Source organism: Aestuarium sp. (assembly GCF_023253315.1).
In the GTDB taxonomy this organism is placed as follows: Bacteria; Pseudomonadota; Alphaproteobacteria; order Rhodobacterales; family Rhodobacteraceae; genus Marivivens; species Marivivens donghaensis.
Window position 1 is genome coordinate 1 of record NZ_JALRGW010000003.1, and the last position, 56,444, is coordinate 56,444.

52 protein-coding genes and 2 tRNA genes (1 of these 54 running past the window's edge) are annotated in these 56,444 nt (G+C 56.5%); 27 read left to right on the forward strand and 27 right to left on the reverse strand.

What is annotated here, in order from left to right:
- Together AC1QQ2_RS02885 and AC1QQ2_RS02890 are read right to left on the reverse strand one after the other, a co-directional pair.
- Window positions 1-386, reverse strand: a 386-nt coding sequence (locus AC1QQ2_RS02885) for a UbiA family prenyltransferase (protein ID WP_479712008.1), incomplete at its 3' end; no start/stop codon positions are given.
- Window positions 286-570 (reverse strand): hypothetical protein, encoded by a 285-nt coding sequence (locus tag AC1QQ2_RS02890; RefSeq protein WP_479712124.1) that lies wholly within the window; start codon window positions 568-570, stop codon window positions 286-288. The genes AC1QQ2_RS02885 and AC1QQ2_RS02890, both read right to left, overlap by 101 nt.
- A gap of 170 nt (window positions 571-740) precedes the next feature.
- Between AC1QQ2_RS02890 and AC1QQ2_RS02895 the strand changes: the two genes are divergently transcribed.
- Entirely contained in the window at window positions 741-1,196 is a 456-nt protein-coding gene (locus tag AC1QQ2_RS02895; RefSeq protein ID WP_479712009.1) for an Lrp/AsnC family transcriptional regulator, read from the forward strand.
- On the opposite strand, the gene hpbA is transcribed toward AC1QQ2_RS02895, so the two are convergent.
- Window positions 1,193-3,229 carry an N-methyl-L-proline N-demethylase HpbA gene (gene hpbA / locus AC1QQ2_RS02900; protein WP_479712010.1) on the reverse strand — a complete coding sequence of 679 codons (2,037 nt, stop codon included), beginning with the start codon at window positions 3,227-3,229 and terminating at the stop codon, window positions 1,193-1,195. The two genes, AC1QQ2_RS02895 and hpbA, sit on opposite strands and share 4 nt — an antisense overlap.
- A 118-nt stretch (window positions 3,230-3,347) precedes the next feature.
- Between hpbA and AC1QQ2_RS02905 the strand changes: the two genes are divergently transcribed.
- Window positions 3,348-3,977, forward strand: a complete 630-nt coding sequence (locus AC1QQ2_RS02905) for a TetR/AcrR family transcriptional regulator (RefSeq protein ID WP_479712011.1) — start codon at window positions 3,348-3,350, stop codon at window positions 3,975-3,977.
- Window positions 3,974-4,816, forward strand: a complete 843-nt coding sequence (locus tag AC1QQ2_RS02910) for a pyrroline-5-carboxylate reductase family protein (protein WP_479712012.1) — start codon at window positions 3,974-3,976, stop codon at window positions 4,814-4,816. The genes AC1QQ2_RS02905 and AC1QQ2_RS02910 overlap by 4 nt, the downstream gene beginning before the upstream one ends.
- Here the strand turns inward: AC1QQ2_RS02910 and AC1QQ2_RS02915 are convergent.
- Window positions 4,737-5,810, reverse strand: a complete 1,074-nt coding sequence (locus tag AC1QQ2_RS02915; RefSeq protein WP_479712013.1) for an FAD-binding oxidoreductase — start codon at window positions 5,808-5,810, stop codon at window positions 4,737-4,739. The genes AC1QQ2_RS02910 and AC1QQ2_RS02915 overlap by 80 nt on opposite strands.
- Window positions 5,807-7,024: an aromatic ring-hydroxylating oxygenase subunit alpha gene (locus AC1QQ2_RS02920; RefSeq protein WP_249945743.1), complete on the reverse strand. Its 1,218-nt coding sequence runs from the start codon at window positions 7,022-7,024 to the stop codon at window positions 5,807-5,809. Before AC1QQ2_RS02920 ends, AC1QQ2_RS02915 begins: the two co-directional genes overlap by 4 nt.
- Before the next feature lie 129 nt (window positions 7,025-7,153).
- Between AC1QQ2_RS02920 and AC1QQ2_RS02925 the strand changes: the two genes are divergently transcribed.
- Together AC1QQ2_RS02925 and AC1QQ2_RS02930 are read left to right on the forward strand one after the other, a co-directional pair.
- The gene (locus tag AC1QQ2_RS02925; protein ID WP_479712014.1) at window positions 7,154-8,035 is read left to right on the forward strand and encodes a LysR family transcriptional regulator; all 882 of its coding nucleotides are present in this window, start codon (window positions 7,154-7,156) and stop codon (window positions 8,033-8,035) included.
- Window positions 8,036-8,140: 105 nt separating this feature from the next.
- Window positions 8,141-8,974, forward strand: a complete 834-nt coding sequence (locus tag AC1QQ2_RS02930) for a bifunctional allantoicase/(S)-ureidoglycine aminohydrolase (protein ID WP_479712015.1) — start codon at window positions 8,141-8,143, stop codon at window positions 8,972-8,974.
- A gap of 79 nt (window positions 8,975-9,053) precedes the next feature.
- Here AC1QQ2_RS02930 and AC1QQ2_RS02935 read toward each other — a convergent pair whose 3' ends face one another.
- The 3 genes from AC1QQ2_RS02935 to puuE are packed head-to-tail and all read right to left on the reverse strand — an operon-like array spanning window position 9,054 to window position 12,404.
- Window positions 9,054-10,451, reverse strand: coding sequence for a uracil-xanthine permease family protein (locus AC1QQ2_RS02935; protein ID WP_479712016.1), 1,398 nt, complete (start codon window positions 10,449-10,451; stop codon window positions 9,054-9,056).
- Between the two features lie 52 nt (window positions 10,452-10,503).
- Window positions 10,504-10,992: an ureidoglycolate lyase gene (locus AC1QQ2_RS02940; protein WP_479712017.1), complete on the reverse strand. Its 489-nt coding sequence runs from the start codon at window positions 10,990-10,992 to the stop codon at window positions 10,504-10,506.
- Window positions 10,989-12,404, reverse strand: a complete 1,416-nt coding sequence (gene puuE, locus AC1QQ2_RS02945) for an allantoinase PuuE (protein WP_479712018.1) — start codon at window positions 12,402-12,404, stop codon at window positions 10,989-10,991. The genes AC1QQ2_RS02940 and puuE overlap by 4 nt, the downstream gene beginning before the upstream one ends.
- A gap of 138 nt (window positions 12,405-12,542) precedes the next feature.
- Here puuE and uraH point away from each other — a divergent pair, with 138 nt between their 5' ends.
- Entirely contained in the window at window positions 12,543-12,896 is a 354-nt protein-coding gene (gene uraH / locus AC1QQ2_RS02950) for a hydroxyisourate hydrolase (protein ID WP_479712019.1), read from the forward strand.
- Here uraH and AC1QQ2_RS02955 read toward each other — a convergent pair.
- Window positions 12,893-13,798: a LysR family transcriptional regulator gene (locus tag AC1QQ2_RS02955; RefSeq protein ID WP_479712020.1), complete on the reverse strand. Its 906-nt coding sequence runs from the start codon at window positions 13,796-13,798 to the stop codon at window positions 12,893-12,895. The two genes, uraH and AC1QQ2_RS02955, sit on opposite strands and share 4 nt — an antisense overlap.
- A 101-nt stretch (window positions 13,799-13,899) precedes the next feature.
- Here AC1QQ2_RS02955 and AC1QQ2_RS02960 point away from each other — a divergent pair, with 101 nt between their 5' ends.
- A complete protein-coding gene (locus AC1QQ2_RS02960) occupies window positions 13,900-15,135 on the forward strand; it encodes a urate hydroxylase PuuD (protein WP_479712021.1) in 1,236 nt (411 codons plus the stop codon).
- A gap of 153 nt (window positions 15,136-15,288) precedes the next feature.
- The gene (locus AC1QQ2_RS02965) at window positions 15,289-16,605 is read left to right on the forward strand and encodes a cytochrome-c peroxidase (RefSeq protein WP_479712022.1); all 1,317 of its coding nucleotides are present in this window, start codon (window positions 15,289-15,291) and stop codon (window positions 16,603-16,605) included.
- On the opposite strand, the gene AC1QQ2_RS02970 is transcribed toward AC1QQ2_RS02965, so the two are convergent.
- The gene (locus AC1QQ2_RS02970) at window positions 16,602-18,080 is read right to left on the reverse strand and encodes a CRTAC1 family protein (RefSeq protein WP_479712023.1); all 1,479 of its coding nucleotides are present in this window, start codon (window positions 18,078-18,080) and stop codon (window positions 16,602-16,604) included. The genes AC1QQ2_RS02965 and AC1QQ2_RS02970 overlap by 4 nt on opposite strands.
- The gene (locus AC1QQ2_RS02975; protein WP_105234632.1) at window positions 18,077-19,351 is read right to left on the reverse strand and encodes an ROK family transcriptional regulator; all 1,275 of its coding nucleotides are present in this window, start codon (window positions 19,349-19,351) and stop codon (window positions 18,077-18,079) included. Before AC1QQ2_RS02975 ends, AC1QQ2_RS02970 begins: the two co-directional genes overlap by 4 nt.
- A 214-nt stretch (window positions 19,352-19,565) precedes the next feature.
- Here AC1QQ2_RS02975 and AC1QQ2_RS02980 point away from each other — a divergent pair, with 214 nt between their 5' ends.
- The 7 genes from AC1QQ2_RS02980 to AC1QQ2_RS03010 all read left to right on the forward strand — a co-directional run bounded on the left by AC1QQ2_RS02980 (window position 19,566) and on the right by AC1QQ2_RS03010 (window position 27,801).
- On the forward strand, window positions 19,566-20,594 hold the full coding sequence (locus AC1QQ2_RS02980) for a substrate-binding domain-containing protein (protein ID WP_105234631.1): 1,029 nt from the start codon (window positions 19,566-19,568) through the stop codon (window positions 20,592-20,594).
- Between the two features lie 158 nt (window positions 20,595-20,752).
- Window positions 20,753-22,072 (forward strand): sugar ABC transporter permease, encoded by a 1,320-nt coding sequence (locus AC1QQ2_RS02985; protein WP_249945350.1) that lies wholly within the window; start codon window positions 20,753-20,755, stop codon window positions 22,070-22,072.
- A 12-nt stretch (window positions 22,073-22,084) separates the two neighbouring features.
- Window positions 22,085-22,846, forward strand: a complete 762-nt coding sequence (locus tag AC1QQ2_RS02990; RefSeq protein WP_105234629.1) for an ATP-binding cassette domain-containing protein — start codon at window positions 22,085-22,087, stop codon at window positions 22,844-22,846.
- The gene (xylB, locus tag AC1QQ2_RS02995; RefSeq protein WP_479712024.1) at window positions 22,846-24,285 is read left to right on the forward strand and encodes a xylulokinase; all 1,440 of its coding nucleotides are present in this window, start codon (window positions 22,846-22,848) and stop codon (window positions 24,283-24,285) included. Before AC1QQ2_RS02990 ends, xylB begins: the two co-directional genes overlap by 1 nt.
- A gap of 9 nt (window positions 24,286-24,294) precedes the next feature.
- Window positions 24,295-25,596 (forward strand): xylose isomerase, encoded by a 1,302-nt coding sequence (gene xylA / locus AC1QQ2_RS03000; RefSeq protein WP_479712025.1) that lies wholly within the window; start codon window positions 24,295-24,297, stop codon window positions 25,594-25,596.
- 216 nt (window positions 25,597-25,812) lie between these two features.
- Window positions 25,813-26,790 carry a hypothetical protein gene (locus tag AC1QQ2_RS03005; protein WP_479712026.1) on the forward strand — a complete coding sequence of 326 codons (978 nt, stop codon included), beginning with the start codon at window positions 25,813-25,815 and terminating at the stop codon, window positions 26,788-26,790.
- A 3-nt stretch (window positions 26,791-26,793) separates the two neighbouring features.
- Complete coding sequence (locus AC1QQ2_RS03010) at window positions 26,794-27,801, forward strand: carbohydrate kinase family protein (RefSeq protein ID WP_479712027.1); 1,008 nt, start codon at window positions 26,794-26,796, stop codon at window positions 27,799-27,801.
- 4 nt (window positions 27,802-27,805) lie between these two features.
- Here AC1QQ2_RS03010 and AC1QQ2_RS03015 read toward each other — a convergent pair whose 3' ends face one another.
- Window positions 27,806-28,771, reverse strand: a complete 966-nt coding sequence (locus AC1QQ2_RS03015) for a sodium-dependent bicarbonate transport family permease (RefSeq protein ID WP_479712028.1) — start codon at window positions 28,769-28,771, stop codon at window positions 27,806-27,808.
- Between the two features lie 95 nt (window positions 28,772-28,866).
- Here AC1QQ2_RS03015 and AC1QQ2_RS03020 point away from each other — a divergent pair, with 95 nt between their 5' ends.
- Window positions 28,867-29,775, forward strand: coding sequence for a hydrogen peroxide-inducible genes activator (locus tag AC1QQ2_RS03020; RefSeq protein ID WP_105234624.1), 909 nt, complete (start codon window positions 28,867-28,869; stop codon window positions 29,773-29,775).
- A 130-nt stretch (window positions 29,776-29,905) separates the two neighbouring features.
- Here the strand turns inward: AC1QQ2_RS03020 and AC1QQ2_RS03025 are convergent, their stop codons facing one another.
- The 4 genes from AC1QQ2_RS03025 to AC1QQ2_RS03040 all read right to left on the reverse strand — a co-directional run bounded on the left by AC1QQ2_RS03025 (window position 29,906) and on the right by AC1QQ2_RS03040 (window position 35,905).
- Window positions 29,906-32,125 (reverse strand): S8 family peptidase, encoded by a 2,220-nt coding sequence (locus tag AC1QQ2_RS03025; protein ID WP_479712029.1) that lies wholly within the window; start codon window positions 32,123-32,125, stop codon window positions 29,906-29,908.
- 368 nt (window positions 32,126-32,493) lie between these two features.
- The gene (locus AC1QQ2_RS03030) at window positions 32,494-33,225 is read right to left on the reverse strand and encodes an SDR family NAD(P)-dependent oxidoreductase (protein ID WP_479712030.1); all 732 of its coding nucleotides are present in this window, start codon (window positions 33,223-33,225) and stop codon (window positions 32,494-32,496) included.
- Window positions 33,222-34,748, reverse strand: coding sequence for an AMP-binding protein (locus AC1QQ2_RS03035; RefSeq protein ID WP_479712031.1), 1,527 nt, complete (start codon window positions 34,746-34,748; stop codon window positions 33,222-33,224). The genes AC1QQ2_RS03030 and AC1QQ2_RS03035 overlap by 4 nt, the downstream gene beginning before the upstream one ends.
- On the reverse strand, window positions 34,745-35,905 hold the full coding sequence (locus tag AC1QQ2_RS03040) for an acetyl-CoA acetyltransferase (RefSeq protein WP_479712032.1): 1,161 nt from the start codon (window positions 35,903-35,905) through the stop codon (window positions 34,745-34,747). Before AC1QQ2_RS03040 ends, AC1QQ2_RS03035 begins: the two co-directional genes overlap by 4 nt.
- An 83-nt stretch (window positions 35,906-35,988) precedes the next feature.
- Here AC1QQ2_RS03040 and AC1QQ2_RS03045 point away from each other — a divergent pair, with 83 nt between their 5' ends.
- Window positions 35,989-36,537: a LuxR C-terminal-related transcriptional regulator gene (locus tag AC1QQ2_RS03045; RefSeq protein ID WP_479712033.1), complete on the forward strand. Its 549-nt coding sequence runs from the start codon at window positions 35,989-35,991 to the stop codon at window positions 36,535-36,537.
- Between the two features lie 234 nt (window positions 36,538-36,771).
- On the opposite strand, the gene rpsU is transcribed toward AC1QQ2_RS03045, so the two are convergent.
- Window positions 36,772-36,972 (reverse strand): 30S ribosomal protein S21, encoded by a 201-nt coding sequence (rpsU, locus tag AC1QQ2_RS03050; protein WP_067546482.1) that lies wholly within the window; start codon window positions 36,970-36,972, stop codon window positions 36,772-36,774.
- Between the two features lie 215 nt (window positions 36,973-37,187).
- Between rpsU and AC1QQ2_RS03055 the strand changes: the two genes are divergently transcribed.
- The 3 genes from AC1QQ2_RS03055 (at window position 37,188) to AC1QQ2_RS03065 (ending at window position 39,961) form a co-directional block, all read left to right on the forward strand.
- Window positions 37,188-37,628 carry a rhodanese-like domain-containing protein gene (locus AC1QQ2_RS03055; RefSeq protein WP_479712034.1) on the forward strand — a complete coding sequence of 147 codons (441 nt, stop codon included), beginning with the start codon at window positions 37,188-37,190 and terminating at the stop codon, window positions 37,626-37,628.
- Window positions 37,629-37,720: 92 nt separating this feature from the next.
- The gene (locus AC1QQ2_RS03060; protein ID WP_479712035.1) at window positions 37,721-38,938 is read left to right on the forward strand and encodes an NAD(P)/FAD-dependent oxidoreductase; all 1,218 of its coding nucleotides are present in this window, start codon (window positions 37,721-37,723) and stop codon (window positions 38,936-38,938) included.
- 282 nt (window positions 38,939-39,220) lie between these two features.
- Window positions 39,221-39,961: a hypothetical protein gene (locus tag AC1QQ2_RS03065; RefSeq protein WP_479712036.1), complete on the forward strand. Its 741-nt coding sequence runs from the start codon at window positions 39,221-39,223 to the stop codon at window positions 39,959-39,961.
- A 244-nt stretch (window positions 39,962-40,205) separates the two neighbouring features.
- On the opposite strand, the gene AC1QQ2_RS03070 is transcribed toward AC1QQ2_RS03065, so the two are convergent.
- The 3 genes from AC1QQ2_RS03070 to AC1QQ2_RS03080 form a co-directional block, all read right to left on the reverse strand.
- Complete coding sequence (locus AC1QQ2_RS03070; RefSeq protein WP_479712037.1) at window positions 40,206-40,439, reverse strand: hypothetical protein; 234 nt, start codon at window positions 40,437-40,439, stop codon at window positions 40,206-40,208.
- Window positions 40,436-41,653, reverse strand: coding sequence for an FAD-binding domain-containing protein (locus AC1QQ2_RS03075; RefSeq protein WP_479712038.1), 1,218 nt, complete (start codon window positions 41,651-41,653; stop codon window positions 40,436-40,438). The genes AC1QQ2_RS03070 and AC1QQ2_RS03075 overlap by 4 nt, the downstream gene beginning before the upstream one ends.
- A gap of 652 nt (window positions 41,654-42,305) precedes the next feature.
- A tRNA-Ser gene (locus AC1QQ2_RS03080) sits at window positions 42,306-42,395 on the reverse strand.
- A 186-nt stretch (window positions 42,396-42,581) separates the two neighbouring features.
- On the opposite strand from AC1QQ2_RS03080, the gene AC1QQ2_RS03085 reads away from it, so the two are divergent.
- From AC1QQ2_RS03085 to AC1QQ2_RS03115, 7 genes are read left to right on the forward strand one after another with little or no spacing between them, the layout of a single operon-like run.
- Window positions 42,582-43,427, forward strand: a complete 846-nt coding sequence (locus tag AC1QQ2_RS03085) for an SPOR domain-containing protein (protein WP_105234557.1) — start codon at window positions 42,582-42,584, stop codon at window positions 43,425-43,427.
- Window positions 43,428-43,447: 20 nt separating this feature from the next.
- The gene (locus AC1QQ2_RS03090; protein ID WP_479712039.1) at window positions 43,448-44,626 is read left to right on the forward strand and encodes a D-alanyl-D-alanine carboxypeptidase family protein; all 1,179 of its coding nucleotides are present in this window, start codon (window positions 43,448-43,450) and stop codon (window positions 44,624-44,626) included.
- A gap of 7 nt (window positions 44,627-44,633) precedes the next feature.
- Entirely contained in the window at window positions 44,634-45,254 is a 621-nt protein-coding gene (tmk, locus tag AC1QQ2_RS03095; RefSeq protein WP_105236301.1) for a dTMP kinase, read from the forward strand.
- A complete protein-coding gene (locus AC1QQ2_RS03100; RefSeq protein WP_479712040.1) occupies window positions 45,251-46,375 on the forward strand; it encodes a DNA polymerase III subunit delta' in 1,125 nt (374 codons plus the stop codon). The genes tmk and AC1QQ2_RS03100 overlap by 4 nt, the downstream gene beginning before the upstream one ends.
- Window positions 46,376-46,382: 7 nt before the next feature.
- On the forward strand, window positions 46,383-47,174 hold the full coding sequence (locus AC1QQ2_RS03105; RefSeq protein ID WP_479712041.1) for a TatD family hydrolase: 792 nt from the start codon (window positions 46,383-46,385) through the stop codon (window positions 47,172-47,174).
- On the forward strand, window positions 47,174-47,971 hold the full coding sequence (locus AC1QQ2_RS03110; protein WP_479712042.1) for an MBL fold metallo-hydrolase: 798 nt from the start codon (window positions 47,174-47,176) through the stop codon (window positions 47,969-47,971). The genes AC1QQ2_RS03105 and AC1QQ2_RS03110 overlap by 1 nt, the downstream gene beginning before the upstream one ends.
- Window positions 47,972-47,995: 24 nt before the next feature.
- Entirely contained in the window at window positions 47,996-48,925 is a 930-nt protein-coding gene (locus tag AC1QQ2_RS03115; RefSeq protein WP_479712043.1) for an AEC family transporter, read from the forward strand.
- A 49-nt stretch (window positions 48,926-48,974) separates the two neighbouring features.
- On the opposite strand, the gene AC1QQ2_RS03120 is transcribed toward AC1QQ2_RS03115, so the two are convergent.
- The 7 genes from AC1QQ2_RS03120 to AC1QQ2_RS03150 all read right to left on the reverse strand — a co-directional run.
- On the reverse strand, window positions 48,975-49,868 hold the full coding sequence (locus tag AC1QQ2_RS03120) for an ABC transporter permease (protein WP_067550953.1): 894 nt from the start codon (window positions 49,866-49,868) through the stop codon (window positions 48,975-48,977).
- Between the two features lie 5 nt (window positions 49,869-49,873).
- Complete coding sequence (locus AC1QQ2_RS03125; protein ID WP_479712044.1) at window positions 49,874-51,415, reverse strand: ABC transporter permease; 1,542 nt, start codon at window positions 51,413-51,415, stop codon at window positions 49,874-49,876.
- Between the two features lie 91 nt (window positions 51,416-51,506).
- Window positions 51,507-52,616, reverse strand: coding sequence for an extracellular solute-binding protein (locus tag AC1QQ2_RS03130; protein ID WP_479712045.1), 1,110 nt, complete (start codon window positions 52,614-52,616; stop codon window positions 51,507-51,509).
- 82 nt (window positions 52,617-52,698) lie between these two features.
- A complete protein-coding gene (locus AC1QQ2_RS03135; RefSeq protein ID WP_105234549.1) occupies window positions 52,699-53,799 on the reverse strand; it encodes an ABC transporter ATP-binding protein in 1,101 nt (366 codons plus the stop codon).
- Window positions 53,800-54,023: 224 nt separating this feature from the next.
- Window positions 54,024-55,796: a Hint domain-containing protein gene (locus AC1QQ2_RS03140; protein WP_479712046.1), complete on the reverse strand. Its 1,773-nt coding sequence runs from the start codon at window positions 55,794-55,796 to the stop codon at window positions 54,024-54,026.
- Window positions 55,797-55,893: 97 nt separating this feature from the next.
- Window positions 55,894-55,980: transfer RNA gene (locus AC1QQ2_RS03145), tRNA-Leu, on the reverse strand.
- A gap of 68 nt (window positions 55,981-56,048) precedes the next feature.
- Window positions 56,049-56,444 carry the 3' portion of a DUF2306 domain-containing protein gene (locus AC1QQ2_RS03150; RefSeq protein ID WP_105234547.1) on the reverse strand. It continues 96 nt past the right edge of the window, so only the last 396 of its 492 coding nucleotides appear in the window; the start codon falls outside the window, past its right edge — the gene reads right to left on this strand; the stop codon is at window positions 56,049-56,051.

A 56,444-nucleotide genomic window follows, 5' to 3' on the forward strand; every position in this document is an offset into this window, starting at 1 on the left:
ATACTAAGCCCAGAAAAATTATTTATTTTAAAAGCTTTAAAACAAGATTGAGGATTAATTTTATCAAATATTTGTATTTGATAAACTAAACTTAAAATAAAAATTATCATAAAAAATGTTAAAAAGTTAAAACCAAGTTCATTTTTAATTAAGTAAATTATTAATAATGAAGATAAAAGGTAATTTACACTAACGAATTGTCTAATATTTTTTTTAAACTTTATGGAAGTTGATTTTACTCCAATTATCTCATCATCTCTTATATCTTGCGCTCCATAAATAGTGTCATAACCCAGTGTCCAAAATATGGCTGATAAGTAAAAGATTATTATTTCTTGTGAAATATAGTTTGTCGATGCTGCCCAAGCCCATCCGCCCGCGTTCATCCTTGATCGTGATGCGGGCGACACCGACGGCCTTGGCCAGTTCGGGGGCTTCGACCAACGGCGTTTGAGCGTGCGCGGGGCACATCGACAACAGTTTACCCACGGCACTCGCGTCCGCGGTCGGATAAAGAGTCAAGTTCGGCAGGCCAGTACCGCGGAAGGGGTTGGGACGTGTGTTGGGCATGGGGAATCCTTTTACTTTGCAATGAGAGTAGCGCAGGCGGTCAATCCGATCTCGGCAAAGAGGGACATGTTGAGGCCGAAAAACCGCGTCACTCACGTCCAGTTACGGATTTTCGGACCTATTCGATAATTAGCCGTGACATTGAGCGTATATTCCGACCAAATCCCCACATGGACAGCTTTGACACACTCATCCTCGACGCCTTGCAGCACAACAACCGCCTGACCGCCGAAGCGCTATCGGAAAAAGTGGGGCTATCCCCTGACGCTTGCCGCAAACGGCTTGCCAAATTGCGGTCATCGGATGCGATTGAACAAGAGGTCGCGATCCTCAATCCACAAACGATGGGCCGAGGATTGATCATGATTGTGGAGGTGACGCTCCAAAACGAACGGCCTGCGGAATTGGACCGCTTTAAGGACAAGATGAAAGCCGCGCCAGAAGTGATGCAGTGCTACTATGTCACTGGAAACGCGGACTTTATCCTGATCCTCTCAGCCAAAGACATGGCCGATTACGAAGATTTTACGCGACGCCACTTCTTTGCAGAAGAAAACGTCGCGCGATTTAGAACGAGCGCGGTGATGGACCGCGTGAAGGTCGGCTTTACGATGCCAATCGGTTAGAGATCCTTACCGATACGCAGGGCATCGTAGATTGCCGCGTGGGTGTTGCGTGCCGAAACAGCGTCACCGATGCGGAACAGACGGAACGTGCCTTCGGGATTGCGCATCACGGTCTGCGGTGCACCTGTCGACAGCGCGTCGTAATCCACCTCACCGAGGTTCGACGACAGCGGTTTCAGATCGAAATAGATGTCATCGAGCGGGCGCGTGCCATGGTTCACCACAACCTGATCCACGATCCGTTCACGGGTCACCCCGCCGTAATCGCTGCCCAAGGTGGCGCGCAGTTGGTTGCCGTCTTTCGCGACGGCCATCAGACGCCACGTGACCGTAAAGGTCGTGTCGCGTTTTTGCAGGTTACGCATGTAAGGAACAAGGTTCATCGCCATGACTTCAGGCGCGAAACTGCGGTCTGGCGTGACGATTTCGACCTTCGCGCCCGTTTCCGAAATCACATCCGCCGCCTGTAGACCCGCGTGATCGCCCGCGTCGTCAAACACAAGCACGTTTGTGCCCGGCTTCACATCGCCCGACAGAATATCCCACGCGGAACAAACCAGTTCATTGCCAGCTTCCAACACCTCGGTATGGGGCAAGCCCCCTGTCGCGACGATAACCTCGTCTGGGTTGGTTTCCAGAACGGTGTCCATGTCGGCAAATGTGTTGAAATGGAACTGCACGCCGCGCTTGGTGCATTGGTCAAAGCGCCACGCGATGATCGACGCCATCTCACGACGGCGTTCTTGCAGCGCAGTTAGCCGAATTTGCCCACCGGGTTGGTCGGCGGCCTCGAACACGGTGACAGCGTGACCGCGTTCTGCGGCGACGCGAGCGGCCTCCATCCCTGCGGGGCCAGCACCGACGATCGTGACCCGCTTTTTCGTGTCCGCAGGGGTGATCGTCTGCGGCACTTCCAGTTCGCGGCCCGTTGCGGGGTTATGCAAGCAGAGCGCCATGCCGCCTTGATAAATACGGTCGAGGCAGTAGTTCGCGCCGACGCAAGGACGAATGTCATCCTCGCGCCCTTCGATGATTTTGCGCACCAAATGCGGGTCGGCCATGTGGGCGCGGGTCATGCCGACCATATCCAGCTTCCCGCTCGCAATCGCATGACGGGCGGTGGCAACGTCAGGAATTTTGGCAGCGTGGAAGGTCGGGAAATTGGTTGCCGCGCGAATTTCGCCCGCAAAGTCGAGGTGCGGCGCGTTCCGCATCCCTTGGATCGGGATCAGATCAGTCAGACCAGGGTCAGTGTCGATATGGCCCTTCACGATATTGAGGAAATCCACGTGGCCACTGTTTTTGAGCATGTGAGAAACCTGAAGCCCCTCATCCTTGCCCATGCCGCCCGCCATATCCTGATCGCCCGTGTAGCGCACACCGACGATGAACTTCTCGCCACAGCGGGCACGGATGGCTTGCAAAACCTCCATCGTGAACCGCAGACGGTTTTCGAGCGAACCACCATAGGGCGCGTCAAGGTCGTTGGTCAGCGGGGACCAGAATTGTTCAAGGAGGTGGCCGTAAGCTTCGAGCTCGATCCCGTCGACGCCCGCCGCTTGCATACGTTCAGCGGCATCCGCGTAGTCCTCGATGATACGAGTGATGTCCCAGTCTTCTATGCGTTTTGGGAATGCACGGTGCGATGCTTCGCGTTCGTGGCTGGGCGCTACAACGGGCAACCAGTCCGCTTTGTCCCAGCGCGTGCGGCGACCAAGGTGGGTCAATTGGATCATCACAGCGGCGCCATGGTCGTGACATTCATCGACCATCTGCTTCATATAGCCGACGACTTCGTCCCTCCAGGCAAGGATATTGTTGAACACCGGCGGACTGTCGCGCGCGACCGAGGCCGACCCTGCGGTCATCGTCAGCGCCACGCCCGCCTTTGCCCGCTCTACGTGGTAGGCGCGGTAACGATCCTTGGGCATGCCGTCTTCGGGATAGGCAGGTTCATGACTTGTAATCATGATCCGGTTTTTCAAAGTGAGGTGTTTCAGCTGATACGGCTGGAGAAGTGGATCGTTAGACATGGCGCGACTCCGCAATTGGATTTGCCGAAGGATTCCGAAAATGTTCATAACTGTCAAGTTTAGGTTCACCTATGAACATTCACTTGAGCACCCAAAAAAACGAGAGTAGCGTACCCGCATGACTCAGGCTGAAGACATCGACACCGGATGGCGCGGATCGCCAGAATTATGGCTGCAAGCGGCCTATGATGCCCTGATCGAAAACGGCATCGATGCGGTGAAAATCCTACCGCTCGCGGCGCAGCTAAAGCTGTCGCGCACCAGTTTTTATTGGTTCTTTGACAATCGCGGATCGCTACTCCAAGCGCTGAGGGCATTGTGGGAGGACCGCACAACAACCCCCCTGATCGCCGCCACAAAGGAATACGCAGAGACCCGAACTGAGGCGATGTTCAACGTCATCAGTTGCTTCCTACGCGAAGATGCCTTTGACGCGCGGATGGAACACGCGGTGCGCAGCTGGGCGATACAAGACCCCAAAATGCTCACCGAACTGCAGGCGGCAGACAATCGACGGCTCGATGCGCTGCGCGGGATGCTTGAGGGCTGGGGCTATGACGCCCAAGATGCCGATGTGCGGGCGCGGACAATTTACCTCGTTCAGATTGGCTATATCTCAATGCAGACAACGGAACCGCTGACCGAACGACTGGCCCGCGTTGCCAATTATGTTGAGGTCTACACGGGCCAAAAACCCAATGATCGCGAGGTGGCGCGGTTCTATTCGCGGTTCGGAGTAATACTATGAAAATCGGGATTATCGGCGGCACGGGATGGCTTGGCTCTGCTTTGGGTAAGGCGCTGTTAGATCGTGGTCATGCGCCGAGCGATTTGGTGATCCTAAACCGTAGCGATCCGCGTGAGGACTATTTCGGGCGTCAGGTGGTTTGGGCGGCGGATGTGGCCGATCTGGTTGACCGTTCGGACGCGATCATCCTATCTGTGCGGCCACAGGATTGGCCCGCACTGAATTTTGACGCCAAGGGGAAACTGGCGATTTCGTTTATGGCAGGCGTGAACATCGCGACCTTGGGTGATCGTGTGATCCGCGCCATTCCGAACGCAGCAGCAGAGATCGGCACGTCCTATTCGCCGTGGTTCGCTGGATCTGCGGTCACCGCGGATGACAAAGCGACCGCGAATGACATCCTGTCGGCCTTTGGCACCTGTGATGAACTCGCGTCAGAGACGGATATCGATTTGATGACCGCGCTTTCTGGATCAGGTCCCGCCTACCCTGCCCTCATGGCTGCTGCGATGATGAAATTTCTAACGGACAATGGCGTCAGCACAGACATTGCGGCGCGTGCAACCGAGGCGACCATCTGTGATGCGGCGCAATTGTTGCGGGGTGAGACGCAGAACGCGACCGAGTGGGTGAAAGTCTTTGTCGATTATGCAGGCACGACGGCGGCGGGTCTGACCACAGCAGAGGCGGGTGGGTTTTCCACCGCGCTCTACTCTGGTCTTACTGCCGCGACCCAAAAGGCCAAGGATATGGGGCGGATTAAGCCTCCACCTCCACATTGCCCAAGGGGTGCGAACAACAGGCAAGGATATAGCCTGCGTCAACTTCGGCATCGGTGATCCCGCCGTTGTGGACCATATGCACGTCGCCCGAGATTTTCTTGATCTTGCAGGTTCCGCACAGACCGAAGCTACAGCCAGACGGCAGCGGCACACCATTGGCACGCGCCAAGGCGAGAACCGTGTCCGTCTCTTTGCCCAACGCGGTCTTGCCCGATTTCGCAAAAGTAACCTCTGCGGCTGCCGTGGCATCGGCTTCAACATCGTTGAATTCGGGCAGGTCTTCTTCATCCTCAACAGGGGCCGAGAATGCCTCCTGATGATAGCGATCCATATCATAGCCGAGCGAAATCAGGATCTCGCGCACGCTGTCCATAAAGCTCTCTGGACCACAGCAATAGACATCGCGCTCCAGATAGTCCTGACACATCAGGCCCAGCATCAACTGGTTAAATCGACCGCGATAGCCAGTCCAAACCTCGTAGGGATCGTTTTGACCGACGACAAAATGCAGATCGATGCCAGCGGTCCGCGAGGTCATCAGTTCCAGCTTTTGGCGGAAAATCAGGTCACGCGGACGTTTGGCGCATTGGATAAAGCAGATATCGGGATCGTTGCCCAATTCATACAAAGTCGTCGCCATCGACATGAGCGGCGTCACGCCAGAGCCCGCGGAAATATACAGGTATTTGCCATCGGGCTGGTCAGGCAGATGGAAGATACCCGCAGGACCGTAGGCCTTGATCCGCGTGCCAACCGTCAGATGATCATGCATCCAGCGACTTCCGACAGAACCCTCTTGGACCTTGACCGTCACACTTATGTAGCCCGCCGACAGGGGCGAAGAGGACATGGTAAATGTCCGCTGCACATTCCCACCAGGCACGGGCAGATCAAGCGTGATGAATTGCCCCGCCTTGTAGACGAATGTCGCACCAGAGGGCGCGCGGAAGCTGAAGGTTTTGACGTTCGGTGCCTCAGGCAGAACGGCGACACACTCTAGCAATTCCGCATCAGTCCAAACGGGCGAGGCGCGGTTCGGCATCGGGATCATGACGACACCATGTGGTTTTGCAGCGTCTTGCAGTACCAGTCCACGAACTGGTTCACGCCGCCTTCTTGGGCCTTGCTGTAGGGACCGGGTTTATAGCCAGGAGATTGGACGCCACGCTGGTTTTCTTCAACGATTTGGCGGTCCTCATCGTTGGTGTGAATCCAGACCTCAGTCAGCCGGTTCAGATCGTAATCCACGCCTTCGACCGCATCCTTGTGTACAAGCCACGTCGTTGTGACTTCGGTCCGATCTGGGCCGAGCGGCATGACGCGGAAGGTCAGCACTTGATCCGACAGGAAGTGGTTCCACGAGTTTGGATAGTGGAAATAGAGACAGCTGCCTGCATCATCGAAGGGCACAGTGCCAATGCGTTTTGACACCGCAGCCTTACCGTCCATCGTGTAACTTACGGTATCGCGCAGGAACGGAATACGGACAAAACGCCATGTTTCGGTCGGGTCGATCACATAGCGCGCAGGGAAATTCGCGGCCTCACATTTTTCGATATGTTCGCGACCCATATTGCTGGTCGTCGCATCATCCGCACCTACTAGGTTCGGATCATCGGGGAAGGTCACGCAAAGCGAGGGGTGGTTCGAGGCGCAGTGATAGCATTCGCGGTTGTTTTCCATCACCAGCTTCCAGTTCGCCTCTTCGACGATGGTGGACTGGTAGGCGACCTTGAGGTTGGCCACGTCGTGAGGGCCGAGGTAACGGGCAGCTTGATCCGCGAGGTCACCGCTGTCAGGCGCAACGGCAGCTAGGCAGATGTAAATCAGACCCTGCACTTCGCGACAGTGAACGACGCCAAGGCCGTGTTCTTTGGGATTAAAATCATCGCCCATTTCACGCGCCCAGAGAAGCGATCCATCGAGGTCATAGGTCCACTGGTGATAGGGGCAAACGAGTTTAGCAGAGGTGCCTTTGGTCGCCGAACAAATGCGGCTGCCACGGTGACGGCAGGAGTTGTGGAACGCACGCGCGACACCATCAGCACCCCGCACCACGATGATCGACGCATCGCCCAAAGTGACGGTCACATAGTTGCCTGCGGCGGGCAGTTCCGCAGCGCTCGCCGCAAAAATCCATTCACGGTGCCATAGGTCGCGCATGTCGGCGTCATAGGCCGCTTGGGACAAATAAAGCCCCTGCGGCAGCGAATGCCACGGTTTACGGGACAGGAGGAGAGAGAGGACATCACTGTTCGAATGCATCGGTCGGTCTTTCGTTGAATCAGCCATACAGAACCGCAAAACGCAGGTCCCTCGCAATCGCAAAAAACCTATCATTGACTTACTTGAATTAAGCCATAATGGTTTTGGAGTTCACCTCAGGATTACCCCATGCCAGCCCGTTATCGCTCGCTCCCTTCTCTCACCGCGATTGCCAGTTTTGAGGCCGCTGCGCGGTGTGCCAGTTTCAAAAAGGCCGCCGATGATTTGAACGTCACCCCCGCCGCGATCAGCCATCAGGTCAAATCGCTGGAGGCCGAACTGGGGTTTCAGGTTTTCAACCGCTATCACCGTGGCGTCGAATTGAACGAGGCGGGCGCTTTTCTCTATGTCGCAATCCAGCGTGGGTTTGGCGAAATATCCAGTGCAATCGAACAGTTACAGCTTCGCGCGGATGACGACGCGGTGACGATTGAGGCGACGACGGCAGTCTCTGCGTTCTTCCTCACCCCGCGCCTGACGCGGTTCTGGGCGCATCGCGGACACATCCCAGTGTCGCAAAACGTCACCGATTTGCCGGGGACGTCGCCCACCAGTGACCTGTGTATTTTCTACGGTGAGGATGCCCCGAATTCGGGCGATTGCCGCCTCTTGTTCCGTGACCGCATTTCTATTCTTGCCTCACCAGAGTTCGCATCGCGTTTTTCTGCCCAAAATTTGACCGATTTGACTAAGATGCCTTTGATCCACTTAACCGCGTCAGATGCGCGATGGACGGGCTGGCAGAGCTTTCTCGAAATGCTGGGGGTGACGATTGATCTGGGTCCTTCGCACTACGTGAACAACTACGCCATCGCTCTTCAAGCCGCCCAAGACGGTGTGGGTGCGGTGCTGGGGTGGGAAACGCTGACACGCGGGCTGATCTCATCGGGATCGCTGGTCAAACTCTTTCCCGACAGCATTGAGGCGCCGCATGGGTTCTATATCACTGCTCGGAAAAACGCCCCTGCGCGGGCGATTGAGTTGCGAGATTGGCTACTGGCTGCGGCCTGAGATGCGATTATCAAACCCAAGCTACGAAACCTTATCGTCAAATCGCTGTGGTGCGTCGCGCCAAAGTTAGGTTGAGTGGGGTCGATCTATAAGGTTCGGATTATCATGACAAAATCTCGATACTACTCCCCGACGGGCGGGCTACCGCCGCAGACACAGTTGCTCACGGATCGCGCCGTGTTCAAAGACGCCTATGCCGTCATTCCCAAAGGCACGATGAGCGATATCGTGACCAGCTACCTGCCGTTTTGGGACAACGCCCGTTTTTGGGTTCTGGCCCGCCCGCTGTCTGGATTTGCAGAGACGTTTTCGCAATACATCGCTGAGGTTGCTGAGGGCGGCGGTTCGGATCGCCCAGAGACGGAGACGGGCGTTGAGGCTGTTCTCTTTGTCGTGGCGGGCGAAATGACGCTCACGCTGAACAGCGAAACCCATGTGTTGGCTGAGGGCGGATATGCCTTCCTCCCGCCAGACGCGACATGGTCCCTGCGCAATACCAAAGCGGCCCCACTGCGGTTCCATTGGCTGCGCAAACGGTATCAAGCGATTGACGGGCTGGACATGCCGCCCGCCTTTGTCACGAACGAAGCGGACGTGGCCCCGAATGCGATGCCCGACACCGATGGCAAATGGGCGACGACGCGGTTCGTTGATCCGACCGACCTGCGCCACGACATGCATGTGAACATCGTGACCTTCCAACCTGGTGGCGTGATCCCATTTGCGGAAACGCATGTGATGGAACACGGGCTCTATGTGCTTGAAGGCAAAGCCGTCTACCGTCTCAACGATGATTGGGTTGAGGTCGAGGCTGGCGACTTCATGTGGCTTCGGTCGTTCTGCCCGCAAGCCTGTTACGCAGGGGGACCGGGGCCGTTCCGATACCTTCTCTACAAGGACGTGAACCGCCACATGCCCTTCGCACCACTGGCCCGATAAACGAAAAGCCACAGAGTTTCCTCTGGGGCTTTTGCTTTGTCAGATGCCCTGCCCCGCCAATGCGGAGCAGGGTTTTTGATTACTTCTTGGAGCCAGACATGCCGCCCGACACTTCGTCAGTCGCTTCGACCGAGAGGTGTGCAGGCAGGATGAGGTTCAGGACAATCGCGATCAGGGCTGCAGGCAGGATGCCCGAAGTTGCCAAGATCTTGATCGTGCCCGGCAGATACTGCAGCGCATCAGGTTCGAGCTGGAGGCCCAGACCCAGCGACAGAGCGATCGCAAAGATCACCATGTTGCGGGAGTTCCATTCGACGTCCGACAGCATCGAAATGCCCGAAGCCACGACCATGCCGAACATAACGATCACGCCGCCGCCCAGAACTTCGATCGGAACGGTCGAGATGATCGCGCCAACTTTGGGGACCAAACCACAGATGATCAGGAACACAGCGCCAAGGGTCACAACGTGGCGGCTCATGACGCCAGTGATTGCGATCAGGCCAACGTTCTGGCTGAACGAGGTGTTCGGCAGGGCGCCAAAGAGGCCAGACACAGCAGTGCCCAGACCGTCTGCATAGGTCGCACCTGCGATCTCTTTGTCAGTCGCTTCGCGGCCAGCGCCACCTTTGGTGATACCAGACACGTCACCCACGGTTTCAACAGCCGACACGAACGCCATTGCGCAGAAGCCGATGATCGACGCCGCGGTGAATTCCATGCCAAAGTGGAACGGGTTCGGCAGCGAGAAGGCCGCAGCGCGCCCCACGTTGCCAAAGCTCACCATGCCCAGCGCATAAGCGACGACATAGCCTGCGATCAGACCAACAAGAACGGCAGAGATCGACAGCATACCACGGGCAAAGAACTTGAGACCCAATGTGACAACGATAACGGTGCCAGCCACCAGCCAGTTTGCACCAGAGCCATACTCAGGCGTGCCAATCGCAGGAACACCGCCTGCTGCATACTGAATACCGACCTTCACCAGCGCGAGACCGATCATCATTACCACAAGGCCCGTCACCAGCGGCGGCAAGGCAAAGCGGATCTTTCCGATGACCGTGCCGAGGAGTGCGTGGAACAGACCACCCACGAAAATACCGCCCATCAGGACAGCGATAGCATCAACGCCCTTGCCCGCAACGAGCGGGATCATAATCGGAATAAACGCAAAAGATGTGCCCTGAACGATGGGCAAACGTGCGCCGACAGGACCGAAACCAATGGTTTGGAACAATGTCGCAATGCCCGCAAAGAACATCGACATCTGGATCATATAGACCATTTGCGGGAAATCAGGCGAGTTCGATCCAAAGCCGAAACCAGCCGCGCCACAAACGATGATCGCAGGTGTGACGTTCGAGACGAACATCGCCAAAACGTGTTGGATACCGAGCGGGATCGCTTGGCCTAATGGAGGTGTATAATTTGGGTCCTTTAGCTGTGCAGCTGTCCCAAGTGACGTATCAGCCATAGTGTTACTCCCTTTTGACTGTTGTTAGTCGCCCCCATTCTGCGGGGAGCGTTTATTGTGGGACGTCAATAATCACTGGCTCTTTGAACCAGTGTTCCACCAGATTATTGCCGTCCCCAATTCGGTCGATCACGATGTATTGGCCATCGCGATCCAGTGGCGTGAGGACCCCATGCCATGTGTTTCTATGTAGGTTGATCGATTGCCCCGGCTGGCTGATGAACGCCTCGATCGGACCAGGGGTTTCGCCCGCAGCCGCAACCACAACAATCATCGGAACACCCGAGATCGGCACAAATGCCTGACTGCCCAAGGGGTGTCGTTCGACCAAAGCGACCGTCATCGGCAGGCTACGCGCCTTTGCGTCAAAGAGGCTGATGCCCGCGCGACCCTCGCCGAAATCGACGTTTGCGCGGTCGTGGTGGCGCCCGCACATGCCCTGATTGATGATCATGTCAGGGGCGCCCGAAACTTCGATCACATCACCATAAGGCGCAAAGGCTTCGGCGGTGAGGGGTTTGGGCGTCACGTTGACTGTCATGCGAAGAGATCCTGCAAACGGAACTCTGCGATGCGTTCGACCTGTCGGCAGGCCTCAGCAAATTCGGTCGCGCGGTCGTTGTTGATCCGACGTTTGAACGCTGCAAGGATCGACGCCTTATCATGGTCACGCACGGCGATGATAAAAGGGAACCCGTGTTTCGCAACATAGTCCGAGTTTAGCGCGGTAAAGGTTTCGCGCTCCTCATCGGTGAGCATATTCAGACCCGCGCTGGCCTGTTCTGATGTGCTCTCTGCGGTCAGGCGTCCAGCCGCAGCCAGTTTCCCAGCCAGATCAGGGTGCGCCAATAGAACGCCGAGCCGTTCATCCTCGGTCGCGGAACGGAACATGCGGCATAGCGCGTTGTGAACGCCTGCAGCACAGTCGTGCGCGGGGCCCAGTTCCAACTCGAACGCACGTTCGGCAATCCAAGCGGAATGTTCAAAGATGCCACCATAGAGGCTGACAAAACGGTCTTTGGTCATCTGGCTCGGTCGTTCGATCCGTTTGTGCGGATGATGCGTCGCCCAATGCTCTGCCACCTCGATGCGGCGCGGGCACCAGACATCGCTATGTGCCTGAATATGGTCGATGAATTTCTTGAGGCCTGCGATTTTACCGGGACGGCCAACCAGACGGCAATGCAGCCCGACGGACATCATTTTCGGCGCGCCTGCCTCGCCTTCGGCATAAAGCGTATCGAAGGCATCAATCAGATAGTCGCCAAAGTCCTGCCCTGTGACCCACCCAGGTGCACCCGCAAACCGCATGTCGTTTGCCTCGAGCGTATAGGGGATGATCAACTGATCGCGGTCGCCGAATTCCATCCAATGCGGCAGGTCGTCGTCATAGGTATCGCTGATGTAGTCGAACCCACCCTCTTCAGCGACGAGAGCAACAGTGTTCATCGAACAGCGGCCCGTATACCAACCGCGCGGGCGTTCACCGACGACCTCAGTATGAAGACGGACGGCCTCAGCAATCGCTGCGCATTCTTCGTCCTCGGGCATGTCTTTGTGTTCAACCCACTTGAGCCCGTGGCTCGCGATTTCCCAGCCTGCGGACTTCATCGCGGCAACCTGTTCAGGGTTGCGGGCCAAGGCAGAGGCCACGCCATAGATTGTCACGGGAATACCTGCGCCCGTAAACAAACGGTGCAAACGCCAAAACCCAGCGCGGGCGCCGTATTCGTAGATCGACTCCATGTTCCAATGACGCTGACCCGCCCACGGCGCAGCACCCGGAATATCGGACAAGAAGCCCTCAGAGCCCGCATCCCCATGGAGCAAGCAGTTCTCACCGCCTTCTTCGTAGTTCAGAACGAATTGCACAGCCACTTTGGCCCCGTTGGGCCAGTTCGCATTGGGGGCCTGAGGCCCGTATCCGCGCATGTTGCGAGTATATCGACGCAATTGAATTCTCCTGCAGTTCGCAACACTGTATTCTGAGAGCCAGTGAAACGGTTTCAATTTAATCTTGAAAGTCCTTATTGCTGCTCAGGTATCGCTTCATTCTGAAACTGCGGCAAAAAAGGGCAAAAGGAGACTGATATGTCTGGATATTTGACTACTCACGTTTTGGACACGGCGCGTGGCTGCCCTGCGCAGGGTCTAAAGATTGACCTCTATCGGATTGAAAACGAAACCCGCACGCACATCCGTAGCCTCTCTACAAACGCGGATGGCCGCACCGATGAACAGATCCTGCCCGCAGCGGAATTTGCGACGGGTGTTTATGAGCTGGTGTTCCACGCGGGCGACTACATCGATGCTTGCGGAACCCCACCTGAAACTCCACGGTTTCTGGATGTGATCCCGCTGCGGTTTGGCATGTCAGAGGCATCGCACTACCACGTGCCGCTGCTTCTCTCGCCCTTCGGGTATTCGACCTATCGCGGCAGCTAAACCGATAGCTGTTCGTCGATCCGTTTGACCATAAAATCTATAAAAACCCGTGCCTTGGGGTCTTGCCGTCTGCGGTGCATGAACAGGCATCCCATCTGAATGGGCACGGGTGGTTCGTCTGGCAGCACAGGCACCAGACGCCCAGATTCGAGGTGCTCTGAAATCTCGAACACGGATTTCAGAATGATCCCCTGCCCGTCCAAGGCCCAATTGGTCAGCACGTCACCGTGGTCAGTTTCAAACGGCCCTGTCACGGGTACACGACGCACACCCTCTGGTCCTTGCAAAGGCCAGCGAAACTCTGGCGCGCCGGGGTAGCGCAGGTTCAAACAGTCATGGGCATCGGTGCAGAGTTCCGCGCTCGATGTCGGATAGCCCCGCCGCGCGAGGTAATCAGGCGACGCGCAGAGCACCCTTTGGCAGTCGGTGATTTTGCGAATGCGCAAGTTGCTGTCCTCGGGATTGCCAAGGAAAAACAACACATCAAGCCCTTCTTCGGCCATATCCAATTTGCGGTCGGACAGACGCAGGCGAATATCCACAAGCGGGTTCTGCGCCCGAAAAGCAGGCAAAGCAGGCGCGATGACCCGCTGACCCAGCCCGAGCGGTGCCGCGACGTAGAGCGTTCCACGCAAGGTGCTGGTCGCGGTGCTAATGTCGGCTTCGGCCATATCGACGGCCTCAATGATGCGGCAGGCCCCTTCGTAAAACATCCGCCCCTGTTCAGTCGCAGCGAGTTTGCGGGTCGTCCGCTGGAAGAGCCGTGTGTTAAGGTGTTCTTCTAACTGCGAGATTCGAGATGATGCAACCGCAGCAGAAATGCGTAAATCTCGTGCAGCTGCCGACATATTTTCAAGTTCATAGACCCGAATGAAGGTTCTGATATTGTCGAGGTAAGCCACGTGATATTTCCGTATTTCTTGAAGCTGCCTTGGGATTTTCAAGAATACTCGAAAAGCTATCACTGGACTAGACTCTTCGCAAAGACAGGAGATGGGGAAATATGCAGGACCTTGTAGTATTGTGGGATTGGGCCGCCTTTGCAGTGCGCTGGCTTCACGTGATCACCGCGATGGCGTGGATCGGATCATCCTTTTATTTCATCGCGTTGGACCTTGGTCTTCGCAAGGTGCCGAACCTTCCAGTGGGCGCGCACGGCGAAGAATGGCAGGTGCATGGCGGTGGGTTCTACCACATCCAGAAATACCTCGTTGCCCCTGAAAACATGCCCGACCATCTGACGTGGTTCAAATGGGAGAGCTATACGACTTGGCTCTCTGGCGCTGCTCTGTTGATGATCATCTACTGGGTAGGTGGTGAGTTGTACCTCATTGATCCAGCCAAGGCTGACCTCGCCCTGTGGCAAGGTATCCTGATTTCTGCAGCCTCCCTCAGCATCGGCTGGTTGGTCTATGACTTCCTCTGCAAATCACCTCTGGGCGAACGCCCCACCGTCCTGATGGTTCTGCTGTTTGTCCTGCTCGTGGTGATGGGCTGGGCCTATAATCAAGTGTTCACAGGTCGCGCGGTCATGCTGCACCTCGGCGCGTTCACAGCGACGATCATGACGGCGAACGTGTTCCTGATCATCATGCCAAACCAGCGCATCGTGGTAAAAGACCTCCAAGAAGGTCGCACACCTGACGCGAAATACGGGAAAATCGCGAAACTGCGGTCGACGCACAACAACTACCTGACACTTCCGGTCGTGTTCTTGATGTTGTCGAACCACAACCCACTGGCCTTTGGCACCGATTACAACTGGATCATCGCGGCGCTGGTGTTCCTGATGGGCGTAACAATCCGCCATTATTTCAACACCCGCCACGCTCGCAAAGGCAGCCCAAGCTGGACATGGGCCGTGACTGCGATCCTGTTCATCCTGATCGCGTGGCTGTCGACCGCACCGCTGCGCTACGACACATGGGAAGAATCTGACGCGCGTCCGCTGACCCCGACCGAACAGAAGTTCGCAAATGCCCAAGGGTTCGAGGACGTGGCATCTATGATCCCTGGCCGCTGTTCGATGTGCCACGCGCGTGAGCCGTTCTATGACGGTATCCGCAACGCGCCCAAGGGAATGCTGCTCGAAACGGACCACGATATTGCTCGCGCCGCGACCCAGATTTTCCTGCAGGCTGGCGTCACCCACGCCATGCCGCCCGCGAACGTCAGCTACATGGAAGACGACGAACGTCGGATGATAGTGGAGTGGTATCGCAACGCCACAAACAGCTAAACTGCTTCTCCCTCCAAAGAGGCCCTGCCCGAGAGATCAGGTGGGGCCTCTTTCTGTTCAAAACACCGTTTATATACGAAAAATCTATCCTCTTTTCCTTTCCAAACCCAAGGCTTTGCGACACTCTACTGCCAAGGGAAGAGGAGAGATCGAATGCGTTCATTGACCTTAGTTTTGGCTTTGGCAGCCCCAATGGTTCAGGCGGCGGGCATACCAGCACCATTGACGGATGATGACTTCCTGCCGGTGCGCCAAGACGAGGCCGAACTGGGCCAGTTGCTATTCTATGATCCCATCCTATCGGGTAACAAAGAGGTTGCCTGCGCGACCTGTCACCATCCGTCCGAGGGAACAGGCGACGGGCTATCGCTATCCATCGGGGATGGTGGTCGCGGGCTAGGCCCGAACCGCGTTTTGGACATGGCGAACCTGCCTGAACAACGGATTCCACGAAACGCCCAGCCGCTCTTTAACCTCGGCGCAAAAGAGTTCCGAGTATTGTTCCACGATGGCCGTGTTGAAGTAGACCCGAGCCGTCCGAATGGCCTTCGCACCCCTCTTGAGGACGAGATGGTCGCGGGCTTCGCCTCTATCGTTTCCGCGCAGACAATGTTCCCCGTTTTGTCCGCCGATGAAATGGCGGGCCATTATTCCGAGAACGAGATTTCGCAGGCCGTGCGTCTGGGCACGTTGACGGGCGAAGGTGGTGCATGGGATTTGATCGCGCGCCGCGTTGCGGCCATTCCTGAATACGCTGATAAATTCAGCGCGGTGTATGACCACATTTCGTCCCCCGACGACATCGCCTTTACCGATATTTCCAACGCCATTGCCGCGTTTATGGAGTTTGAATGGCGGTCGGATACATCGCCCTTTGATGCGGCCTTGCGCGGGACGACTCCGCTACCAGACACCGCTGCCCTAGGGATGGAGTTGTTTTATGGCGAGGCTGGATGTGCGTCCTGTCACGCAGGAAAATTCCTGACCGATCATAGCTTCCACGCGATGGGGCAGCCTCAGGTCGGACCGGGTAAAGGTGCGCGGTTTGAAACCAATGCCCGCGACGAAGGGCGGTTCCGTGTGACAGGCGATCCTGCGGACCTTTACGCGTTCCGCACGCCGTCATTGCGCAACGTGGCACTCACTGGGCCATGGGGCCACGCGGGGGCCTATTCGGACCTGACGACCTTTGTCAAAGGTCACATTGATCCCGTTGCGGGGCTCGAATCCTACGATCGTTCGCAAGTCGTGCTGCCCGAGGCCGAGTTCGCCGATTGGCGGATCATGGATGATCCCGCAGAGGTGGCAGCTATCGCCGCAGCAGTCAGCATTGAACCCGTTGAACTGTCGGATGACGAGGTTACGGCGATTGTCGCGTTCCTGAACAGCCTGACAGACACCACCGCGCAGACAGGTCGTTTGGGTATTCCCGAAACGGTGCCGAGCGGATTGACGATCCCTAACCCTTAATGGGTTAGGGTCAGCGTTTGGTTCACAGGGGCGGTGGCCGTGGTCACTGTCCCGTTCGGCCATTCCACCGTGATCGTCGCCTCAATCGCGTCGCCAAGACCGAAATGCAACGGCACAGCCTGACCGCCAGCGTGACCGCCGCCGATGGTGACTTGCTGGGTTTCTTTAAACGAACCTGCCTCAACCGTGATCTGCGCTCCGATCGCATTGCGGTTTCCACCGCCCTGCTCCAGCGCAACGTTGAGCCATGCGCCAGTATCTGGCGTCACGTTGCGATAGATTTCCATAGGCGCACGACGGTTCAGCACCAGCACATCAAGCCGTCCGTCATTGTCGAAATCGGCTAGCGCAGCACCACGGGCACGTTCACCACTGGCCAGACCCGCCTCGAGTGCTGCCTCGACAAAATGACCATCGGGCTGCTGCATCAGAAGGTTATTCGGATCATGGATCGCGTTCGACGGCATCTGATCGACATTGCCTTTCGCGATGAACAGATCGGCGCGACCATCGTTGTCCACATCGCCAAACTGCGCGTGCCATCCTGTCGACGGACGACCATCATCGCCTAAATATGGGCGATGCGCCGATGTGCCCATGTTAAACGGCGCAGCGGTATATAGGCCTTCGTCTGTTGCGATCTGCAGAAGCTGGTCGCCCATAGAGGTCAGCATGACCTCATCGCGGCCATCGCCATTGAGGTCGCGGCTGGCGATCCCCATGCCCCAGAGTGAGACTTTCGCCCAGCCGTCCTCTTCGCCTAAAAACCGTGCTTCGGCGATGTCCCACATCTGCTCGTAACCGCCGCGCACGTAATACTGGCGGTCGTTCGAAATGCGGAGCCGCTGGGTGCCCGATGCATCCCGCGCAGCAAGCATCGAGAGCGCACAAAAGCCGGGCTCGAGGTTACTAGCCGTGTATGTGCCGTTCTCAGGCGTCAGTAGCGTATTGCTATCACAGGCGAAAAACGGCCCCTTTGGGTTGCTGCGATCGACGTAGTTGCCGACCGCCATATGCGGCAGACCGTCATCAACCCACCATGCGGTAAACGAGGTGGACCACTGATCTGTCTCTGGCACACCATAATCAGCCGTCACATCAGTAAAGCTGCAATCCGGACCGCCCTTCAGCACTCTATTCGCGCCGATCCGCAGGACGAAAAGGTCCATGTGACCGTCCGCATCAATGTCGATCGGATAGGCACCTGTGGTCTCTGTGATTTCGGGAAAGTCACCTGCGTGGAACTGAAAATCACCATCGTTGATGAACAGCGAGGCAGGCCCCGTTCCGCCTGCAGCGAACACATCAGGGAGTGTATCCCCATTGCAATCCATCACCGCAACGCCGCCGCCGACGAAATGATCCCAGCCACCGCTGTATTCGTGAGGCGGCAAATTCTGGGACATATTTTCGAAAACTGGACCCGCAAAGGCCGGAGCCGCGCCAAAGACCGCGAGGAGCGTTAGGTATTTCATGCTGGTAACTTCGTCTCTCCAAAGACCCGATTGGTCAATTCACTCAGCGCAAGCGCCGCTGCCCCACGGGCCCAGACTAAGTCATCCCACGTCTGGATTTCAATTTTACTTCTTGGTCGCGCCTGATTGAGCGTCAAGGAATGCGTTTCCGCAAGCACTTCGGCGGCATAAAGGTAGTCGAACCGCATCCGTTCGCCCGACAGAATGATCAGCTCGGGATCGAAAAGGTTGATGATATTAGACAGGCCAACCGCCAAATAGCGCCCTGCCCGCTGGAAAATCGTCCGCGCACCACGGTTCCCCGATTTTGCTTTTTCGTAGAGCGTTTCGAGCATGACGGGCAAGCTCTGCGGATTGTTCCGCGAAATACCCAAGGCCGTCGATGCCTCGCGCGCCAAAGCGTAGTCCGCGAGGTAGGCCTCAAGACAACCACGTTGCCCACAGCGGCAGAGCGCACCGTCGAGTTGCACTTTGATATGGCCCAATTCCATGCCCATGCCACGGGTGCCGCGATAGAGCTGGTTGTTAATCACCATGCCCATACCCACGCCATGTTCGACCGTGACAACCGCAAAATCCTTACGGCTACGGCCAGCGCCGAACCACAGTTCAGCCAGCGTCAGCATATTCGCGTCGTTTTCGAGGTGAGCGGGACAGTTGAACCGATCCGCAATGGCTTGCTCCATCGCGACTTCGGTTTCAACAATGAGCGGCGACCATGTGACCACACCACAGGAATGGTCGACAACACCAGAGATTCCGACGCTGATTCCCGAGACCGCCGAGAACGGCAGGCCGGCCGTGGTCATCAAACGATTCACCAGTTCTTCGAGTTCATCAAGGATCGTGGCGACGGGCTTTTTCGTGGTCGGAATGTTTAGCGCGGCAGAGGCAACCACCTGCCCCGCGAAATCGGTCAGCACGGCGGTGTGGCGTTCGTCAGAGATCTTAATCCCGATGACCCGCTTCACCTCTGGCACCACCTGCAATGCGACAGGAGGACGGCCACGCCCCGCTTCGCGGGCAGCACCCTCAACCTCGCGCAGATACCCTTCGGCGATCAATTCGGCCGTAATAGAGGTCACAGACCCCGGCGAAACGTTCAAAGTCCGCGCGATCATCGCCCGCGACACCTGCCCATTTGCCCGCACCTGTTCAAAGACCTGCTGACGGAGAGATTTGGAATCACGCAACCCCACAAGGTTAATCGGCCCGCACCCTTCCTGTGCGTGCTGCGATTCGAGAAGGACCTCCTCCAACCCAGATTCCATAAGTTCACCTCCTGAACTATTTCTGCACCTGCGAGAAGATTTCCTCCGAATTTCCCTCAGGTGAGCGTAATATTCGGGCGAAAATTGTCCGCTGTCCATAAATTTTCCGCAATTTATGATTTTTTTATTTTGACAATTGAATTTAATCAGTCAAGCTAGGGAGGCCTACGAAGAGAACGATCTTCGTTGATAGAATTCTATGGGAGGAAACACTATGCATAAGGCAATTATCGCGGCTGCTGTGGCAGTTGCAGGCTTCAGCGGCTCTGCTGCTCTGGCAGACGGCATGAAAATCGGCGTATCCTGGGCGAGCTTCCAGGAAGAGCGTTGGAAGATCGACGAAGCAGCAATGGTTGCAGCAATCGAAGCTGCTGGCGACACCTATGTGTCCGCAGACGCTCAGTCGTCGTCCACCAAACAGCTTGCTGACATCGAAGCACTGATCGCTCAGGGCGTTAACGCACTGATCATCAACGCATGGGACAAAGACGCAATCGGCCCGGCTATCGAAATGGCAGCGGCTGAGGGCATTCCGGTTGTTGGCTACGACCGTCTGATCGAAGACGACCGCACCTTCTACCTGACCTTTGACAACATCGGCGTTGGTCGCATCATCGCTGAAACCGTTTCGGCTGAAGTTCCAGAAGGCAACTACGCGATCATCAAAGGTGACCCAGGTGACCCGAACGCTGGGTTCCTGCTTCAGGGCATGATGGAAGTGATCGGCGACTCCGTTGCTGCTGGCAAAATCAACATCGTTGGCGAAGCGTTCTCGGACAGCTGGAAGCCTGAAAATGCTCAGAAAAACATGGAGCAGATCCTGACCGCAAACAACAACAACGTTGATGCTGTTCTGTCTCAAAACGACGGTATGGCTGGTGGTGTTGTTGCTGCTCTCTCCGCTCAGGGTCTCGTGATCCCTGTTGGTGGTCAGGACGGCGACTTGGCTGCGATCAACCGCGTTGCACGTGGCACCCAGACCGTTTCGGTTTGGAAAGACTCCCGTCAGCTCGGCACTGCAGCTGGTGAAATCGCATCGGCTCTGGCTTCGGGCACCGCTCTCGACGCAATCGAAGGCGCTGTGAAGTTCTCGGGCGGCGAAAAAGGTATCGAAATGAACGCGATCCTTCTGTCCCCGACCCCGCTGACACGCGCAAACCTCAGCGTTGCAATCGACGCAGGCCACATCTCGAAAGAGCAGGCATGTGAAGGCGCAATCGCAGGCGTTGACGGCTGTAACTAAGCCTAAGACACGGGTGCCAGACCTCGGTTTGGCACCCGACACTCTTTGAATTTTCGACATTCGGACGCTTTGCCGTCCTGAAACGCCGCAGTCGCTTGCCACGAAGACTAGGTTTGAGCACTGCACCCTGCGTACCAAGCAGATATTTGGAAGGTTCCATGACCGACACCACAAACAAACCCACCGGCTCCGCGTCGAAGACTGGGCCGATCACGCGATTCCTGCGTGCAACCGAGATTGATACCCGCCTCCTCGGCATGGTCGGCGCTTTGCTGGCGATCTGGATCGGGTTTCACATGTATGGCGTAATCTTTAACGATTTTGGCGCCTTCCTCACACCACGCAACCTGTGGAACTTGTCCGTTCAGATGTGCTCCATCGGGATCATGGCAACGGGCATGGTTCTGGTCATCATCACGCGTAACATCGACCTGTCGGTGGGCTCTCTTGTTGGTGTGACCGGTATGATCATGGGTATTTTGCAGGTCGAAATCCTGCCGCAATACCTTGGCCTCGGGAACCCGTCGATCTGGATCATCACCGCTGTCGTTGGCATCCTGTGTGGTGCGATCATCGGCGCATTCCACGGCTGGCTTATCGCTTACCGCGGCATCCCTGCGTTCATTGTGACCCTCGGTGGTCTGATGATCTGGCGCGGCGCTGCATTCCTGTCGAACAATGGTAAAACCATCTCCCCCGTTGACGCGACCTTCCAGCTTTTGGGCGGCGGACCTTACGGCACCGTTGGCGCAACGGGCAGCTGGATCGTTGGCGGTCTGGCCTGTGCAGGCATCATCTGGTTGATCTACGCAGGTCGCCGCAATCGGATCGAGCACGACTTCCCGCTGCGTCCGATGTGGGCTGAACTGTTCGTTGGCGGCCTAGGCTGCGCGATTGTGGTCGGTGCGGTTCTTCTGGTGAACTCCTACCCATGGCCGAAAGGCATCGTGAACCAATGGGCTGCGAAAAACGGCGTTGAGGTTCCTGCTGAAGGCCTCTTCATCAGCCACGGCTTTGCTATCCCTGTGATCATTCTGATGGTGGTCGGCATCTTGATGACCATCCTGATGACCCGCACCCGCTTTGGCCGCTACGTCTTTGCGATCGGTGGTAACCCCGAAGCTGCGGCTCTGGCTGGTATCAACGTTCGCTGGATGACCCTGCGCATCTTCGCACTGATGGGCGCATTGGCTGGCCTTTCGGCTGTTGTTGCCTCTGCCCGTCTGAACAGCGCGACCAACGCTCTTGGCCTTCTGGACGAGCTTTATGTGATCGCGGCAGCCGTGATCGGCGGCACCTCGCTCGCTGGTGGTGTTGGCACGATCTACGGTGCAATCCTCGGTGCATTGGTGATGCAGAGCCTTCAGACCGGCATGGTCCTGATCGGCTTTGACACCGCAGTCCAACAGATCGTCGTCGGTAGCGTCCTCGTGATCGCTGTCTACCTCGACAACCTTTACCGCAGCCGTTCAAAGTAAGGAGACGTGACAATGACCAACACGCAAAACCCTCTTGTCGAATTGCGGAACATCGAAATCGCATTCGGCGGTATCAAGGCCGTGGATGATGTCAGCGTTGACCTCTACCCAGGCGAAGTTGTCGGCCTCTTGGGCCACAACGGTGCAGGCAAATCGACCCTGATCAAATGTCTATCGGGCGCGTATAAAAAGGACGCAGGTGAAGTTCTGATTAACGGCCAATCCGTTGAGATCAACAACCCGCGCGACGCCCGTTCCTACAACATCGAAACCATCTACCAGACGCTCGCGCTGGCGGATAACCTCGATGCAGCGTCGAACCTGTTCTTGGGCCGTGAGATCGTGACAAAGTCGGGTATGCTCGACGAAGCAAAGATGGAAGCTGAGACGCGCAAGATCATGGCGCGTCTCAACCCTAACTTCCGCAAGTTCAACGAACCAGTGAGCGCGCTTTCGGGCGGTCAGCGTCAATCGGTTGCGATTGCTCGTGCGGTGTATTTCAACGCCAAAATTCTGATCATGGATGAACCGACAGCGGCGCTTGGCCCGCATGAAACTCAGATGGTGGCAGAGCTGATTCAAGAGCTAAAGAAACAAGGCCTTGGCATCTTCTTGATCGACCACGATGTGCATGCGGTAAAACAGCTTTGTGACCGCGCGGCGGTTATGAAAAACGGTCAGTTGGTCGGCGTTGTGAAGGTGGATGAAGTGACCGAGGACGACCTCCTCGCGATGATCATCCTCGGACGCAAACCGGAACATCTGGCAGCATAATGTACATTGGACTTGATCTAGGCACTTCGGGCCTAAAGGGGATCGTCATTGACGATTCCCAAACTATCCTCGCCGAAGCAACAGCCCCCCTCACCGTCAGCCGCAAGGCCGATGGTTGGTCAGAACAGGACCCCGCGGATTGGATCACAGCCGCGCAAACTGTTCTGGGTGCTCTCAAGTCCAAACTTTCGCTCGACGGTGTGCGTGCCATTGGCCTCTCTGGTCATATGCATGGAGCAACATTGCTGGATGCCTCGGATGCAGTGCTACGGCCCTGCATCCTCTGGAACGATACGCGGTCCTCAGCTGAGGCGGCAGCGCTGGATGCTGACCCGCGGTTCCGTGCCCTTACGGGCAACATCGTATTTCCGGGCTTTACCGCGCCGAAAATCGATTGGGTGCGCAACAATGAACCCGAGATCTTTGCCAAGCTGGCCAAGGTTCTCCTGCCCAAGGACTATCTGCGCCTCTGGCTCACAGGTGAACACGTCGCTGAGATGTCGGATGCGGCAGGCACGTCGTGGCTCGATACGGGGGCGCGGGCGTGGTCCGATGACCTGCTCGAAGCGACCCACCTGACACGCGATCACATGCCGCGCCTCGTCGAAGGGTCCGATGTTTCGGGCACCCTACGGGCCGACATCGCAGCACAATTCGGCCTCCCCGCCAATGTCGTCGTGGCTGGCGGCGGCGGTGACAACGCAGCGAGCGCCGTGGGCGTGGGCGTTGTGAAATCTGGCGATGCGTTTATCAGCCTCGGCACCTCTGGTGTGCTCTTTGCGGCCTGTGACGCCTATTCCCCTGACGCGGCAAGCGCTGTCCATACTTTCTGCCACGCCCTGCCCGACACATGGCACCAGATGGGCGTGATCCTCGCGGCTGCGGACGCGATGAACTGGTTTGGTCGCGTCATGGGCGCGGCACCTGCAGAACTCACGGGCGCGTTGGGACCACTTACCGCCCCTGCCCGCACCTTGTTCCTGCCCTACTTGGGCGGCGAACGTACCCCGCACAATGATGCGACCATCCGCGCCTCGTTCCTGCATCTTGACCACGCGACCGACAGCGCAGCGATGACACGCGCGGTGCTAGAGGGCGTCACCTTTGCAGTGCGTGATAGCTATGACGCGCTGACCTCCACTGGCACACAGATTGAACGGTTGATCGCCGTCGGTGGCGGGTCCAAGTCTGACTACTGGGTGCAGGCGATCGCAACCATGCTCGGCATGCCGATCGGGTTGCCTGTGGCTGGTGACTACGGTGGCGCGTTCGGCGCGGCCCGTTTGGGCCTAATGGCAGCAACAGGTGAAACCACCGCAGCAGCAAGCGCCCCGCAAATCGCGCGCACCATTGATCCTGTTCCCGCGTTGGAAGAGGCATTCCTCGCCCGCCACGCTGATTATCAAGCGGCCTATAAGGCGCTTAAGACACTCAACTAGAGGTTTCTTATGACCGATTTTTTCAAAGGCATTCAGGCCATCAAATACGAAGGCCCCGAGACTGAGAACGAGTTTGCATTCCGTTACTACAACCCCGACGAAGTCGTCATGGGCAAACGGATGGAAGACCACCTGCGCTTTGCCGTCGCCTACTGGCACAGCTTTGCCTACGAAGGCGGCGACCCGTTCGGTGGTCGCACATTTGATCGCCCGTGGTTCGGTGACTCCATGGATGCCGCGAAACTGAAGGCTGATGTGGCGTTTGAGATGTTCGACATCCTCGGCGCGCCGTTTTTCTGTTTCCACGACCTCGACGTGCGCCCCGAGGGCAAGACCTTTGCCGAAAACAAACGCAACCTCGAAGAGATCGTCGATTACTTTGCGCAGAAAATGGAAACCTCAAAGACGAAACTGCTTTGGGGCACTGCGAACCTATTCACCCACCGTCGTTTCATGGCGGGTGCTGCGACCAACCCTGATCCAGAGGTTTTTGCCTACTCTGCTGCGACCATCAAATCTTGCATGGACGCAACGATGAAACTGGGCGGTGAGAACTATGTTCTGTGGGGCGGCCGTGAGGGCTATGAAACCCTGCTGAACACCGACCTCACCAAAGAGGCAGAGCATGCGGCGCGGATGCTCGAAATGGTGGTCGAGTATAAGCACAAGATGGGCTGGGACGGTCAGATCCTGATCGAACCGAAACCCCAAGAGCCGTCCAAGCACCAGTATGACTTTGACGTGGCCACCGTTTATGGCTTCCTCAAACGCTTCGGCCTTGAGAACGAAGTGAAGATGAACATCGAACAAGGCCACGCGATCCTTGCGGGTCACAGCTTTGAACACGAACTGGCCTTGGCTGGGTCGTTGGGCATGCTGGGTTCGATCGACATGAACCGCAACGACTACCAGTCTGGATGGGACACCGACCAATTCCCGAACAACGTTCCGGAAATGGCACTGGCCTATTATGAGGTTCTCAAGGCAGGTGGCTTTACCAAAGGCGGCACCAACTTTGACGCACGTATTCGCCGTCAGTCGCTCGATGCAGAGGATCTGATCCTCAGCCACATCGGCGGCATGGATTGCTGTGCACGCGGCCTCAAGGCGGCGGCTGCGATGCTTGAAGATGGCAAGCTCGAAGCGGCACGTGATGCGCGTTACGCGGGCTGGGATACCGACGGCGCGAAAGCGATGCTGGGCAGCGACCTCGCCTCGATCCAAGAGCGCGTTCTGGCGGACAACGTTAACCCAGAACCCCGCTCGGGCCGTCAGGAACGTCTGGAAAATCTGGTGAACCGCTACCTCTAATCGAGGGCGAAACGACCAAAGAAAGGGGTGCCATCGGCGCCCCTTTTGCATGTCAGGCATCACGGGCTAGGTCAGCAGTTCGCACATCAGTCCAAGATTGATAGTCACATGCGCAGCCTCCCTCACGCTTATTGCAAAACTTTTCTTTGCACAGGCAGTTTAGCGCTATCAATTTCACGAAACTGCGATACCGTTTTCCCTAGAGTGGAGGACGTTATGCCGAAAAACCTTGATCGTAAGTTAGACGCCATTCGTTCGGGCAAATACAAGCCGAACGACTTTATCATTGCGGACGCCAAAGACGGCGATATGGCCTTTGGCTGCGCCACCCCTGGCAAAGGGCCTGATGGCCGCATGAAATCGCTGCGTGCCTATCGCGACGATATGATCAAGGTCACGAAATCTGGTTTGGTCGACATCATGCTGATGTCCCTCTCGACAGCAGAGGTGATGCAGGCCGAGGGGCTGTTCCACAAATCCCACGTGACCCCTGCTGTGCGCCTGAACGATACCACGGATATTTGGCACGTCCGTGGCGGGTGCTATCCCAAACACATGATGAAGAATTTCCGCTCTGCCCGTTTGGATCGGGTCAAAGCGGTCGCGCCTTTGGGCCTCTATTCGGTGACGTTTTATAATGACCTCGAACGGGATCATAAAACGCTCGAAGAGTTCGCGAAGTTCCGTGATGAGGCCTCTGCGGAAGGGGTCGATTACTTCCTCGAGGTCTTTAACCCCCAAATCCCCGTCGAAACCAACGGCGACTTTGCGACCTACAACAATGACATGATCGTGCGCTGCCTTGCGGGCGTGTCGCGCCATGAACGTCCCGCCTTCCTCAAGGCCGCCTATAACGGCCCCGCCGCGACCGAAGAAATCGCGGGATACGATCCTGAGAACCTGATTTTTGGTATCCTTGGCGGTGGTGCAGGAACCACGCGCGATTGCCTTGAACTGATCCGTCAGGCCGAAAAATACGGTGCACGTGTGGCTCTGTTCGGGCGCAAGATCTACTACTCCGAGGACTCGGTCCTCATGGTCAAAGCGATGCGCCACGTGATTGAGGACGGCGTTACCAGTGAGGAAGCGGTGAAGGCCTATCACGGTGATCTTCAGGCCAATGGCATCACGCCTTTCAGATCGCTCGACGACGATCTGGTGATTTCGGAAAACATTCTTAAGCCCAACGTGTGACCCATGCGCAAGGGGTTTGTGACCGCAGGCACGTGGTGCGTTGATCGCAACATTACCGTCGATCAATGGCCCAAAGAGGACATGATCGCCGCCGTTCAAAAGGTCGAACTGGCGGGCGGCGGGTCTGGCTGCAACTTTGCCGTCGATATGCGCCGTCTCGACCCTGACATGCCCGTTTGGACCCAAGGCCTGATTGGTGCGGGCGAGATGGGCGATTTCCTGATCGGGATCGCCGACGAATACGGCATTGATCGCAGTGGCCTTTACCGCACTGCTGACGCACAGACCCAAGTGACTGACGCCTATGTGTCAGCCCAAACGGGTCGTCGCACGCATATCCTGTTCTTTGGTGTCGCAGACCTGATGACGCCTGACCATTACGATTTTTCGTCCTGTTCGGCGCGTGTTCTACACCTCGGGCTTCCGGGTATTCACAAACAGATGGACGCAGCGTGGGGCGACGACGCCAATGGTTGGGTCACAGTGCTCCGCAAGGCGAAGGCTGCAGGGCTAAAGACCAACTTTGAATTCGTCGCGGGGCCTGAGGACAAGATCAGAGCGGTCGGGCACCCTTGCCTGCCCCATCTCGATACCTTGGTGGTCAATGACTTCGAAATTGGCGCGCTGGCTGGGCGCAAAACTGTTGAGGACGGCGTGACTGATCGCGATCAAGTGTTTGCCGCCGCCAGAGAGGTCCTCGCCATGGGGGCCATGGAACTCGTCGCGGTTCACTTTACCGAAGGGGCGGTTTTGGTCACTCGTGACGGCACCGAAACCTGCCAACCCTCTGTGCGCATCGCGGATACAGACCGCAAGGGCGCAAATGGCGCTGGTGATGCCTTTGCCGCGGGGTTCCAATACGGGCTTCACGAAGGATGGACAGGGCAAGACGCGCTCAAACTCGGTCACGCAGCTGCCGCCGCTTGCCTACGGTCGGTCGGCACTTACACGACCGTAGAGACAGCGGCGGAGTGTTTGGCATTGGCCCAAACGTGGGGATGGCGCGACTAGTCCCTCAGATGAGGCCAGCCAGCCAGAGGTAGAGCGGCAGACCTACTGTGATGTTGAACGGAAACGTCACGCCAAGCGATAGCGTGAGGTAGATGCCCGTTTCTGCCTTGGGCAGCGCGATTTTCATGGCCGCAGGGACCGCGATGTAAGAGGCCGACGCCGAGAGTACCATCAACAAAAACTGGCTGCCCGTTTGCAGGCCGATCACAGAGCCAAGACCCATGGCGAAGATCGCACCGATCAGGGGCATGATCATACCAAAGGCAAAGAGGCCCGAGCTGAGGAGGTGACGGTTTGTGATGAGGCTCCGCCCCGCAGACAGACCCATATCCAGCAAGAATAGGCAGAGGATGCCGACAAAGGGTGTCACGACAAAGGGCGCGATCATCTCCATCCCTTTGTCCTGCGTCAGCGCACCGATCAAGAACGCACCACTCAACAGAACGATTGACCCATTGGCAAAGAGTTCACGCATCGGGACGCTGGCCTCTTGGCCGTCGCGACCAAACCGATTTGCAATCCAAAGCGCAGAGAGGATCGCGGGCACCTCCATCACGGCGGCAACAGCCACCATGTAGCCGTCCGCCGACAGACCCGTCAGGTCCAGTAGGCTAGACGCCGCGACAAAGGTCACGATGGAAATCGAACCATAGTGCCCCGCGACCGCCGCTGCCGTGGTCGCATCAAGCCGCGTCATTGTACGGAGCAGCATGTAGGCGAGGAACGGCAGAAGGAATGACAACAACAAACCCGCTGCCAGTGCGAGGAACACCTCAAAACTAAGCCCACCTTCTGCAAGGCTATGCCCCCCTTTGAACCCGATGGCGAGCAGCAGGTAGAGCGACATGAACTTTGCCGCGCCTTCGGGAATAGACAGGTCGCTGCGCACAAAGGCCGCGACAAGGCCGAGAACAAAGAACAAGATCGTCGGCACCATCAGGTTCCCAACAAGGCTATCGAGCATTTGCATAATTAATCTCTCCAACAGGTTTGCGGCCTGTTGCCCTAAATTTACTGATAGCTTAAATACAAATTAACATTACTATTCATAGTTTGAGGCTATGTATGCGCCCGACCCTGCGGCAAATGGAATATATCGTCACCGTTCACCAGTTGGGCGGCTTTGGCCTCGCTGCGGAAAAGCTGAATGTCAGCCAACCGAGCCTATCGACCCAAATCGCCGCCGTGGAAAGCGACCTTGGCGTTCGGCTCTTTGATCGGAGCCGAGCTGGGGTTGAGGCGACAGCGCGCGGGTTGGATTTTGTGAAACGCGCCCAGCGTATCTTGGCCGAGGTCGAAGCCCTGCGCGGCACCATGCTCTCTGACCTGCCGTTTGGTGGTCGGTTACGTCTTGGGGTTTTGCCCTCAATCGGGCCGTATCTGTTGCCTCAAGCAATCACCGCGCTGCACGACGCAGAACCCGATCTGCGCGTTGTGGTGCGCGAGGAAAACACCCTCCTGTTGGATGACGGCATCCGCAGCGGTCGGTTCGATGCGATCATCTCGACCCCCGAAGACCACCCAAACACCATGCAACATCCGTTGTTTGTGGAACCCCTTTGGGTCGCGGTCGCGCAGGATCACCCACTTGCCCATCGGTCGAGCGTGACAGCCGCCGACCTGACGGGGCAGCGTCTGTTGACGTTGGATACGGGGCACAGATTGTCACGCATCGTCTACGGCATCGCTGGCGCGAGTGGAGCAATTGTGTCCGACGACTACGAAGGCACGAGCCTCGATTCAATCGTTTTGATGGCAGCGACGGGTGCAGGGATCGGCATCCTTCCCGACCTTTTCGCCCGTAGGCAAGGCATCCACCGCAGCGAAGTGCGTGTTATGCCGCTGGTCACGCCAGACTCCCACCGTACCATCAGCCTTTTGGTGCCGAGCGATCGGACCGAAAAGTTTGCAGGCGCTTTGGCTCGCATTCTGCGCAGTGCGGCTAAGGCACTGGAATTGAACGTAATCGAATAGCCGACGTAGATTTGCATTGTGGAAATGGAGTTAACCACAAAAACTTTACCCGAACTAACATCGGAACCAGCAATATTAGATCACCTCATTTGGGCCTTCGGTACAAATTAGTGAACTCTCCGAGAGACCTTCACAGCCTAAAATTAAGCGCTATCCCAACCATATTTCCATGCGCCCCTTCGATGTGGCCAGCATTGAGGCTGTGGCCCATAGAGAAGGTGAACGACGCATTGTCGATGGCATGGACCGGTGCGGAATATTCAAAGCCGATGTCCATTTGACGGGCCTCTGGCGCGAGGTCAGCAGCCAGCGTTCGAAAGGCGTCAGAGCCAGCGGCCAGAGCCGTCGTCTCGTTGGCGAGGCTTACGTCCACCGTGCCTCCGGTGATCGCTGCAGGGCGCGAGAGCGAGATACTGAGGAGCCCGCCGTTCGGCATCGCGCGATCCAGAGCGACCTTCATGCTGTTAAAGGTGACATCATTAAAGTTACCCAGCATCCCTGCGCCATGCCCATCAGCTTTGCCTGCAGCCCCTTCGACCCGCAGACCAATGCTGTCGGCCAGTTGAACACCATAGGCAAAATCCAGAGCCGCAGAGCGTCCACGGATACCGTCTTCAAACCCGGGAGCCGTTACGCCGACGACGGAACCGACCTCTTGCATCGCGGTAAGACCCGCAGAGAAGTAGCCACCATCTGTCGCAAAGGTATGCGTGAGGCCCAAACCAGCGCCCCCGTTATTGCCTTCGATCACGCGCAGATTGGTCTGGCCGAGGGGCAGGTCGCGCACGTAATTGCCCGTTTGCGCATAGGCATTTATGGCAACATCGGCCTCGATCATTGCACCATAGCCCTGCCCCGCCGAGAGGGACTGAGCGGTCGCAGCGCGGGTCGAAAGGCGCGGCTCGGCCGACAATGCAGCAACATCAATCGAGCTGAGCGACCCCACGGTCCCTGCAACGATATCTGATGCCGCAATATCAAACGTACCGTTCAAGCTATCAGAGGCATAAACGGTCTCGCTCGACAGTGCGTCGGCAAGGGCGTTCCCCGACAACGCGCCCGACACAGCCGCCACCTGCCCCGTCGACAGATTGATACTCTGCCCTTCGGCAACCGGCACACTGGCCGTCCCAATCGGCAAAAGCGCCGCCCGCAAATCAAGGAACCCGTGCCCGAATTCATCGTTATAGGCGTGTGTGACGCCCGACCCGAAGTCGATCGACCCCGTGAAATCGGTCATCCAAGCATTATCGGCAGAGGCCAAAAGGCGATCGCGCAATTGCGAGGCCGTGAGGTCTGGGAAGGCCTCAGCCAGCAGCGCAACGGCGCCGGATATCTGGGGTGTTGCGTAGCTGGTGCCCGTACCTGACGTGTAGCCGATATCGGTGTAATCCGTCGCGATATAGATCGACCCATCCGCAGTCATACAAAAGGCAGCGGTCTGCATGCAGGCGGACGAGATGCGCTCCACCGAGGTGATCCCATATTCATCAAACGTCGCCGCACCATTTACGACGGTGATCCACGACCCTTCGAGGTCTGGATAGAGGAGCGGCAAAGCCCCGACGTTATAAGCGTCCAATTCGTCATGATAGTTCGACAAAGCAAAGACCACGACGCCCCTCTGTGCATAGTCTTGCATCGCACTGATATACGAGGAGGCGACTGAATACTGGCCAAAGTAATACTCGAAGGTCGATTGATTGAAATCACGCGACAACTGCCACGAGTTATTCATAACAATGGCACCAGCGGTATCGGCTTCACTCACCATTACGGCGCGTTCATTCCACGTCGAACCTGTCTGATAATCCCACGTCCCGAGAAACAGATCGGCACCAGAGGCGACGCCTTCGACGGCATCGATGCCAGTTCCGCCTCGACCAACGGCGATACTCGCCACTGCCGTGCCATGGTCATCGCGCGCATCCAAATTTGAAACGGAAGAGTGCGTCACGTTCACTCCGTCGAACGTTTCATGGCTCAAACGGACCGCGTTATCCATGATGGCAATCGTTTGCCCTGCCCCGGTCAGCCCGACGGACCGCGCATAATCGACACGCGCCGCTTCGAGCGGACGGCCACCGCGCCAATTCACGTTGTTGGTAAAATTCGTGGTGCTTCGGACGGCATGAACGGCCGCCATCGAGAACTCGGTCACGAACCCACGAACCCACCCAACGCCAAGTTCGCCACCCGGCCCAAATGTCGATTTCGAATATTGCTCGCTCAGCGCAGAGCTAGAGCCACCGGAAGAATAGTCAGTTTCGTCCTCACCACTGCCGCCACAACCGATAAGAGCGCAAAGCGATAGTATGGAGGTCGTTCTGTAAATTGCAGAACAACGCATTGCATGAGCCTTTAAAAAGCACAGCAACAGACCTGCCGCAGCAGGAAACCCAATAAATCAATACAAATGTAACAACTGCATCCGCCAAAATAAGCGGTAAGCGATCCGTTGCAAAAATCAAAATGAGGTAAAAAATCACCACTTAAGGTTTAACAACTCATGAGATAAATCTCACACGAAGTTAGGTCAAGGGTTGAATTGCCAAATCTGACGCTCCGTAATTGCGAGGCGCCTTTGTCAAATGACGAGCCGCCCCTTTCGAGGCGGCCTACTTTTCAGATTAATGCTGGGGGCCGTTACTGCGCCGTCCAACCACCATCAACGGGGATCACCGCGCCTGTCACATTGTGCGCAATCGGGTTGCACAGTCAGAGGGCAAGGGCCCCGATTTCGGACGGGTCAGAAGTCCGTCGGCTTGGCTGTTTTTCGGCGCGAAGTTCGGCGATGCCTTTCTCGCGGTCGCCACCATATTTAGCCGCCCGTTCGATGATCTGCGGCTCAATAATCGCGGTCTCGGTCCAGCCGGGTCCGATACAGTTCACCGTGATGCCGCCATCACGTTTGGACCCTACCGCCGCGTATTCCAAGGCAGCGACCTTTGACATACCCACCAGCCCGAATTTTGACGCGCAATAGGGAACCTTGGCGACCGAGGCGACAGTGCCGTGAACGCTGGCGATGTTGATCACACGGCCATAGCCTTTTTCAGCCATTTTCGGCATAGCGAGGCGCATCGTGTGGAACGGCCCAGAGAGGTTGATGCCAATGATCGCGTCCCACGTCTCTTGGTCCATATCGGCAAGCATTGCGGTTTTCTGGATGCCCGCGTTGTTCACCAAAACGTCGATCCCACCCCATTCATCGACCGCTGCCATCATTCGTTCAATGGCTGCCACATCCCGCATATCCGCCTCAAAGAACCGCGCTTCAGGTGCACCTGCGGCCAGCAATGTGTCTACCGCGGCCTGCGCTTGGTCGGCATCGGCCAGTCCATGAACCGCAATGCGTGCCCCTGCACCTGCCAGTTCTTTGGCAATCGCCAAACCGATGCCTTGGACAGAGCCCGTAACCAAAGCCGTTTTACCCGTCAGGAATGTCATGTGGTGGGTTCCTTTTTCATACGGTCTCTCAATTCAGTCTTGAGGACTTTGCCGTTGTTATTTTTGGGGAGTGCATCGATAAACCGATAGGCTTTGGGCCGTTTGAAACGGGCAATGCGGTCGAGGCACAGCGCATCCAATTCAGCGGACGAAACGTTAGCGTCAGGCAGTGTGACGACAAACGCGATCACCTCTTCGCCCCATTCGGGATGAGGCGTGCCGATAACCGCAACCTCATGAACATTCGGGTGGCTCAGCAGAACCTCTTCGACCTCGCGGGGGTAGATGTTTGAGCCGCCAGAAATGATCATGTCCTTTGATCGGTCCTGCAGGGTGACGTAGCCGTCGTCGTCCATGCGCCCCATATCACCCGTCCAAAGCCACCCATCGCGGATCGCTTTTTGGGTCGCCTCGAGGTTCTGCCAATAGCCGGACATCACGGTCGCGCCTTTGACGACGATTTCGCCGATCTCACCTCGGGGGACCTCTGCGCCGTCCCGATCAACAATGCGCACGCGCACCGCGCTCTGCGCCGTTCCGACGGAATTCAAACGGTCCCGCCAGCGTGGATGACTGCGGTCTATCACGTCACCACGAGGCAAGGCGGTAATGCCCATAGGACATTCCCCCTGCCCGTAGATTTGGACAAAGCGTGCGCCCATCACCTCGGTCGCGTCCAAAATATCGGCCTCATACATCGGACCGCCAGCGTAGACGATCGTGCGAAGGCCTTCGCCCATTTCAGAACTGGCTTTGGCAGCATCAACCAGCCGCCGCACCATCGTCGGCGCTGCAAACATGGAAATCGGCCCCATTCGTTTACCCAGCATCAGGATTTCTGCCGCATCAAAGCCACCACTTTCGGGCACCAGATGCCGCGCCCCGCGCATCACATGCATAAAGTTATAGAGCCCAGCGCCATGCGACATCGGCGCGGCGTAGAGGATCGCGTCCTCCGCGAAAACATCATCCACATCGGTGAAGTAGGTAAAAGTCATCGCAGCTATGTTGCCGCAGGTCAGGGCCACGCCCTTGGGTTTGCCCGTGGTGCCTGAGGTGTAGAACAGCCAAAGGAGGTCGCTCTCGTTCAGACCGACTGGCGCTGGCATCGGATCGGCCTGTTTCATCTCTGCAAACGCGGTCCCGTTGACGGAAATGATCTCTCGCCCCTCCAACAGATCAGACAGATCACCGATCAAAGCGTTATCACTGAATACCAAATCAGCCCCAGCATCTTCGATGATCCAAGCCGCCTCTTTGGGATGCAGTTTAGCATTGATCGGCACCGCCGCCGCGCCCGCATACCAAATGCCATAGAGCACTTCGAGGAATTCAGGACAGTTATACATGAACACCGCGACGCGATGCCCCGCGCCAATGCCGCGTGCCCTCAGCACAGCCCCAATCAATGCCGCCGCGCCGTCAAAACCCGCGTATGTCGAGACGAGTGTTTCACCAGAATAGAGCGCAGGACGATCAGGGGACCGCGTTGCCGTTCGTAGCAACCATTCAGCGGGGTTCATCGAACGGCCTCTAGGATTGAACAGTAGTTCGCAACGCCCGAGCCACCCATGTTAAACACACAGGCCAGTTCCGCACCTTCCAGCTGAACGCCGCCCGCCTGCCCCGTGACCTGTTGCGCAGCAAGGACATGCATCGACACGCCCGTTGCGCCAACGGGATGCCCTTTGGCCTTTAGCCCGCCAGACAGGTTGATCGAAAGGCGGCCACCACGCAGGGTCGCGCCCTCAGTCACGAGGCTGGATCCGTTGCCCTTTTCGGCAAGGCCCATCGCCTCGTAGATCATCAGTTCCGCGATGGTGAAACAATCATGGACTTCTGCCAGATCGAGATCATCAACGGTGATCCCCGCCAGTTCATATGCGGTTTCAAAGGTGCGCCGCGCGGCGGTCAGTTCGGTCATATCGCGCCGCGACATGGGCAGAAAATCGTTCATCTGCACGGCTGCCCGAAAACCCGCAACATGGTCGAAATCCGCCGTCATATCGTCTGCCACCATCACCAGCGCCGCTGCGCCATCGCTGATGAGCGAACAATCAGTGAGCCGCAGCGGGGCCGCGATCATCGGGTTCTTCTCACTGACCTCATTGCAGAAATCAAACGTCACCTCGCGCTGCAGGTGGGCCAGCGGATTGCTCAGAGCGTTTTCATGGTTTTTCACCGCGATCCGCGCAAGGGTTTCGGACTGATCCCCAAAGGCATCAAAATATCCCGCGGCGATACGGCCAAAGATTTGCGGGAAACTCACGCCTGCTTCTTCGGCGGAATAGGATGCACCAGCGAGGGCAGCCGTCACGCCTTTGGTATCGAGTTCGGTCATCTTTTCGACGCCGATCACCAAGACGCAGCGCGCATCACCAGCGCGGATCGCATTGCGCGCCGCATAGACCGCGGCAGATCCCGACGCGCAGGCGTTCTCCACGCGGGTCGCTGGTTTAAACCGCAAACCGTCATCAATCCCCAACACGAGCGAGGCGGCAAACGCGTCAGGCACCATGCCGTTGTTAAAATGACCGAGCCAAATCGCGTCGATATCGTTCGGCGTGAGACCTGCGCTTTTGATCGCCTCAGACGCCGCCTGCTGGATTAACGCCTCTAAGCTCTTGTCACGATGCACACCGAATTTGGTGTGCCCCCAGCCAACTATTCTTGCGCCCATACTTGCCTCCATTCCCTTTCCATCGGAATACTCCAGCGGGTCGGGCCGCGCGATCCGTGAAACTACGTAACGGGTGACAAGAGATGGACAGGTTTGCCGCACTAGCCTTTGAGAGCGCGCCAGTCGGTTTGATCTACGCCGAGGATCGGGTGATCCAGCGCTGCAACACCCGTTTTTGCGAAATGTTCGGATTTGCGGCCTCCGAACTTCAGGGGCATTCACTGTCAAAACTGTATCCCTCCTCAGAGGAATTTCAGCGCATTGGCCAGATAGGCGCCGAAAAGATGCGCGGGCTGGGACGCTATGCCGACGAACGCATCATGCGTCGCAAGGATGGCAGCCTGTTTTGGTGTCGTGTTCGAGGGCAATCGCTCGACCTTGATCAGCCCTTTGCGCAATCGGTGTGGAGCTTTGCCGACATTTCGGACAATCGCCCTGTGACCGAACTCACGCTCCGCGAACGACAGGTGGCGCAGATGCTGGCCGAGGGTCTGACGTCCAAGGAAATCGCCCGTCGCCTAGAGATCAGCCCCCGAACCGTCGAGGTTTACCGCGCAAAGCTCATGGACAAATTCGGTGCCCGCAACGGGTTGGAACTCGTTGCGCATCTCGCGGGTATTCCGATCGGCTAGACCGCGCTTATCGTCGCTGCGACTGGGCGTTAAAACAATCGTGAATTGAAAGGCTTGAGAGCTAAACAGAAAAAGCTGCCGACTTTGCGCCTCGATCCCACCCAAAAACAACACATCGGTGTTCAGGATGAAAGTCGCTAGTCGTGCAGCTTCTGTATTGTTCTACATCAACGTCTTTCGACGAATGCAGCGGCGTTGGTGGTTCGCGCCCAATTTGGCGCGAACAAGCCTAGCTTAGCCGAGCATCTGCGCCCGTTTGCGAGCCAGCTTACGCTGACGGCTGATTGCTTCCTTCTGCTCGCGCGCTTTGCGGATGGAAGGTTTCTCGAAATACTCTTTCAGACGCATTTCGCGATAAACCCCTTCACGCTGGAGCTTTTTCTTCAACACACGCAACGCTTGCTCGACATTATTGTCGCGAACCGAAACTTCCATCTTTTTCCTGCTATGTTTGCAAAGAGAACTTTGGCGCAGCTTGCAGAGAGCGAGGAAGATTTCAAATGAAATCGACAGAATACCCCATCAGGATATGCTTTTGATGGGGTCAGTCGGTCATTTTTGCCTCACCCTGCGACCAAACGCAGCTAGTTGGCCTATACACATTACACTTTCATTATATTATATGTGGCAAAAATTCATGAGGATGAACGATGAATCGCAGGGTTTTCTTGGGCGCCGCCGTCATTTCAGCCGCTGCAATCGGATTCGGGCTGTATCAACCTGAGGCTCACGCCGAAAACCTCACGCTAGAAGCGCTCAGTGGTCAAGCGCTTGCCACATCAGAGGACACGTTGCTCGTCGACATTCGGCGCCCCGAAGAATGGAAGCAAACAGGTGTGATTGAGGGCGCTTTGCTCGTCACCTACACCGACCCGCAATCGTTCCTTCAAGCCATTAAACCACACCTTCGCGACGGGCAAAAGCTGGCGCTCGTGTGTCGATCAGGCAATCGCACATCCCAAGCCACGCGCCAGATCGCCCAATTGATCAACGGCCCCGTGATCGATGTCCAAGGCGGCATGAACCGCATTCTGCGCGAAGGCTACACCCCAGTCGCCCCCACACGCGAACGCGGCTGTTCGTCGTGCTAGGCTAGACGTCGCGTCGAAATCGAGAATTTGACACGCCGAATTAATATCGCACTATGGCGACCTTGAAGTCAGCTTTCGCGACGTGAGCACTTATGCCTGATCTTACCCCCAAACCTGATCACCACGAAATTATCGTCATCGGCGGTGGTGTCGTCGGAATGAGCATAGCCTTTCGCCTTGCCAAAGAAGGCAAAGAGGTCGCGCTTATCGAACCTAATAAATTGGGCATGGGTGCGTCTTACGGGAATGCTGGAACGATTGCAGATTATGCAACAATTCCAGTGGGTACGCCTAATGTGCTTCGCAATTTGCCCAGTCTGTTCTTTGACCGTAACAGTCCGTTGTCTTTGCGTTATCAGACCTTGCCAAGCCTCGCGCCCTGGCTGATCGAGTTTTTCTACCAAAGCCTCCCCAAGCAAGCTGAAAACAATGCCCAGAGGATCGGGGCGCTCCTGAAAAACGCGAGCGACATGTGGCATGAGCTTAGCCTCGAACTTGGCGCATCACATCATTTGCATCGGCGAGGATGCTTGTACCTTTATGAGTCAAACAAAGCCTTTGCCGCCGCAAAATACGACGAAAGGCTGCGGAGACAGAACGGCGTTGCGGTCGAAGTCATAACCGCCGATGAGGTCTTGCGCCACGAACCCAATTTACAGCCCTTTGAGGGTGGCGCTCATTTCTTTCCGGACGCAACGAGCATCGACAACCCTGGGGAAGTTATGAAGATTTTCGCCAAGAATTTGGTGGAACGGGGAGTCACTATCTATCCAACGGCCGCGCGTTCAATCGACGACAGTGACGGAACACGGATTAAGGTTCACTGCACAGACCGAATTCTCAAGGCCAATAAAGTGATCGTGGCAGCAGGGGCATTTTCGAAACCTTTGGCACGCTCGGCGGGCGAGACTGTGCGCCTTGATACCGAACGCGGGTATCACTTGGAGTTCGACATGGATACGCCGCCGGTGACGCGGCCAGTATGCTCTGCCAAACGCGGCTTTTACGCCTCGCCAATGGTCGGGCGATTGCGCATCGCGGGAACGGTCGAATTGGGCGGACTTTCTTTGCCGCAGTCTGAACACCGACTACAGATGCTAGAGCGCGGAGCACGTGACATGTTTCCAGCCTTGGGGGAACCCAGTCGAACTTGGTTCGGATTTCGGCCTTCCATGCCCGATTCAGTCCCCGTGATCCGAGCCACAAAACACAACAAAAACGTGATCATGGCATTTGGACATGGCCACATCGGCGTCACTCTCGCACCCGCTACCGCCGCAATCGTGAGCGATTTGGTAATACTGAGTTAGCCGTTGGTTCCGATTGCCACACAGCAACATTGCTGACGCATCACACTCGTCGCGAATATCCCATCTCCTGCGGACTACGGAACAGAGGCCGTCAACTCGGTTTTCGCGCTGAATCGGCATACCACTCGCCAAGAGTAGCGAAGCACAAGGTCTTAATATTCCCTCGGATGTCGTGATTGCCGACTGGGCCAAAACCAAAGAATGTTGCTCCATTTGATTGCTACACCCTCGGATTGCCCTAACTCAGGCATAGAGAAGAAGTGGCAACGTGGAGTCCAAGCCGTGGGTGTAGTCATTATTATTGGTTCAGGACCTGGGGCACTTCAGTCAAGAGATTGGCGCCGCAGTTCGTCCCAAACCATCGTCGCGATAAACAATGCATGGCAAGTACGCCCCGATTGGGACTATCTCATTCATCCCGAGGATTTCCCGATAAACAGACGTCCGCGATTATTTAAAACAGATCAAAAAACGATCTGCGCAAATGATTATGTACCTCTTCAAAACCAATTTGGTGGCTTTGTTTATGCTGGAGGCACTATGGCCTTCACCGCAGCTTACTGGGCGCTTGCCGCGCTTAAACCACGCGTCATAGCTATGATCGGTTGTGACATGGTTTATCCCCAGACCGGGCCAACGCATTTCTATGGCCAAGGAACGGCTGACCCATTACGCGACGACATCACCCTGCGATCACTTGAAGCAAAATCAGCGCGTCTTTTGGCACTCGCATCTCAGTCGAACTGTGCCTTGGTGAACCTATCGAATGCTCAGACGAGCCGTCTGATTTATCCAAGAGCCGTTCATTCAAGCCTAAACTCTGTTCGACCTATCAAGTTTCAAAGTAGCCTTATTGAGCGTGCACTGCGCGCTGAAGCGCGCGCAAACTACATGGTGCCAAATGGACGATACTGGAAAGTCGCAGATCAATTTGATCCAAAGGTTATAGACCAAATTGATCAACTGTGGCTGGATGTCGCTGAACATATAATGCTTAACAACGACCTTTCAGAAGCAATATAAAAGGTACTTTTCCGGACACTCACCCAGAAAAAGACAACTTCCGTCGATCCAACACAGGTCAAGGCTGCTGTCCTGCCATGTTTGAAGGGCCATTGCAGCAAGGGGATGTCGACTTGTCACGAGGCGATGACACTTTCCTTCATATGCAAAAGCGATCTCCTCGATCCTACGACCGTTGGCGAGATCAATGCGACGGCGCTTAGGGACCACGTTGCGTTCGATCATATCCGCACTTTGCACGGGCTCAGGAAGCGCAGGCTTCGACGATACAGGTCATAAGCCGCTCTTGCGTCTCATAGTGGTTAGCGCGCGCCCGCGTGTCGATGCGTCGGATGAGCGGAGCGTAGTCAAACACGAGCGCCATCTCGTCTCGCGGGACCATCACAAGATGTGACGAAATGGTAAGTGTCAGATCCAGAATATGAGCATCCGGCACAACGTCATCTGGACCGTACGACCCGATCCGCACGGTGATCATGCGAGGCCTGCCTGTTCAAGGATACGTGGGATATTTTTCTTAACCTTGAAGAAACCTGCAGTGGCGTGGGGCCAGATCGCCTTATCCCAATCGCGCTGCCACTCGCATAGCGTTATGCCGTGCTTGACCAAAGATGGAGTGGCCGCATCCAGCCAATCTCGCAAAGGACCGCGCGTAACATACGGCGTAACGATCTGTGTTGCACCTGCATCCGCCGCCCATCGCGCCAAGCCGCTGGGATCGTTTGCCTGCATCTCTACTGAGGCAAACCCAGCGCGCGCAGCCGCATCTGCCAACGCACCATTCTCGAACTGAAGGACAAGATTGGATACTGGCAATGGGGATCGCAGATGACCCGCCACAAGCGTAGCCACCGTTCGAATATCCAACGCAGAACTGTCGAAATCCTCGATCCGGCAATCCTCGTCCGTGATCAGCAGTGCCGTTGGGAGGTCGGGTTGCGGTGACAGGACCGAACGCAGCGGCACGACTGGAGGCAGGCCGTCAGGCTCGCTTACCTCAAGACCTTGGGTTACCACCGCCAGATCACTGCGGCGCGGAGTAAACCGACCGGCTGTGAATGTCGCGATATTCTGCGCGTCGGCCGGATATGGCTTGCCACGCGTGTGCAGTCCTGCCACCCAGCGCCAGCCCAACGTGTTTGAGGCGGCATCACCATCAAGCAGGTTACGAAAAAAGAAATCCGCACCTAACCGCCATGGCAACCCAAGAGTAAATATCCAGATCGAGGCGAACCACATCCGAGCGTGATTGTGCAGATAGCCAGTCTCCACCAGTTCGGCTGCCCAAGCATCAAAGCACTCTAGTCCCGTTTGCCCAGACATTGCACGGTCGACATCGCGGCGCATACGGCGGTCACGGTCAAGCGCGGCAATATCAGCGTCCAGCCCCTTGCGATAACTGTCCCAGACCTGCGGTCGGTGTTCCAGCCAGCCTTTGAAATAGCCGCGCCAGATCACCTCTTGCACAAACTTTTCTGCATCTTGCGGCCCGTGGGCGGTTAACGCCGCTGAGACCGCATCCGCCTCCAGAACCAACCTGCGCCGAATATAGGGGGATAAAACCGAAACTGCCTTATGTGCGCCTGGGCCGTGGTCCGTATTGCGGCCATTGGCGTATCGACGCCCCATTCGAGGCCCAAAAGCCGCTAAGAGCTCTTCGCCAGCGGTGCGGGTCGGGATTAAGTCTGTCATTGTTTCGATCTCATATTGTCCTCTGGGTGACCTAACGCGCGGTCGCCAGAGTTCAACTCGGCCGAAACACCCGAAATGATCAACAACCACGCCGCCTTGGGGTGGTTCTATTCGCACCGAAAAGCAGATCAACCTGCTACAGCGGTGGCGCGGCCCTCCGCGCCAACCCACTGAAAGGGATGTCCTTTTTAGATCCGTCTCGATTTTGCCGAAGGAAGGGCGGAAAGAGACGCGAAGCGTTCAGAGACCGATATCAGCCAGATTACCAGTCTTCGAAAGTTGGATTGCTCCGATAAACTTGGTTGAAGCAAAAACGGCCCCATCAGGCACCTGATCCCGTGATTGCAATGTGCAAGCGGCGGTGCTGTCAACTCTATCCGAACTGGATTTAATCTATCCGCTCCACGACCTATCTGGAGGCATACCGCACAGCCTCAAGCCTGTGGCCGAAAAAGGGGCGTCAACGTCCAATTGTTCAGACAACGAGTGGCGTGAACACCAAGCTGCATGCTGTCAAAGACACGAGCGGACGCCCGATCCATTTCTTCATCACAGTTGGCCAGGTCAGCGATCATACTGGTGCAACGGCTACACTAGCAGTCTACCGGATGCTGAACAGTTAATGGCTGATCCAGATTTTGATGAGGGATTGTGGCGGAAGCGGTGGGATTCGAACCCACGGTACGGTTCCCCGCACGCTAGTTTTCAAGACTAGAGCCTTAAACCACTCGGCCACACTTCCTGCGCCTGCGGTGACTAACGGCATGCTTTTGATTCTGGAAGCTAAAAACCAATGTTCGGAAAACCGCCGACCTTTGGCGCTGAAGGCTTTAAAACGTGGTGGCGCAACGCTATGGTGTTAACGACGAGAGCAGAACGCACTAAAACTGGTGCAGCGGCATATCCGCATAATGATAGGGGCAACATAATGTCGGGCAAAATTTCGTGGGTTGTGGCAGGCCTTCTTGCAACGACCGTTCTGACAGGCTGTGACAGCAACGGCCAATTCCAATTCCCACAGTTGGGCGGCGCGGCCTCGACCGAGCAAGCAAGCCCAAGCGTGCAGCTGGTAGAGCGCGACGTTGAAGCCCCCGAAGTGTTCCAAGTCACTGATAACGGCCTGTGGGACGGGCGTCCGTCCTTGGGCGGTGTTTGGGTGGCGCATCCTGATGTCGTTGACCCAGAGCGCGTGATTATTCGCAACACAGAAAACGGAAAATTCGTGATTGGCGCCCTGTTCCGCCGTGAACGCGAACAGCCTGGTCCTGCGTTGCAAGTGTCCTCTGACACGGCTGCGGCATTGGGTATGCTGGCTGGCGCACCTGCATCACTGCAAGTGACCGCGCTCCGCCGCGAAGAAGCTCCGGTTGAGGCCCCCGCCCCAATTTCGAACTTCGATGAAACGGCGATTGCGGGCGAAGAGGTTCAGACCACGTCGCTTGACCCGATTGCGAATGCTGAGGCGGCGATCTCTGCGGCTGAAGCGGAACAAGTGGCGACAGCCGCTCTTGCGCCGCAAGCAGCGGTCGCGACATCGGCCCTAACGAAACCCTATATTCAGATCGGTATCTTCTCGATCCAATCGAACGCGGACCGCACGGCTGAGATCTTGAATGGGAATGGCATCACCACGACCATTCTTGCCCAAGAAAGCCAAGGCCGCCCATTCTGGCGGGTCGTTGTTGGCCCTGCGCAGAGCTCGGCTGAACGGTCTGACCTTCTTTCGCGCGTAAAAGGCCTTGGATATGCTGATGCCTACGCTGTGACCAATTAAACGAAACGGATTGCTTTAAGATGATCATCCGCCTTTTGACAGCATGCCTTCTGGCCCTGACCGCAACGTTTGCCGCTGCGCAATCGTTCGAAACCAATGCCCGTGCCGCCTATGTCTATGACATGACGACAGGCACGGTCCTGTTGGAAAAAAATGCGGACACGCCACTGCCTCCGGCGTCAATGTCGAAGCTGATGACACTTTACCTCGCGTTTGAGGCCATAGCAGACGGACGACTGTCGCCCGATGACGAGCTGCTCGTGTCTGAACACGCGATGAGCTACCAAGGGTCGTCGATGTTTCTGCGCAGCGGTGAACGTGTCCGCGTCGAAGATCTGATCCGCGGCGTGATTATCCTGTCGGGCAACGACGCAAGCGCAGTTCTGGCGGAAAACCTGTCGCCCGATGGCACCGAAGCTGGCTTTGCCCGCATGATGACCTCGCGTGCCCAAGATCTGGGAATGATGCATTCCACCTTTGCCAACTCGAACGGCTGGCCTGACCCGAACCAGCGTATGTCTGTGCGCGATCTTGGTATCCTCGCTCAACGCCTGATCACCGATTTCCCAACATACTACCCGATTTTCGCAGAGGAAGAGTTCCTCTTTGACGGTCGCGTTCCGTCGAACAGCCAGAATCGCAACCCGATCCTTGGCCTTGGCCTCGGTGCCGATGGGATGAAAACTGGCCACACCCAAGAAGCAGGCTATGGCCTCGTTGGTTCTGCAAAACAGGGTGACCGTCGCGTTGTATTCGTGGTCACGGGGCTCGACAGTGCAGCCGCTCGCGCCGAAGAGGGGCAGCGCATCCTGAACTGGTCCTTTCGTCAATTTGCCCAGAAAAATGTGATCGAAACAGGCACCCGCGTCGCAGAAGCCAGCGTATGGATGGGGCAAGCACCAACCGTTGGACTGACCGTTGCCGAGGACGTATCGATGCTCGTGCCAATCCTGAGCGGGGATAGCATCGACGGTGAAGTTGTTTTCAACGCTCCGATTGAGGCGCCGATTGCCGCTGGCCAAAACTTGGGCGAGTTGATCATTCGCTTTGATGATCTTCCAGAGCGTCGCATCCCGCTCGTCGCTGAAGCTGACGTTCCTGTTGGTGGGTTTGCGATCCGTATGCGCACCGCCGTGATGGTTCTGTTGGACAAAGTCATGAGCAACGCCGATACGGCAACAACAGACGATAATGCCTGAGGCGATAATGACCCGCGGACAACTCATTACCTTTGAAGGGATCGACGGGTCCGGCAAATCTACTCAGGCCAAAATGTTGGCTGAACGGCTGCGTGCCAAGGGCCACGATGTGATCCACACGCGTGAACCTGGCGGCAGCGTCGGCGCCGAAGAAATCCGTCAGCTTATCCTGACGGGTGACACTGACCGCTGGTCGCCTGAAACAGAAATCCTTTTGTTCACCGCTGCCCGCCGAGATCACTTGGAAAAGACCATTCGCCCCGCACTTGAGGCGGGAAAGATTGTTGTGTGTGACCGCTTCGCAGACAGTACCCGTATTTATCAGGGCGCGACCCGTGGCGATCTGCGGGCGAAAGTCGATCAGCTGCACGATTTGATGATCGGCCAAGAGCCTGATCTCACCTTTATTATCGATATGGATCCTGCAATCGCTCTGGCGCGTGGATTGGCCCGCCCCGATGCAGAGGCCCGTTTTGAGGATTTCGGCCTCTCGTTCCAAGAAACCGTTCGTCACGGGTTCCTTTCGATTGCACGTGCGCATTCTGACCGCTGTGTCGTGGTCGAAGGCAATCGAACAGCAGATGAAGTCGCTGCAGAAGTCCTTGCCATTTTTGAGGATCGCGCATGAGCGATGACCTCCCCGAACCAGATCGGATCGAGGGTGCACCCCACCCGCGTGAAACCGAAACCCTGTTCGGTCAAGAGCAAGCGGAAGCCGCCTTCCTAGAAGCCTATAACTCTGGTCGACTCCATTCGGGGTGGCTGATCACAGGGCCCAAAGGCATCGGCAAAGCGACCCTCGCCTACAAAATCGCTGCGTTTTTGCTCACCGAACAACCCGCCGACGGTGGCCTCTTTGGTGACGCGCCCCCTGCTCCGACATCACTGTCGATCAGTGCCGATCATCCTGACATGGCGCTGATCCGTGCAGGCAGTCATCCGCGGCTTTCGATCGTGCGGCGTCCAGTGGATGAAAAGACAGGCAAGTTGCGCACTGAGATCACCGCTGACCCCGTGCGGGATCTGAAAAAATTCTTTCACATGTCCGCCGCTGACGGTGGTCGCCGCGTGGTGATCGTGGACGTGGCCGATGAGATGAACGTCACAGCCGCGAACTCGATCCTCAAAGAACTCGAAGAGCCGCCAGCACGCACAACGCTCCTGCTGCTCGCCCACCAGCCATCGCGGCTGTTGCCGACAATTCGGTCGCGTTGCCGCGAACTGCGGTGCAAGCCCTTGTCTCCTGCAGATGTCGCGCAAGCCTTGGCGCAGGCAGACGTTCACGTGGACGAAACAGAAGCGCTCGCCACCTTGTCAGGTGGGTCCGTAGGTGAAGCGATCCGTTTGATGAACCACGACGGGCTGCAGATGTATCACGATCTGGTGCATATGTTCGACAAACTGCCGAACGTTGATCGCACGGCCGCTTTGAAGCTCGCGGAAAGCTGCGCAGGTAAAGGGGCCGAGGCGCGGTTCCCGATGGCGCTCGACTTGATCGATCTATTGCTTGCGCGTGCGGCACGGACAGGCCTCGTCGGTGAACCCAGCACCCAAGGTGCGATGGGCGAAGCACGCCTCTTGGCACGGATCGCGCCGCATGACCTCGCTGCGCGTCGATGGGCAGAACTACAGCAGGAACTGTCGCTCAAGGTGCGCCGCGGTCGGGCGGTGAACCTTGACCCTGCCGCGCTCATCCTTGATATGGTTTTCAGGATCGAAGAAACGGCCCGCTCCGTGGCCGCAGACTGAGGCAGATATGTCCCCCAAAGCCCAAATCGTTGATAGCCACTGCCACCTCGACTTTCCCGATTTCGACGAGGAACGCGATGACGTGATCGCCCGCGCGATTGAGGCTGGCGTGACACGCATGGTGACGATCTGCACAAAACTGCACAACGAACCCAAGGTCCGCGCCATTGCAGAGGCCCATGCCGAGGTCTTTTATGCCGTGGGTATTCACCCGATGAGCGTTGAGGCACAGCCTCTCGTCACGGTCGATCAACTGGTTGGCTATGCTTCACATCCAAAAATGGTCGGTATCGGCGAAACAGGTCTGGACTACCACTACACGCCCGACAGTGCAGAACTACAAAAACAGTCGCTACGCATCCACATTGACGCCGCCCGAGAAACAGGTTTGCCGCTGATCATCCACGCGCGCAATGCGGACGAAGATATGGCGCAAATCCTGCGCGAAGGGATGGATAACGGCGCTTACACTTGCGTTATGCATTGCTTTAGCTCTGGTCCAGAACTGGCCCGCGCTGCGTTGGATATGGGGTTCTATCTGTCGATGTCTGGCATCGCGACCTTCCCCAAATCCCAAGAGGTCAGGGACATCTTCGCGACCGCCCCGCTCGATCGAATTTTGGTGGAAACGGACAGCCCCTACCTCGCGCCAAAACCCTTCCGCGGCAAACGCAACGAACCAGGTTACACGATCCACACGGCGCAAGTCGGCGCGGACGTTTTCGGCGTTTCCTATGAGGACTTCGCAAAGGCCACGACCGCCAACTTTGATCGCCTGTTCACAAAGGCCAAACTCTGATGGCTCGGCTTGAGGTCACAATTCTAGGCTGTGGATCGTCGGGCGGTGTGCCGCGCATTGGTGGCATCTGGGGCGATTGTGACCCAACCAATCCCAAGAACCGCCGCCGTCGCTGTTCGATTATTGTCACCCGCTGGGATGGCGACAATGCGACCCGCGTGTTGATCGACACTGGCCCCGACATGAAGGACCAACTGGTCGATGCGGGTGTCGGAGAGTTGGATGGCGTGGTCTTTACCCACGCACACGCCGACCACATGCATGGCCTCGATGATGTGCGCCAAATCGTTTTCAACACGGGTAAACGGTTGCAGGTCTGGGCCGATGGCGACACATCCGAAAGCCTTCTGTCGCGCTTTGGCTACGCCTTTGTTCAGCCCAAAGGATCGCCCTACCCGCCGATCTGTGAATTAAACATGATCGATGGCCCCGTGACAATTTCGGGCGCGGGCGGTGATGTCACGCTGACCCCGTTCAGGGTCAACCACGGCTCTATCGATGCGCTAGGTTTTCGGATCAACGGCGTCGCCTATCTGCCCGATGTTGCCTACCTCTATGACGAGGCTTGGGACCATCTGAATGACCTCGACTGCTGGATCGTTGATGCTCTGCGTCGCACGCCACACCCGACCCATTCGCATCTGGAACAAACGCTCCAGTGGATTGAACGGGTCGCGCCCAAACAGGCCGTGTTGACGAACATGCATGTCGACCTTGATTACGAAACGGTTGCGGCTGAAACGCCAAACCATATCATGCCCGCTTATGACGGCATGACATTGTCGTTCGACATTTAATATTCCGTCTCGGAAGGCTCCCTCATGTCTGCTTTGCTACAGGTGGTTTTACCTGTCTTTATCGTCATTGCCTTTGGCTATGTCGCCGCGTGGCGCGGTTGGTTCAAGGCCGAGGCCGTGGACGCGCTCATGACCTTTGCCCAAGGGTTTGCCATCCCCATGCTGTTGTTCAGGTCAATGATGAACCTTGACCTAGCAGGGTCGTTTGATGCCGCGCTTTGGGCCTCGTTCTATGTGGGGGCGCTGACGGGTTTTGGCGTCGGCATCCTCGGTGCAAGGTTCATTTTCCACCGCACATGGGAAGAAGCCATTGCAATTGGTTTCGTCGGTCTGTTTTCGAACTCGCTCCTACTGGGCCTGCCGATCACAGAGCGTGCTTATGGGGTCGATGCTCTATCGGCCAACTTTGCGATTATCGCGATCCACTCGCCGTTCTGCTACGCTGTCGGCATTACTGCGATGGAAATCGTCAAAAATCGCGGCGGGTCTATCGCGCAACTCCCCGCAAAGGTGCTCCGCGCGATGTTCCGCAACATGCTGATCATCGGGATCATTTGCGGTGTGATCGTGAACCTGTCTGGTTACACACTGCCGTCTGTCCTGACCGAAGCAATCGACCTCATGGTTCGCGCGGCGCTTCCGACGGCTCTGTTTGGTTTGGGTGGCATCTTGTTCCGCTATCGTCCAGACGGCGACCTTCCCACGGTGGGCTTTATCATCACCGTGTCGCTGATCCTGCACCCTCTTGTCGTTTGGGGCATGGGCAAGATGCTGGGGCTGCCGCTATCATCATTCCGCTCTGCCGTCGTCACCTCTGCGATGGCACCTGGGGTCAACGCTTTTCTCTTTGCCAACATGTATGGCCAAGCACGGCGGGTGGCTGCATCTGCGGTTCTTCTGGGAACGGCGGTATCGATACTGACGGCCTCGTTCTGGCTGGTTCTTCTCCCATAAAAAAGGGCGGCCTAAGCGGCCGCCCTTTTCAATTCAATGCCCCAAGGGCTCAGCCCGGTGACATACCGCGCAGGCGTTCGGACCGACGACGCAGCAGTTCCAGCGTGGTCAGCAGCATGATCGACAGCACCACAAGGATCGTTGCAACAGCGAGGATCGTCGGGCTGATCTGCTCGCGCAGGCCGATGAACATCTGCCACGGCAGCGTCTTTTGCTGAGCCGAACCCACGAAGAGCACAACCACCACTTCGTCGAAGGAGGTGATGAAGGCGAACAACGCGCCAGAGATCACGCCCGGCAAGATGAGCGGCATCTGAACACGGAAGAACGTAGTCACAGGGTTCGCACCCATCATCGCAGAGGCGCGGGTCAGCGAGCGGTCAAAGCCCACCAGCGTCGCGGTCACAGTGATGATAACGAACGGGATACCCAGAGCCGCGTGAGCAAGGATAACACCAGCCCGTGTGCCTGTCAGAGTAAACGGCAGGTAAACTTTGCCGTAGAACGGAACAGGGATGTATGGGTTGGAGTAGAAGAAATACATGCCCGTTGCCGAGATGATCAACGGAACGATCATTGGCGAAATCATCACCGCCATAATCGCCCGACGACCCGGAACGTGGCTCTGCGACAGACCGATAGCCGCCAGCGTGCCGAGGCTTACAGACACGAGGGTCGCAATCGGCGCGATCTGCAGAGAGTTCTTCAGCGCCAACTGCCAGTCGGAGTTGCTGAAGAAGTCATTGTAGTGCTTCAACGAATACCCAGCCGGATCAAGGCGCAGCATTTCAGGCGTGAACGTAAAGAAGTCCTGCGCGTTGAAAGACAGCGGGATGATCACGAGGATCGGTGCGATCAGGAAGAAAAAGATCAGTCCACAAATCGTCCGGTAGCTGTAGTGCCACACCCGTTGAGCGGTGCTTGCATATGCGGGAAGTGCCATTGTGATCAGCCTCCGAGTTTCACGTTATCAATGCCAACGATACGGTCGTAGAGCCAGTAGAGCGCAAGCACGAGGATGAGCAGGATCGAGCCAAGAGCCGCGGCCAGACCCCAGTTCAGAGAGCTGGAGATGTGGTATGCGATCCGGTTCGAGATGAAGACACCTTTGGTGCCGCCAACCAGCTCGGGGGTGATATAGTAGCCGATGGACAGGATGAAAACGAGGATCGAACCAGCGCCAATACCCGGAACCGAGTTCGGGAAGTAGACGCGCCAGAAGGCAGTCCAGTCATTCGCGCCCATTGATTTCGCAGCGCGAACATAGGACGGGCTGATCGTTTTCATCACCGAATAGAGCGGCAGGATCATGAACGGCAACAGGATGTGGGTCATCGCGATGATGGTACCTGTTGCGTTGTTAATCAGCTCAAGCCGGTTGTCGTCAGCGATGATATGCAGCCAGACAAGGATATCGTTGATCACGCCTTGATTCTGCAGCAGAACCTTCCATGCCGAGGTCCGCACCAGAAGCGAGGTCCAGAATGGCAGCAGAACGAGGATCATCAGGACGTTCGCGCTCCGCAGTGGCAGGTTTGCCAGAAGGAAAGCGATCGGGTAGCCGAGCAAAATGCACGAGCCAGTGATGACGATCGACAGAATGATCGTGCGGACGAACAGTGTAATGTAGATACGCTCGTCTTCAGGGCGCTGCGTTACGCCTTCGCCAGACAGCTGCATATCGACCGAGTTTAGGAAGTAGCCGCTGGTGTAGTCACCGCCATAGGTTTTGATCGTCGACCAAACCGCAGGATCGGCCCAGCCGTCATTCGCGTCGATGAACTGCTCACGAAGGGACACAGGCTCCCATGCAGTCACGTCGACCGACGGCATAGACGCGACCGAAGCTCCGTCCATAAAGTCATTGTAAAGACCAGTATAAACGAAATCTGCAGGGACTTCTTCGGATGGAACATCGTTGTTCAGATCGACAACAATCTTGGACCATGCATCATAAGCGTCCGCCGTCTGCGGGAGTGCCGCGCGCACCGCATCATCCGCCATCCATGCAGCCCATTGTGCAGGATCAGCATATGCAGCGTCGGCCGCGGTGAATTGTTCAGTGTAGGACTCCGTTTCAAACTTACCAACCTTGCGGCCAGTAGAACGGAACAGAGAGGAGATACCAGTCAGTTCATAGTTCAGGCGCGAACCCAGACGAGTGTGGCTCTTGTATTCTTCGGCAATCGCAAAGTCGGTGTAGAACGCGGCAAAGACGTCTTCGCCCGGCGCTTCGTCCGAAGTTGCATCCCAATCGTCAAGTGCAACGATTGTGCGCGGGATCGTATCCGGCACGATATCGTTCTCTACAGACCGCAAAAGCATGTCGAAGATGGGAGCGATGAAGCTCAACAGAATAAAGAGAAGTAGAGGTGCAATAAGCATCAACGCCCGTACCTTTTGGCGGCGGAGTGCTTTGTGCAAACTTTTTTTGAGGCTCTGGCCGTCAGCTGTCGTCAGCTTACCGGCGTCGGTGGTCGCGTCAGTCATAAAATGGTCCCGTCCCGAGTGACCACGGCCCGCGATTGGGGCCGTGGCAATTTTTTGTCTGGCCCTGACAGCAGGGCCAAACTAGGTCCGATTACTGGGCGAGCCAGGCTTGGAACTTAGCGTCCAGATCGTCACGGTAGTCAGCCCAGAAGTCGTACTGGGTGACAAAGACGTTCTTGGAGTTGTTCGGATCGGTCGGCATGTGCGGAGCCATAGGAATACCCAGCTCAGCGTGGTTACCTACGAGCGGAGCGGACGATGCACGAGCCGGACCGTAGGAGATGTATGCAGCCTGATCAGCCAGACGCTGGGTGTCGGTTGCGTAGGATACGAAGTCCAGAACGCGTGCCAGACGATCTTCCGGCAGACCAGCTGGGATTACCCAACCGTCGAAGTCGAGCATCTGAGCGTCCCAGAGCATGCCGATCGGCTGGCCCTGTTCTGCGATCGCAGAGAACAGACGACCGTTGTAGGTCGAACCCATTACGATTTCGCCGTCAGCGAGGAGCTGCGGAGTTTCAGCAGCTGCCGACCACCAGATCACGTCATTTTTGATGGTGTCGAGTTTTGCGAACGCTTGGTCCTGACCTTCCGGAGTTGCGAGAACGTCATAGATGTCGTCTTTTGCAACGCCGTCACAGAGCAGAGCCCATTCCATGTTTGCCAGCGGGCGCTTGTTCAGTGCGCGCTTGCCCGGGTAGGTTTCGGTGTCGAAGATCGCACAGATCGAGTCTGGTGCGTTGTCGCCAACCATGTCTGCGCGGTAGCCAACAGTGGTCGAGAACACGATCTGTGGGATGAAGCAGTCAGAGATGATCGAGTCGCCGAAGTCTTCGGACGCGGTGGAACCGTCGTCACCAGCAGCGAGCATCGCGTCGTGGTCGATTTCCATCGCCAGACCTTCGTCGCAAAGACGGATAGCGTCAGCAGCTTCTACGTCAACGAGGTCCCAAGTGATGTTACCCGACTCGTTCATCGCGCGGAGTTTCGCAACGGCTTCAGCCGAGGATTCGTCCCAAACGATGTTTACGCCAGCGTTCGCAGCCATATAGGGCTCCGAGTAAGCTTTGGTCTGCGATGCTTGGTAAGCGCCGCCCCAGCTCACAAGGGTCATATCCGAAGCCATGTGTGCGTCTGCGAATGCAGCGCCAGCAGCAACGGTAAGAGCCGAAGTAGCAAGAAGTGTTTTAGTAAGTTTCATACTATTCTCCCGTGGTTTCCCGGTGATTTGATTTTGCAGGGGCCCGCCCGGGTGGGGCCTCCCGCATTCATTAATCACGAACTCAAGCGTCGAGTGCGTGACAATCCTCTGGCAACCAGCCGATGTCGATCATCGCGCCGGGCTGCAAACGTACCTGATCAGGTGCGTTACGTGTTTTGATAACGAAATCATCATGACCAGCAACGCGCAAGCGTGTGCGGAAGATGTCGCCCATATAGATAAACTCCAAAACCTCAGCTTTGAGGGTATGGGCATCTGGGGACAGACGGTCCTTGTTAATTTCGACACGCTCTGGGCGGATCGACACCTTGGTGCGATCGCCAACATTTTTCACGTTAACTGGCTTTGCGTCGATCAAATCGCCGCCATCCAGCTGGACGAGGCACTTGCCGTTGCCGATTTCCTTAACGACGCCAGTAAGCGTGTTATTTTCACCGATGAACTGCGCAACAAAGCTGTTCTGTGGCGATTCATAGAGTTGGTCCGGCGGCGCAAGCTGCTGAATACGGCCATCGTCGAACACGGCAACGCGGTCAGACATGGTTAGCGCTTCGGTTTGGTCGTGGGTCACGTAAACTGTCGTAATCCCCAGTTCGTGCGCAAGGCGCGTGATTTCGAACTGCATGTGTTCGCGGAGCTGTTTATCCAACGCGCCAAGCGGTTCGTCCATGAGGACCAGTTCCGGCTGGAACACGAGAGCACGTGCAAGTGCGATACGCTGCTGCTGACCACCCGAGAGCTGTGCAGGACGACGGCCACCAAAACGGCCCATCTGAACCATATCGAGCGCGCGCTGCACTTTCTCTTCACGCTCCGACTTGCCGATTTTGCGAACCTCAAGCGGGAAAGCGAGGTTTTCAGCAACCGTCATGTGAGGGAAGAGCGCGTAGTTCTGGAACACCATCCCGATACCACGTTTATGCGGAGGGATATTGTTGATCGAGACGCCGCCGATACGGATGTCACCGTGAGTTGCGGTTTCAAACCCTGCCAACATCATAAGACACGTGGTCTTACCAGACCCTGACGGTCCAAGCATGGTAAGGAACTCGCCTTTCGGCATGCTCAGGTTGAGATCTTTGACGACGAGCGTCTCGCCATCATAACTTTTCTGCACGCGTTCGAATTCTACGAACGCGCTGTCCGTTGCGCTTGAAGCCAAAACGGCACTCCCTGATATCTACAGCGGTTTGCCCGCCCGTTTGTAAGGAGAACTATTCCCGTCCACTTTCCATATTGCAACCAGTTAGGTTGTTTTTACCCATCACATTCCTAAATTCCCGACAAATGACTTTAGTTGGCGCAAACATCAGTCAAATAGACTTTGGTTTCGGGGCCCTTCAGGAAAAATTCGTTCTAGCTTGCCTTACGTCAAGCGACTGTCCTTCATAGTTGCGACAATGCCATGTCGCTAATAGATTCTGGAAGGTCGCGGAATTTCGCTACTGGTCGCGCAGTTTGCCCGTAGCCCGTTTCGGCTCCGAGTCGACCTATTTCTGGGAACAAACGTAGCACCTCAAACACCGACTCACGCTCAAGCGCGGTTAATCCCCAAGGTCCAGGATAGAAGCTCTCCGACGCAATCCCGTTGCCGTAGATGATCTGGTGTTTCTCGAACATGAGATGCACGTAGGTCACCTTTTTCACACCCTGAGCTACCCGAACCTTCCCGCCCTTGAGCCGAGCGAGGTGCTTTGCCCGCACAAGTGCATCGGAACCACCGCGTTCTTCGGTCTTCGTGAATACTCCATGTTGGGGAGACACGAGTAGTCCACGGTCGCCGCCCAATATCGACGCATCAAGTCGGATAGGCCTCAGGTCTGGCGAGGCGTCTAATTCATCCGATGACAAATGCCGCGATCCACACCACACAATGGGCTGTGGGCCGTTGTCTCGGGTGACAACGATGTCACCAACGCGGAGGTTCTCGACAGGCACCTCGCCTTTCGGCGTCAAAATCATTGTGCCTGCGGTGAAACATGGGATGCCGATCTTGAACAGCTCAGCCCCGGTGTCGACCAGAGATGGCGCAATGCCCGCAAGGATCAATTGCTCCCCGTTCGGGAACATCAGCTTTGCATTTCCAGACCCATCGTCGATGACCGTTACATCAACTGTTCGGATCGGGTCGCCGTTTCCGTTCGTTAGGTTACTGACATCAAGCTGATCGTTGGTTCGACCATCAAAGTTGCTGTCGCCTAGGTCAAAATCCCCGATGTAGTCCAAACCAGACGAGACGACAAAAACGTCATTACCCGTCCCACCGAACAAAACATCGTTTCCATCACCACCGGCGAGGATGTCATCACCATCATCGCCTTGAAGCCAGTCGTCGCCGACCTCACCGTAAAGCGTGTCATTCCCGCTTTCGCCGTAAACGGTGTCGTTTCCAGTTCCGCCATAGAACGTATCCCCATCGAGGCCAAGCCACGCGGTATCGTTCCCTGCCCCACCATAAACGGTATCGGCACCGCTCAGCTGGGTGCCACCGACATCATCGATAACGTCGTTGCCATCGCCGCCATAAACGAGGTCATTCCCAGCCCCATAGTAAATGGTGTCGTCGCCCGACCCGCCGTCAATAGTATCATCGCCACCTTGTGCAATGATGGTATCATTGCCGATCCCGCCATACAGCGTGTCACCATAAGTGTTGGACCCAACCATGGTGTTAAACTGCGATGACTCGTAGGTTTGACTAACGAGCGTACTGTAGCTGACACCATCCGTATTGGAGGTAGAGACCAGCTCATAGGTCACACCTGGCGTCATTTGCTTGTCAGCAAGAGTGCCGACCCAAACGCCTCCAACCTCTACCGTGTAAAGCCGAACTTCAGAGCCATCGGGCGCCCGAAACACATAGACATCTTCTAGGTAGGATCTGCCGCTTGCGACAACATTCCCCGAAGGATCGCGCAAAGTGAGCGTTTGCTTGTAGCCGTCGTCACCAACTTCGTCGTTATTACGGTCACCACCAAAAAGCGTATCTGAGGTTTCGATCAACAACAGCAAATCGGCGTCGTCGATGGAGAAGTTGTAACCATCGGTCGATGCAGACCAGTTCGGGTCCAAATGGATTGTTGACCCGACTGTGAAGGTGCTCCCCGTAAATCCGATCAGATCCGAGGTACCAAACCCTACTTTCGTGTAAATCGCCATTGGTTACTCCGTACAAACGCTGAACGGTGTAACGGCAGAAAACGCACCCGTTTAAGGGGCGCTTACTTAATGTAATCAACAATCTCAGGAGAGTAGTTGGTGCGGTCGAGAAGACTCGAACTTCCACGGGAGTTACCCCACAGCGACCTCAACGCTGCGCGTCTACCAATTCCGCCACGACCGCACTGTCTAGGCTTGGTGCGCGGTCTCTAGACCAACCACGCACCCACCTCAAGAGCAAAAATGAAGAAATCATGTCAGTCGTGCAAACAACTGTCGTGACACGAGGATACGGCCCACCAAAAATGCCCCTCCAGCGCCGATCACAACCCAGCCAATTTCGCGCGCATCGTTGAAAAACAAGCGGTTTACGATGCGTCCGGGCAAGAAATTGAACAAAGCCGCCACAAGGACACCATTCCAATAAAGACTTTGAAAAGTTTTCCGGTGGGCGCGAATATTTCCCTGATAAATGTAGCGCATCCCCACCCAAATCGACCAAATTGCCAGACATGACAGCAGGTGAATCGGGCTAAAGGGACCAATGACCGCATATGCGCGGATTCCAAAGGACGATAGCGCCGTGCAGAGCATCGCAATCACCCAAATATAGCCGATCCATTTGTGCAGCACGTCCCGCCGATCACG

Excerpts from the sequence above, each read along its gene's own strand:
- AC1QQ2_RS02890 (WP_479712124.1), bottom strand. The coding sequence starts at position 570 with ATGCCCAACACACGTCCCAACCCCTTCCGCGGTACTGGCCTGCCGAAC.
- AC1QQ2_RS02895 (WP_479712009.1), top strand. The coding sequence starts at position 741 with ATGGACAGCTTTGACACACTCATCCTCGACGCCTTGCAGCACAACAAC.
- hpbA (WP_479712010.1), bottom strand. The coding sequence starts at position 3,229 with ATGTCTAACGATCCACTTCTCCAGCCGTATCAGCTGAAACACCTCACT.
- AC1QQ2_RS02905 (WP_479712011.1), top strand. The coding sequence starts at position 3,348 with ATGACTCAGGCTGAAGACATCGACACCGGATGGCGCGGATCGCCAGAA.
- AC1QQ2_RS02910 (WP_479712012.1), top strand. The coding sequence starts at position 3,974 with ATGAAAATCGGGATTATCGGCGGCACGGGATGGCTTGGCTCTGCTTTG.
- AC1QQ2_RS02915 (WP_479712013.1), bottom strand. The coding sequence starts at position 5,810 with ATGATCCCGATGCCGAACCGCGCCTCGCCCGTTTGGACTGATGCGGAA.
- AC1QQ2_RS02920 (WP_249945743.1), bottom strand. The coding sequence starts at position 7,024 with ATGCATTCGAACAGTGATGTCCTCTCTCTCCTCCTGTCCCGTAAACCG.
- AC1QQ2_RS02925 (WP_479712014.1), top strand. The coding sequence starts at position 7,154 with ATGCCAGCCCGTTATCGCTCGCTCCCTTCTCTCACCGCGATTGCCAGT.
- AC1QQ2_RS02930 (WP_479712015.1), top strand. The coding sequence starts at position 8,141 with ATGACAAAATCTCGATACTACTCCCCGACGGGCGGGCTACCGCCGCAG.
- AC1QQ2_RS02935 (WP_479712016.1), bottom strand. The coding sequence starts at position 10,451 with ATGGCTGATACGTCACTTGGGACAGCTGCACAGCTAAAGGACCCAAAT.
- AC1QQ2_RS02940 (WP_479712017.1), bottom strand. The coding sequence starts at position 10,992 with ATGACAGTCAACGTGACGCCCAAACCCCTCACCGCCGAAGCCTTTGCG.
- uraH (WP_479712019.1), top strand. The coding sequence starts at position 12,543 with ATGTCTGGATATTTGACTACTCACGTTTTGGACACGGCGCGTGGCTGC.
- AC1QQ2_RS02960 (WP_479712021.1), top strand. The coding sequence starts at position 13,900 with ATGCAGGACCTTGTAGTATTGTGGGATTGGGCCGCCTTTGCAGTGCGC.
- AC1QQ2_RS02965 (WP_479712022.1), top strand. The coding sequence starts at position 15,289 with ATGCGTTCATTGACCTTAGTTTTGGCTTTGGCAGCCCCAATGGTTCAG.
- AC1QQ2_RS02970 (WP_479712023.1), bottom strand. The coding sequence starts at position 18,080 with ATGAAATACCTAACGCTCCTCGCGGTCTTTGGCGCGGCTCCGGCCTTT.
- AC1QQ2_RS02975 (WP_105234632.1), bottom strand. The coding sequence starts at position 19,351 with ATGGAATCTGGGTTGGAGGAGGTCCTTCTCGAATCGCAGCACGCACAG.
- AC1QQ2_RS02980 (WP_105234631.1), top strand. The coding sequence starts at position 19,566 with ATGCATAAGGCAATTATCGCGGCTGCTGTGGCAGTTGCAGGCTTCAGC.
- AC1QQ2_RS02985 (WP_249945350.1), top strand. The coding sequence starts at position 20,753 with ATGACCGACACCACAAACAAACCCACCGGCTCCGCGTCGAAGACTGGG.
- AC1QQ2_RS02990 (WP_105234629.1), top strand. The coding sequence starts at position 22,085 with ATGACCAACACGCAAAACCCTCTTGTCGAATTGCGGAACATCGAAATC.
- xylB (WP_479712024.1), top strand. The coding sequence starts at position 22,846 with ATGTACATTGGACTTGATCTAGGCACTTCGGGCCTAAAGGGGATCGTC.
- xylA (WP_479712025.1), top strand. The coding sequence starts at position 24,295 with ATGACCGATTTTTTCAAAGGCATTCAGGCCATCAAATACGAAGGCCCC.
- AC1QQ2_RS03005 (WP_479712026.1), top strand. The coding sequence starts at position 25,813 with ATGCCGAAAAACCTTGATCGTAAGTTAGACGCCATTCGTTCGGGCAAA.
- AC1QQ2_RS03010 (WP_479712027.1), top strand. The coding sequence starts at position 26,794 with ATGCGCAAGGGGTTTGTGACCGCAGGCACGTGGTGCGTTGATCGCAAC.
- AC1QQ2_RS03015 (WP_479712028.1), bottom strand. The coding sequence starts at position 28,771 with ATGCAAATGCTCGATAGCCTTGTTGGGAACCTGATGGTGCCGACGATC.
- AC1QQ2_RS03020 (WP_105234624.1), top strand. The coding sequence starts at position 28,867 with ATGCGCCCGACCCTGCGGCAAATGGAATATATCGTCACCGTTCACCAG.
- AC1QQ2_RS03025 (WP_479712029.1), bottom strand. The coding sequence starts at position 32,125 with ATGCGTTGTTCTGCAATTTACAGAACGACCTCCATACTATCGCTTTGC.
- AC1QQ2_RS03030 (WP_479712030.1), bottom strand. The coding sequence starts at position 33,225 with ATGACATTCCTGACGGGTAAAACGGCTTTGGTTACGGGCTCTGTCCAA.
- AC1QQ2_RS03035 (WP_479712031.1), bottom strand. The coding sequence starts at position 34,748 with ATGAACCCCGCTGAATGGTTGCTACGAACGGCAACGCGGTCCCCTGAT.
- AC1QQ2_RS03040 (WP_479712032.1), bottom strand. The coding sequence starts at position 35,905 with ATGGGCGCAAGAATAGTTGGCTGGGGGCACACCAAATTCGGTGTGCAT.
- AC1QQ2_RS03045 (WP_479712033.1), top strand. The coding sequence starts at position 35,989 with ATGGACAGGTTTGCCGCACTAGCCTTTGAGAGCGCGCCAGTCGGTTTG.
- rpsU (WP_067546482.1), bottom strand. The coding sequence starts at position 36,972 with ATGGAAGTTTCGGTTCGCGACAATAATGTCGAGCAAGCGTTGCGTGTG.
- AC1QQ2_RS03055 (WP_479712034.1), top strand. The coding sequence starts at position 37,188 with ATGAATCGCAGGGTTTTCTTGGGCGCCGCCGTCATTTCAGCCGCTGCA.
- AC1QQ2_RS03060 (WP_479712035.1), top strand. The coding sequence starts at position 37,721 with ATGCCTGATCTTACCCCCAAACCTGATCACCACGAAATTATCGTCATC.
- AC1QQ2_RS03070 (WP_479712037.1), bottom strand. The coding sequence starts at position 40,439 with ATGATCACCGTGCGGATCGGGTCGTACGGTCCAGATGACGTTGTGCCG.
- AC1QQ2_RS03075 (WP_479712038.1), bottom strand. The coding sequence starts at position 41,653 with ATGACAGACTTAATCCCGACCCGCACCGCTGGCGAAGAGCTCTTAGCG.
- AC1QQ2_RS03085 (WP_105234557.1), top strand. The coding sequence starts at position 42,582 with ATGTCGGGCAAAATTTCGTGGGTTGTGGCAGGCCTTCTTGCAACGACC.
- AC1QQ2_RS03090 (WP_479712039.1), top strand. The coding sequence starts at position 43,448 with ATGATCATCCGCCTTTTGACAGCATGCCTTCTGGCCCTGACCGCAACG.
- tmk (WP_105236301.1), top strand. The coding sequence starts at position 44,634 with ATGACCCGCGGACAACTCATTACCTTTGAAGGGATCGACGGGTCCGGC.
- AC1QQ2_RS03100 (WP_479712040.1), top strand. The coding sequence starts at position 45,251 with ATGAGCGATGACCTCCCCGAACCAGATCGGATCGAGGGTGCACCCCAC.
- AC1QQ2_RS03105 (WP_479712041.1), top strand. The coding sequence starts at position 46,383 with ATGTCCCCCAAAGCCCAAATCGTTGATAGCCACTGCCACCTCGACTTT.
- AC1QQ2_RS03110 (WP_479712042.1), top strand. The coding sequence starts at position 47,174 with ATGGCTCGGCTTGAGGTCACAATTCTAGGCTGTGGATCGTCGGGCGGT.
- AC1QQ2_RS03115 (WP_479712043.1), top strand. The coding sequence starts at position 47,996 with ATGTCTGCTTTGCTACAGGTGGTTTTACCTGTCTTTATCGTCATTGCC.
- AC1QQ2_RS03120 (WP_067550953.1), bottom strand. The coding sequence starts at position 49,868 with ATGGCACTTCCCGCATATGCAAGCACCGCTCAACGGGTGTGGCACTAC.
- AC1QQ2_RS03125 (WP_479712044.1), bottom strand. The coding sequence starts at position 51,415 with ATGACTGACGCGACCACCGACGCCGGTAAGCTGACGACAGCTGACGGC.
- AC1QQ2_RS03130 (WP_479712045.1), bottom strand. The coding sequence starts at position 52,616 with ATGAAACTTACTAAAACACTTCTTGCTACTTCGGCTCTTACCGTTGCT.
- AC1QQ2_RS03140 (WP_479712046.1), bottom strand. The coding sequence starts at position 55,796 with ATGGCGATTTACACGAAAGTAGGGTTTGGTACCTCGGATCTGATCGGA.